Source organism: Timaviella obliquedivisa GSE-PSE-MK23-08B (genome assembly GCA_019358855.1).
Classification (GTDB): domain Bacteria; phylum Cyanobacteriota; class Cyanobacteriia; order Elainellales; family Elainellaceae; genus Timaviella; species Timaviella obliquedivisa.
This window is the reverse complement of record JAHHII010000005.1, coordinates 1-57671: the sequence shown is the minus strand read 5'-3', so window position 1 is coordinate 57671 and position 57671 is coordinate 1. Positions and strand designations below refer to the sequence as shown.

Sequence of the window (57671 nt, the reverse complement as noted above, 5' to 3'; positions counted from 1 at the left end):
ACCATCCATGTCGGGCATTCCAATGTCGGTCAATAGTACATCCGGATTATACTGCTCAAGTTCTTGCAGCGCTTCCCAGGCAGAAGATAAGGTCATCACTTCAGCTTGCTCTTGCTCTAAAACAAAAGCCGTAAAGTTGCGCGAGTCTATCTCATCATCCACAACTAAGATTCGCAATCCTGCTAAAGACGAACCCTCAGAGGTCTGGCTTAAAGATTGATTTTCTTCCTGGCTCTTTTCTGGCTTTGCATTAAGCAGTGGCAGCCTCACAACAAATGTTGCCCCTTGATCTTCACCCGGACTCTCTACCCAAACTGTGCCACCATGCAATTCAACAATTTGCCGCACGATCGCCAACCCCAGCCCCAAGCCACCAAACTTGCGAGTGGTAGCGCTGTCGGCTTGACGAAAGTAATCAAAGACATAAGGCAAAAACTCAGCAGTAACACCTTTACCAGTATCGCTAACGGTCACTTGCGCCTGGTTCTCTACTTGTTCTAACTTAATGCTGACCTGGCCTCCCTGCGGTGTGAACTTAACTGCATTAGATAAAAGATTCCAAACGACTTGCTGTAATCGACCCGCATCTCCCAGAACTTGCCCAACATTAGGCTCGATCGTAGGTTGGATTTGAATCGCTTTGGCTTCTGCCGCTAACCGCACCGTTTCCAGTGCCGCTGGAATAATGAAGTTCCAGCTGATGGGACTAACCTTCAAGCTCAGTTTGCCTTGTAGAATTCGGGAAACGTCTAGCAGATCTTCAATTAACTGGGTTTGAAGTTGCGCATTGCGCTGGATTGTTTCTAATGCACGATTCACTGTAGCCTCATCATACTTTCGAGTTCGCAGGAGTTTTGACCAGCCCAAGATAGGGTTTAATGGAGTGCGCAACTCGTGGGATAAGACTGCCAAAAACTCATCCTTGATCCGGTTCGCATGGGAAAGTTGCTCTGCTTGTTGGCGTAACGAGGCGGTTAAATTAGCGCGATCGATCGCAACAGCAACCTGATCGGAAATGGCTTGCAGCAGAGATGCTTCCTCTGAAGTGAATTCTGTTCGAGTAAAGCTGCCGAATGCAAGAGTTCCTAAAAGTCGCCCTTGAACAATGAGAGGCTGGCTGGCATAAGCAGTCACCCCTATAGAGCGAAGAGTTTGAGCATTAGGCAGCGTCGATTGCTGCACATCGTTCAACAACATTTGGTGCTGTTGTTGAGCCACACATCCACAAATTCCTTCTCCTAAAGCAAGCTGCCTTAGCGGGTGTACTGTCACCTCAGAAAGCCCGTTAAATGAAACCAGTTGCAGCATTGAAGCAGGATGATCTTGCTCCATAAAGTATTGAACATAAAATTGCAGCCCCATTTGCACCGAGAGCTTGCTCAGCAGGCTGTTCATCAGTACTAAGGGCTGTTCGGCGGTTAGTAAATCGCTGGCAGTTTCGTACAGCAGTTGTAGCCTTTCACTGGCCTGCTTTTCCTTGGTCATGTCACGCAAGATTTTCATAAATCCCTGAACTTGCCCAGCTTCGTCTAGTAATGGCATTGATAATCCGTTTGCCCAGAAGCGACTCCCATCTCTGCGCTGGTGCCAACGTGCATCATCGGCTCCGCCCTCCTGTAAGGCATTCTGCATTTCTTGCTTTTCTAAACCCTGGGCAACGTCTTCAGGTGTGAAAAGAATTTGATAGTTTTGTCCGACGATTTCGGCTTCGCAATAGCCCAAAAGACGCTTCGCTCCAGCGTTCCAGTTAATTACATGACCTTCCATATCCATTGTAAAAATGGCGTACTCTTTAGCACTCTCCATCATTAGCCGGAACCGCGATTCACTGTCTCGCAAAGCTTCTTCTGCTTGTTGGCGATCGGTAACATCGGTGTTTGTGCCAAACCAGCTTTGAATGCGCCCTGTTTCATCTCGGATGGGTAACGCCCGAGACAAAAACCAGCGATAAATTCCATCTTTGCCTCGCAGTGGAAATGTATCTTCCCAGGGTTCACCGATTTCAAAGAAATGACGGAGCCGCTTAGTAACGCGATCGACATATTCTGGATGATGTACTTTTTGCCAACCCCAGCCTTGCACTTCCTCAAGAGTGGTTCCAGTATAGTCAAACCAGCGTTGGTTATACCAATAAACCCAGCCGCTGGCATCGGTCATCCACACTAGCTGAGAAATATTATCTGCCAGGGTTCGGAATCGCTCTTCACTTTCTCGCCGAGCTTCTTCCATTTGTTTGCGATCTTCAATGTCAATGCAAGAGCCGATATAGCCTAAAAATTCTTCCTCTGAAGTATATCGCGGCACAGATGCACTAAGAATCCAACGGTACACGCCATCAAAGCGCCTAAAGCGATACTCCATCTGAAACGGTTGCCGAGCATCAAAGGCAGTGACGTAGGTGTCTAAGCAATATCGAACATCGTCGGGATGCACGCCTTCTGCCCACCCATTGCCCATTTCTTGATCTAGGGTTCGTCCGGTAAAGTCTAGCCACGGCTGGTTGAAGTAGTGACAGAGTTTATCGGTTCCAGACATCCAGATCAGTACTGGAGCAGCATCTGCCATTTGCCGAAACCGGGCTTCACTTTCACGTAGGATAGCTTCAGCTTGTTTCCGCTCCTCTTCAATGCGCTTGCGATCGGTGATATCAATAGCCAGCATAGCAACGCCGTTACCAGAAGGATAAATGTGGCTTTCAAACCAGCGCTGCCAAGACGGATAGAAAAATTCAAGCTGAACCTGCGTCTGCTCTGCGACAGATCGATGGGCTTCTACATAGAGCGAAGTATCGATTATATCGGGGAATAATTCCCAAACACATTGGCCTAGTAAGTCTGCCCTGGGCATTCCGACAACTTCTACAACGCGATCGTTAACGTAGGTATAGCGCCATTCTTGATCTAGTACAAAAAACTGATCATTAATACCTGCTAAAACATCTTCTAAGCGTTCTCTCGCAGCTTGCGCTTCAATGTACAGAGCTTGCTCTCGTCGAGATGCTTCCTCCTGTGCAGCTTTAGCTTTTTTGCGTTCACTTAAATCCAATACAAAACCAGTCGCTGTATTTTCTTCTCCTATCACAGAACCAATGAGAACAGGCACGCGCGAACCATCTTTATAAATGTACTCCTGCTCAAAAGGCGCACAAACTCCAGTCGATCTGAGATCTTGCACGCACTGTTCGCTCACCTGCTGGTATTCTGGTGGTGTTATATCGCGCCAGCGCACTTGCCCCGATCGCAGATCTTCCTGCGTATAGCCTACTAGCTCAAGAAAGGCATTATTGGCTTCTAGAACCAAGCCATCTAAGTCAAAAACAGCCATCCCAATAATATTAGAGCCAGCTAAACTCCCAAATCTTGCTTCACTTTGGCGAAGCGCCTGAAGGCTATCTTTAGCTTTCCGTAATGCGTTTTTCCGCGACTGATTGAGCCAACTAATAATTGCCGCTACTACAACAAACGTACTGAGCCTAATCACAGATGCTGAATTGATAATATCTAGCGAATAATAGGGCTGAGTAAAGAAGTAGTTGACTACCAAAGTAGATAGAACGGTTGCTAGTAAGCCTTGTCGTAAGCCGCCCGCCCAAGCGCTGACCATCACTGCTAGAAAAAACAGTTGATGGGGACTAGGGGCAAGGAAAGGTCTTAGAATCAGGGTAAGTAGTATTGCCGAGCCAACAGCTAGCAGCGTTATGACATAGGGCAGTAGTTGAGTAATAACCTTGCTTTTACGGCTACTCATAAAGTCTAGTGCCCATGCTTTCACTCGATCGCTCACCCTTTTAACTCCTTTTCTAGACTCTCTTTGATGCGCCGCTCTTCGTAATTGCTTACTCTGTTTCAGAAAAACACTGACTTAGCAATAATTGACCGCGATCGCCAATTTGGTGCAAAAGTGCTTCAATCTTCTCCATTGCCAAAGGAGAAGGAGTTGCTCGCCCATTTTCCCAGCGATTGAGGGTTGGGAAGGTCACTCCCAGCCTGGCTGCCAGTTTTTCCTGAGTCAACTCCATTTCTTGGCGAAGGTGACGAATGAGTTTGCCAATTTCAGGTTGCTTTGCCCTCAGCGAGGGGTGCGATGTTTGCATGGTAATCACAAGTTATAAGGCACTTTATAAGTCTTAAGCGTGGTTTTTGCTGTGTCTATCTACCTTAAGACTGATATTGCGTGAGTCGTTGATAGGATTAGGGGCGTTGATGAATTGTAGTATGAAAATCCGGTTCCCCTGCCCTCTTAGGAAAGGGGCTAGGAGTTAGGTTGAGTTGGCAACGCAGCGAATAGACCTCTCCCCCAACCCCTCTCCTGAAGGAAACGGGCTTTGAGCAGATTCATACTTTCATTCAGCAATGCCGGATTGGGAAGGTTCGGAGAGCTTTAAGATAGGCTCTAACTCTCTCTACGCAAGGAAAAATGCTAAGAGAGATCAGCAGTATAAACTTGTAAGGCTGCCCTCTCAGTTTAGAGGAAAGAAATAGGACATGGTAAGTTAAGTTCTACACTGTCAACCCTCGAAAGACAGTATAAAATTTTCGTGACGTTTTCATATTTTGCCAGATGGCTCATTCACCTTCGGCTTCTCAATCACGCAGCGATCGCCAAGCTGCCGGAAAAGCCTTGCGCCAAGCTGTACCGCGATCGGCTCACCGAGAATGGCAAGTTTCCAGCGATCGGGCTGACCCAATTAGTCTCATAGAAAAATCTAACCAAGGACGGATCCCCAATTTGGTTCCCATTCGGCATTGGCGGATGATGCAATCTACTTTTACTTTCTTTCGAGGCAGTGCTGCTATCTTGGCAGCAGATTTGGCAACGACTCCTACGACACAAATTCAGGTGCAAGCCTGTGGAGATTGCCACCTTCTTAACTTTGGTGGCTTTGCTACGCCTGAACGCAATCTCATTTTTGATCTCAATGATTTTGACGAAACGCTAATTGCTCCCTGGGAATGGGATGTGAAACGACTTGTCACCAGCATTGTTCTGGCGGGTCGTGAACTGCGTCTTTCTGATCACGACTGCTGTGAAGCCGCATTAGCAGCCGCGCGCGCCTACCGACTGGCGATCGATCGCTATAGTCACCTACAAACCATAGAAGTTTGGTATGCCCGACTAGAAGCAGATTTGTTGATTGAAAATGCTCCTGAGGAAGACACACGCAGCCATTGGGTAAAAATGGCAAACAAAGCATTTACCCGCACTTTAGGACAAGCATTTCATCAACTGACTGAGGAAGTAAACGGGCAACGTCGCTTTGTGGATAACCCCCCTCTGCTTTATCATCTGCCTAACCAAGATGAGTACTTTGATGAAATTCAAGTCCTATTTGAGCAATATCGGGATACGCTTCAGGTCGATCGCCAGTTTCTGCTCGATCGGTACCGCTTAGTCGATGTCGCGTTAAAAGTAGTGGGTGTTGGTAGCGTCGGCACCCACTGTGGCGTTGCTCTACTGTTAGACAATAACAACGACCCCTTACTCCTTCAATACAAAGAAGCCAGACCATCCGTCTTAGAACCCTACGCAGGGAAAAGTCCCTATGCCCATGAGGGACAGCGCATTGTCAGCGGTCAACGCTTAATGCAAGCGGCTAGTGACATTTTTTTAGGATGGACAAGTAGTCCTGAGCGGCAAGACTTCTATTTCCGTCAACTCAAAGACATGAAGACTTCCATTAAGCTCAAAGGCATGTCTGCCCACAGATTAGAAGATTATGGAAAAATTTGCGGCTCCACATTAGCCCGTGCACACTCTCGCACTGGTGATCCGGCTTTAATCGGCGGCTACCTCGGTAAAACTGACGCATTCGATCAAGCTGTGACTGATTTTGCCGCGGCTTATGCCCATCAAGTTGAGCAAGATTATCGAGTGCTAAAGGAAGCCATACGATCTGGGCGATTAGAGACAAAAGAAGGCTAGCTCAGCTAGCACCTAACATCTATCTAATTCACTGCTCTATTCAATTACAAATGGCTTAACATCATGTTCCAACCACTGCTGCTGATGCCACTCTGCGACCAGTGGATGAACCACAAATTTAGGCGGGTCGCCTGCTTTAACATCAATGCGTAAAGCAGAATAGGGTCGCCGTTTTTGAGTACCATTGCCACTGCGACCAATAAACAAGTGAGAATTCGCAACAGGGCGATCGTCTCCATCTTGGATATCTTCCTCAAGCAACTGATGATCTCTGCCTACCTCATTGACTGATTCTCTTAGCTCTGTTCCTTCAGGTCTTTGCCGACGTAAGCTATAGCCACTACCGCCACAAATAATCCAATTAATATTTGAATCAGCGTGTCCTGTGTCCAAAGTTTTCAAATGCTCCAAACAATGGGCATGACCTGTTAAAACAAGATTTACTAAAGGACGACCCTGAGTCAAATCACCGATTTCCTTGGCAACTTCATCAAGCACATACCGTAAGCGATAACGTACTGCTAACGTTTGCGCTTGCTGCCACTTAGTTGCTTCGGTAACATAAGGAGGATGGTGAAAATAGAGAATTCTTCCACGTACATTATCGGTTTGCCACGAATCAATCAACCGTTGCTTAAGCCAGTCTAACTGCTCCCAATCAACCGTTACATTTTCGTTAGAAGCCAATTGTTTAATAATATCTACTTGAACTTCATCAATCTGCGAAAGCTTGACCCGGAGATCATCCAACTGGTCTGATTCTTCGGGGTTACTGGAGTTAAGAGTTGCCGTTTTTTCTAGTATCTGAAGCTTCTCTTGGTTTAGTAACTCACAGCGTTCCTCTAGGTGTTGCCGATAAGCTTTTCCTTCAGGAGTCGTTGGCAAAGGAGAAGGTGCATTGAATGTGTTAGAGTCAAGTGCAAAAAAATCGATACTGCCATAGCGAAAGGTATAGTACCGATTAGGTAACCGAGTGAACTGACCCGGTTGATAGTGTAAACAACGCCCATGATCAGCAGAGGCAGTATAATGCTGATCTAGGTGATGAGCTAGCTTTTCGGGCGATAGTGCTTTGAGATAGTCTAGGAAAGCACGGGCATAGGCATCGCCCTGCTTCGAACCTTGCCGCCCTACATCCAACTCTAAACGAGAACGAAGTAGAAACCGAGCAGGCGTTGCCAAGAGGGAAATCAAGCCAGAGAAAAAAGGCAAGTCATAATAATCATGATTGCCCAAGACTGGCAAAATTGGCAGAGAAAAAGTCATCTGATCATATGCAATGGTTTTACAGCGATCGCCTCCTACCAAAAACTCTCGGTAAGGCTCTATAAAATTATCCCTGTAATATTCACTAGAACCCACTAGGTAGATCACATCACCCGTGTGAAGCATGAACCGACATTCTGCATGGTGCGGCAGCATTAGCTCTGCAACTTTACGTTGAGGATGGTGACCTCTATGTGACCCTGAACCACTATCACCCACTACCAGAAAGGAAAACTGAGAGTCTTCTGCTTGACCATCACCCAGGACTAGAGAAGTTTGGTCTATCCCCCGTTCAACAATGGTTGGATCACGCCACTGCACTCGTTGTTCCATTTTATAAACTTTATCTGCGATCGCTGGATCAGAAATAAGTTTAAAGTCAAAGGAACGATTAATCCTCAGTTTCATGATGACGTATGGGATAAGTTAGAGAATTTCATATTGTCATAGAGCATTATATTGCAGCAAATAGAAAATCTCCACTACCGCACAGACAAAAGTCGGTTCAGTTAGGATAAAACCTAGAAATTGTAACCTGCTCCTAGGATCAAGCCAATTTCAGTATCGTCAAAGAAGGCAAAGTTAACCCCCGCTGTTGCGGTCACGCGAGATGCAACAGGTACGTCTACTCCAGCAGAAATCAAGGGTCGAACCAAACTATTACTGCCTGTAGAAATGGCGATACCACCCCCTACATAAGGAGCAGCCGCAAGGGTTACTTCACCTGCTTCAGCAACAGATGAGATTGGAAAATCTATTGTGACTGGAACTAATACGGTTGGATCATTACCGCCAATGACCACAGAAGGACGAGTAGACAAATTACGGGTCAGCCCAACCTTACTAATCACTGCAAAACCACTATCGCCTAACGTTGTATCTCCTCCTAGTCCAATGTTTCCGCCAATACCAATGTAGCTAGGTCCTGAACGAGTGCTGCGACCAGGAATGATAGGAGCTTGCGCAACTTGAATATCTTCTGTTTGAGCCTCTCCTGTAACAGATACAGCATCTTCACTGACTGTCTCTGGCAGAGACGCTGGCGAGGAGGAGGATTCAATCTCAAGAACAGGTAAAGCTTGAGACTGACTATTTCCTATGGAGTCCATCTCAGCAGAGAGCGAGTTTGTTTCAGCAGAGGCAGAGTTTGCAACCGCACCAAAGGCGATCGCAGACAACCCTATTAAAAGCATTTTGTACTGAGAAAATTTTCTATTCATTACATCATCCTCTACAGAAATAAACAATAAAGTCAATGAGAGCCAATAATGATTCAGTAAGTACGGAATTTAGCACCAAATTTGATTGCCATTTTCATCTAATCTAGCTTGCCGAATCATATCTGAAATAGCATCTGCATCCTTTACATGATGAAGTGCTTTTTGAGTTCCATCAGGGCAATTGAATACAAAGTAAGTCGGAACTACAATATATTCTCCAGTGATATCTGGCGCATGAACAGCGACTTGCTCTGACTTTTCTTGCAATGTCTTAGACTCGTCAATGCGATCGCCTGGGTTAATAGTAGGTTGCTGTCCCTCAGAGAATGCTTCGTGATGCTCTCTCTTCTGTTGAGGATCAACCTCTTGTGCAGACATAGGTTGGCTGACAACGCGATCGTTGGCTCCCATGCGTTTATCTTCTTCTTCACGTCTAACTGGAGAAAATGGTTCTTTACCCACAGTAACCTCCGGAAAATTAAGTGTTGCCTTAAGCTTTTGCCAAGCCGTCTGACGATGTTGCTGATTTGGCAACATGTTTTAAGTCATATTAATAATCTATGTAAAAATTTTTTCTTCTACCTCCTTCAAAGGAAGTACTTTAGACAATGCTTAAAGTTCTCCGTATATCACTCTTCTAGAACTTTAATAGGTGGCTGTTTTTCTCTTTTCCTATAAAAAATTAACCCCCTTCTTCCGAGAAACACTCTGTTAGACTAAAGACTCAAGCCTTCACTAGTCTTTAAGAGGAAGACTATAGGGATACTCTGTCAGAAAAGTTTTATATCTGCTGTAATGAAACGTTAGTAACATATAAGATTAAGATTTCGTAGAAAATTTTGTAACCTTCAAAGTCGTAGTCTAATGATTGTAAATAGAAAAGAAATTCTTCGAGTCATTCTTTCTGTCTCTTTAACCATAGTTGGCATCACTCACTTTATAAAGCCTGAACAATTCGCTAGGATCGTTCCACCACAGCTGCCTTCACCATTGGGGCTAGTTTATATTAGTGGTTTTTTTGAGATTTTAGGAGGACTGAGCTTACTAGTTCCTTCGGTCAGCGTAGCGGCTGCTTGGGGAATAATTGCCTTATTCATTGCTGTCTTTCCTGCCAACATTAATCAAGCCATAAATAGTATTTCTATTGAAGGAATTCCCGATTATCCCTGGCTTTATTGGTTAAGACTACCTTTTCAGGCAGTGCTAATTGCTTGGGCCTGGTGGTATACAAAGCCGTCCTTTAAGTCTTCCACTTCAAGAGAAGTCACTAAATAACTTAGAGGTTGTCTGAGAAGTCTAGATTGCGATTCAACCTGCCCTCTAAATCCCCCATTTTGGGGGACTTTCAAGAAGGAGTGGCTCGGAAGTCTCCCAAAATGGGGGGCTGGGGGGCGAGTGTAAGAATCTTTGATACTTCTCAGACATCCTCCTAGAACCTTTAGATTAACTGTTTGAAAACTAAAGATTGTAGCATCTCTAGGTCATTAGTAAGATATTACTATTCTAATCTTAGTAAGATATTACTATTCTAATCAAAGTTCCTCTTCTTTGAAGAAGGACTTTGAGCCACATTGTTTCTTTCTACTATAAGAAAGATAAATACATCTAAGCTTAGCAGCACTTCAATCTGCTACCTACAAAGCTGTAATTACTTTAATTAGCTCAGATGATAAGTCCGTCTTTCCAACAGTTTTTCGTTGAAATAAAACACCTGCTAAGAAATAAATATTAGACGAGTAAAATGCCTTCTTTTCTTCTCGCAGTTTGGTAATCCAATCTCTCACTTTAGGCTCTGAGCTATAGTAACCAAACTGCAATGGAGTGACCATGAAATCAATAACACTATATCCTTCATCGATCGCATGTTGAATAGTCTCAACAGGGTTAGAGTAAGCCGACACCATCAATAGAACAGTTTGACAGCCTACTGATAACAACTTGTTAGTAATAGTGGCACCATCTATTCCTCCATGGAGGGCAGGCATATAAATGGAATCATCAGGTGAAGGGATATAAGGAGGATTGGCAATTAAGTAATTTGCATTAATTGACTCATACCCTTCAAAAAAACACTGATTATGAATCTTGTATTTGTCGCTAAGCTGATACTGCTTAATCCTATTTTGAGCAACTGCATAGGCAGAACTACTAAGTTCATAACCGTAAATAGTTCCAGCAAATCTTGTCTTTAACAAACCGCTGATCACAGGAGTACCATCACCTGTTCCAAACTCAATGACCTGCTCAAAGGGTTCGCACCGATTAAATATCATTTTTTCAAGGCATTGAGAATAAAATTGTGATTCTTCAGGACAGAAGAACACATCATCAGGAGAATATGACTTAAGTTCGGGCGATCCTGTTCTAGATAGACTAGGTTTAGGCGAGTTGAGTTTCACTGTGTTCATGACTGCCTTCTTCATAAAACTTGATTTCTTGATAATTCAGCTGTTTGAATTGTGTTGATGATAGCTGCTCCCGCCCGATCGCCAATTAGCTTCTCTTGGTCATAGCCTAATACAAGCTCCCAAGCATTAGCGGGATACATCTTTGCCAATGGAAAAGCAACCTCTTGCAACATCCATTGTCCATGACGTTCATCCTCACGAATATGCAACTCCCAGTAGCCCATAGCAGCATCTGACAGCCCTAGCCTACCAGCAGCAGCCATATAATCTCGATAGATTGAGGGTCCTACAATCTCAAAATAAGTTAACCCACCGTTGTAGCGTAGGAAGTAGCGTTTACGTTCGGTCAACAGAAAGTTGTGATTAATGCCCGCTAGTAACTCCCATGGAGCCTGATCAAAATATGCTTCTGGCTCTGTGTTTAGACCTACTTCCTGCATCATCTGAGCAAAAAACGTGGAATGCTTACGGTTGAAGCGTCCGTTTCCATATTCCTCCATCAACACACGAATCAGCATTGCCTGGATTTCGTTGCTTGCGCCTCCTAAGATCCGAGACATTCGGCTCGCTTCAACTAGCCCATCTAAAGACACAATCGCCAAGAGCCAGCGATATCCTTCAAACGTTAAAGTTTCACACAAGTAGCGCTTGCTTTCTGTTACAGGCGGATTTAAATCTACTTCAGCGCGCGTTGTTAAAGCTTGCTCTACGTCCAACTCCTGATATTGCTGAATATCAAAGTGTGAAGTTTCCCAGTTTTGCCAAACTGTCTCAATGCGATCGCGTACCTGTTGCAAATAGTAAGACCGCTCGTTCTTATAGTGTTGTAGGTCATCATACCAAAACAGGTTCAAGCGATTAATTCGGTACAGAATACGCTGTAAAAACAAACAAGCAGCATCGTCTGCAACGTCGTTGTTACAAGCAGACTCAATTGCCTGTGTCAAACTTGACTCAAACTTTCTGACTAAGCTAGGCTGCTGGCTGATCTGCTGATCTAGATTATCTAGATTAAGCAATTGGATAAACTGTTGCTCTGCCTCAGCATAATCAGAAACGCTGCAATAGGTTGAGAACACGTCAGTAGTTCTTGAGAATTTAGACCTATTATCTACACTCGTAATCATAATGCAATAGTTAAACTCCAATTCAGACTTATACTCAGTTGTTCATAACGGTTCCCCAGTCTGCTTTGACAAGCAATAGGAGAACCGTTCCTGATCGGTATTACCCCTACTTAACAGAAACCTCAACCGCTTTTAAACGATTCCAGTACCGATGCTGAGCGATCGCTTGAACAAACGGTTTGACAACCTGGCTAACATCAGCCTTACCAGCTGTTACGACCCCTTGATCATCATGCACAGAGGAGTCGCCTAACGAAACACCCGTTAAACCAGAAGCTTGCAATAAATCTACTCCCTCCGCGGTTGCCGCAATAGGTTTGCAGTGTTTAAAGGCTTCCCTCACAAAGTGCAAGGCATCTTCAGATGATTTCAATGCCTCAATGCTTGCCTTACCACCTGGCACATAGATTGCATCAAACATCGCCGAAGCAGATGTCAAAAAGGTTTTATCAACCATTACCTCTTGACCCTCTACTGTTTTAATCTTACCGCCAAACTTTGACACAACTTCAGCCTCAACTCCTACTTCTTTCAATGCCTGCTTAAGTGCCATCAGTTGTGCTCCATCTGCCCCTGCTGCCGCTAGAATTGCGACTTTACGACCTTCGGCACCCTTTGCTGTATTTGCTTGACTCAGAGCCTCTGACTTTTGTCCGTGGTTAGAACTGACAGGTTTCTCAGGAGCAGGCATTCCTAGTCCTTCTGCAACTCGTTTTGCCAACTCATGGTCAACTGTATTAAAGCGATCGAGCATCCGTTGTTTAATTTCTGTTTGGCTAACCTTACCTAGCTCAAAGTGCGATGCCTCAACTAGATGATCTTTTTCGATCGCTGAAAGACTGTTCCAAAAAAGCGTTGCCTGACTAAAGTGTTCACTAAAACTAGGGCTACGCTCCCGAACTTTGGTGCCTTCCAGATGTTCAGGATAATGCACAAAAGCTTGCTCTACATCAGGAGAAGGGGCAGGACGGTTATCCCCTAAAGAGTTCGGCGAGTAGTTCACACGTGTTGTTTTGACTGCCATTTGCATTCGTCCATCCTGGTTGTTGTTGTGGAAAGGACAGACCGGACGATTAATGGGCAGATGATTGAAGTTAGGACTGCCTAAGCGATGCAGCTGCGTGTCGTGATACGAGAAGAGGCGACCCTGCAATAGTGGATCATCACTGAAGTCAACTCCAGGCACTACATTAGAAGGCTGAAAGGCAACTTGCTCCGTTTCTGCAAAGAAGTTATCGGGATTGCGATTGAGCACCATTTTCCCAATTATACGAACTGGAACTTGCTCCTCTGGAATGATCTTAGTGGAATCCAAAATATCAAAGTCAAATTTCGATTCCTCTCCGTCTGCAACAATTTGCACGCCTAGCTCGTATTCTAAGTAATGACCTTTCTCAATGGAATCCCACAAATCGCGACGGTGAAAATCTGGATCTGTGCCGGCTATTTTTTGGGCTTCATCAAATGTATGCGAATGGACTCCTGCAACAGGCTTCCAATGATATTTAACGAAGCTAGACTTTCCTTCTGCATTAATCCAACGAAAGGTATGAACTCCAAAACCTTCCATTGTTCGATAAGTTCTAGGCAAAGTGCGATCGGACAACAACCACATAATCATGTGCGTAGATTCTGGCACAAGCGAAATAAAATCCCAAAAGCTTGGATGTGCAGTGGAAGCCTGAGGCATTTCATGATCGGGCTCAGGTTTAACAGCATGAATGATATCTGGAAACTTAATAGCATCTTGAATAAAGAAGACAGGAATATTGTTACCTACAATATCGTAGTTACCTTCTTCAGTGTAAAACTTAACTGCAAATCCCCGGACATCTCGCACTGTGTCTGCTGCGCCTTTTGAGCCGCCCACAATTGAAAACCGGACAAAAACTGGAGTTTGGACCGCAGGATCTTGCAGAAACTTTGCCTTAGTAAACTCTGCCATTGACTCATAGGGCTGAAAGTATCCGTGTGCACCTGACCCTCTTGCATGAACCACACGTTCAGGAATACGTTCACGATCGAACGCCGCCAATTTTTCTTGAAATTGAAAATCTTCGTGTAGAGTAGAACCTCGCTCACCTATCTTCAAGGTGTTATCAGTATCGTCAATTTTGACACCTTGGTCAGTTGTTAGCTGCTCACCTGCCCCTTTTCGATAAATTTCAAGATTTTCATCTTTAGTGCCTTCATTAACCTGATTTCTCTGAGACATGGTAATTCAGCCTTCGATTTAGAACTGCTTTTAAGTTAACGTCATGCGCAGGTAAGCAGATTTATGTAATCACACATTCTGTTTCTACGTATACAAACTACTAGGCATGAGTAATCTACAAATTCGCTGGAGCGATCGCATCCCTCTAAAGCAAGAGAGGAACCACCCTCTAGAACTTTCTTATTTTTATGCAAAGGCTTTACTTAGAGTCGTGCTAAGTAGAGATGTTTACTTTTATACAACCCTTCTGCTGCAATAAGAAATTAGGTTTAATACTATAGACAGATAACATTAATACTTTGAAACAATTAGCTTAAAGCTGTCTACCAAGGATGCGATTCGAGCAGTCTTTTTACTAATCTAGAAGGTACCAACATGAAAACTACAACCGAGCGTCCTGCTATTACCGATGCTTATAATGGTCAAGATCGTAACGCTTTTCTGTTTGGGTTCACACCCCAGGCAGAGTTGTGGAACGGGCGCTTTGCCATGATTGGATTTCTTGCTTATCTACTTTGGGATTTGAACGGCGTTAGTGTTGTACGAGACTTGCTGCACTTATCTACTTCCTCAGTACAGTAGATAAATAGGCAACAACAAGGTAACAAGACCTGGCTTCTAAAGAAGTTAGGTCTTGTTACTTCTAACTTAAGGTTTAGAACCCAGGTTAAAATAAAGTTGTCAAGTTTCTAAGCTCCCACCTCAAGGAAACACTGAAATTTGATAAGTGAATGTCGCTAGATTGGCAATGCATCACAATTCTAGAGTAGCTCGGCTCATGGAGACATTGAAAGATTGCTTTTTTAGAGTAAATATTTATGGAAAAGCGAGTCTTAGTTATTGGCGGACGAGGACGAATTGGTAGTTGTGTCCTGGCTGACTTAATGGCTCATACCTCAGCAAATATGGTCATTACTGGGCGTAAACCTAATTCAAATCTTTTCTTAACAGAACAATTTTCAACAGACCACGATCGATCGCGAGTGAGTTATATCACACTGGATCTACTTGAGTATGAAAAATTAAAAACAGTGATAGCCCAAAGTGACCTTGTTGTTCATTGCGCAGGACCCTTCCGCCAGCGAGATACTTGGATATTACAATCCTGTATTGAAAACAGGGTTTCTTATATTGATGTGAGTGACGATCGCACCTTCACTCAAAAAGCGTTATCTCTCCATGAAATGGCGATTGCTTCAGGCGTGACTGCCGTGATCAACTCCGGTGTTTTTCCAGGTATTTCTAATAGTATGGTACGGCAGGGAGTAGAACAATTAGACACTGTTCGTAAGATTCACCTCAGTTATGTTGTGGGTGGGTCAGGCGGTGCAGGAGTCACCGTTATGCGCACAACATTTTTGAGTCTTCAGCAACCCTTTGAGGCGTGGATAGAAGGTCGATGGCAATCTGTGAATCCTTATACTGACCGAGAAATAATTGAGTTTCAGGCTCCTTTTGGTCGGGCAGGCGTTTACTGGTTTGATATGCCTGAATCTTTCACCTTAGTCAATAGTTTTCCTGTAGAAACTGTGATTACAAAATTCGGCTCTGTACCAGACTTCTATAACCATCTAACTTGGATAGTAGCTCATTGGTTTCCCGCGCAACTTATGCAGAATCCTAGAGCAATTGAGTTTTTAGCTCAGATTAGTCACAGAATGACAGGTATTAGCGATCGCTTTAGCGGTACAGGGGTAGCAGTTCGGTCAGAGATCACTGGAGAAAAAGAGGGGCGATCAGTTCGACAGTGTAGTAACTTTATACATGAAAGTGCGGCTGTGGCTACAGGTCAGGGGACAGGTAGTATTGCTCAGTGTATTTTATCTGGTCAACTGGTTAAGCCCGGCGTTTGGGCAGTTGAGCAAGCTCTAAGCACAGAATTGTTTGAGGAAATGATGCGAAGCCGTGGCTTAGCAATTAACCAAGCTTGGCTTTGAAAAAACTGACTTTTGAGTATGCAGTTTTATTACTTATTGAAGGAAAGTAACATGCACAGCTACACTTTTTCAGACTCTAACCTGTTTTATAAAACAGACGAAGGTTTTACACTAGTGAATAGTGGTTATATCAGTACTGCCAGCCAGTCTATGATAGTGCAGTCATCGGCAGAAAGTGAATTACCTAGCCGTACTGATCAGTTGTACGAATCTGATCTTGCTCAAAATAGTTTGCTCATTATTCCTTTAATAGGCTGGTTTGCTTTACTTACCTCTTTACTAATCTCATTCTTTAGATCTGAAAAAGTTATACCTATCTCTGGGCTTCAAGCGGCAAAACAAAAGGAATCTATTCTTACTAAACAGGCAATCCCCTGTGGAAAATGTCGTTACTTTTCTAGTAACTCCTATGTTCCTTGTGCAGTTCACCCTTCTAAAGCTCTAACTGTAGAAGCTGTAGATTGTGCTGATTATTGTTCTAGATAAGGAAGTTGATAGGTAGGCTCACTAAATAGTCCGCTGAACGGCTCTGTTATGGGTTACCGGATTACCAAACCAAAATATAAATAAAGAAAGGGCGATCGCTCCTAACTGCTGAGCGATCGCCTCATGATTTTTACCTGCAACAAAGAGCTTCTAAAGCTAATATTTTCAACTCAGCAATTGTGTACGTTTACTAGATATACACGCCTAACGGGAGCAAAGCTACTTTTCATCATTGGAGTCCGTAACTTTATTCACTAACTCTTTAGCCTGCTCAACCAATCCCCCTTCCTCAGGGTGATCTTTAAAGTATTCTTGCTCTTTCTTCTCGTATTCCCTTTCTATTCCTACTTTAGGATCTTCGACGATCTTTGTCATCTCGTTGTAGGCTTTAGTTGGACTTTCCGCAGCTTGATCTTTCTGAATTTCTTTAAGTGCCTGCTCGGGCGTGGAAACCTCAGCGAATGCAGATTGCACACCGCCATTAAACATGCCAGAAAAACTAATGAAGCCTACTAAAAGGGTAACGATAAAAGCCTTGTAAACTGATCTAATACTCGACAAAAAGTATTGCACTCAAAACACTCCTACTCTTTCGATAAAACCTATCAATTAAAAAGGGCAACATGATACGTTCAGTTGCCCTACCTAACTTTTGTCCATGGGCACAAATTAGTATTCTTAAACTGTTCTGCTGCGAGTAATCAAATTCCAAAGGAAGACAGCAAGGATAGCTCCTAGAACTGCAACGAATACACCAGGAATACTAAGAGAGGTAGCAGTTAGCTGAACCGCTCCAGTCTGAAAGAAGGTCAATAAGCTTCCTCCAATAAATGCACCAATAACTCCTAAAATTATCGTTCCTAAAATTCCACCACCCTGAGAACCAGGATAGATTGCCTTAGCAATTGCTCCTGCCAAAATTCCAAGTATAATCCATGCAATAAGATTCATAGTTAAGACCCTCAAAAACTTTGCTTGTAAATAAACTATACCGAAACTATTTTGTTGCCTCTTCTGCCTTAAGAGATAGATTTACAGGAGATGAATTGAACACAGAATAGTCTGCTGTTGAGACGCTCCAAGTTATCTTCTCTCTAAACCTTCTCTCAGAAATAGGAGAAACGTACGGCAGTACTGTATGCCATAGCTTATCCCAATCATCTCACATAAATCTCAGCCTAGACTTAAGGTTGAAAACCCATGGCTGTCTTACGCTTCACCTTACTTCTAGACTTATCCTTACCAACTTCTAACAAGGCTTCTTGGAACAGATTGTGGAGATGCAACGGCACGCTTGCAATCTCAGGTAAGATCGGTTCTAACGGTTGATTGAATTCTTGCAGAAGTCGATCGAGATCGGTTTTAAGATTGAAGTCAGAACGCTCTAAAGCAAATTGCAATGCCTTTTCTAAAGAGACAGGATATTGCTCTGCCAATCTGTACCAGATATGGGCATTTACCTGGGGATCTCGAAGACATTGGAGAATAAGAGTTTGTGTCGTAGGCTCTAGCTGCTGTGATTCGAGAGTAGCTTTTAGCTCCGAGTAGGTGCTTAGAAAAGTTTGTCCCCAACGAGGATGGGTTAGTGCTGTAACATGCGCTGCTTTCTTAAGGGAGTTAGGCAACTCAACAGTTGGATTGACCATCTTGGCAGGTGGTTGCTCTGTCAATTGCTCTGTCCCCAAGATTTCCTTTGCAACTTCATCTGGCGGCAGTCCTGCTTCTTCAGCAAGTTGCGAAAGTGTTTTAGAGCTATCAATACCCGCCGCCTCTAACCGCCGTTGAGTCAGCACTTCTTGAAAAGATGTTAGTTGCTTTGCCCATTGGTATCCGGGTAAGGTTAATTCATCAGTGTTAAAGAAATCAACGAAATCTTGGTGGTATTGCTCTACCGATCGCCATGCTTCAGTCAATAGCTCTGGCGCGTCACTGTATAAATATTTGCCATAGCACTGCTTGAAATTACCGATCGCTACTGCTAGCTTAGGTTTACCTAACTTGCCCAAGCCAACGATTTTGGAGCAAATCCACTCCTGATCTGTGACAGGAGTAAGGTAAGTCAACAATATTTCTCCAGATGTCAACCTTGTCAATTGAGCTTCAGGGATCTGAACCTGATAATGCTTCGCAGTCAACCAGTTCATTAACTCTAATCCACCAGGCAAAACCTGAACCACTACAAATAAGCCTGGAAAACTACGATGCCACTGCTTAAGTAGCTGACGATCGCTTTCTGTAAGTTGAGGTTCGTGCTCTAAAAACAAATCAATTGGCGTTTGATTACCTACTTTTCCTGTAATTAAAAAAGACTCTGTCACCATCTCATAGGGCATTAAATTTTGAGCAGGCGACTGAGCAACTTGGGCAAGCTGGGTAGCACTGTAAGATTCTAGAGAAGTCGCTAATTCTCCTTCTGCATCTAATACAAAATCAATCAGGTCTTGCTTTAGGGCGATCGCTCGTGTAAAAATGTCGTCCACTCTTTAACCTCATGCTTGCAAGTTCATCGCTCAGTCTACCTCTTAAGACTGAAAACGAGAAGTGTCTTGAGATAGATGATTTTTAGAGTAACTGTTCTGTTGTAGCAGGTAGTTTTACAACAAATTTGCTGCCCTTTCCAGTCGTAGACGCAACATTAATCTTGCCAGAGTGCGCTTCAACAATTCGACGAGATAAATACAGCCCTAAACCGCTACCAGAGCGGCGATGCTTACCCGGACGAAATCTTTCAAATAGATGAATTTGATCATCCGATTCAATTCCTGTCCCAGTATCTTCAACTTCAATACTAATCCAAGGTTTTGATGCGTTGACTTGACCATTAGTCTGATTATCATCATTCTCATCTAACGAAACAACAACGCGCACCTCAATAGTTCCTTGTTCGGTAAATTTAATGGCATTGCCAATAAGATTGATCAAAACCCGACGTAGCTCAAGGCGATCGCCCATGACAACACTCATCTCATCATCTCCATCAAGGATTCTGAAGTCAGACTTTAGGTCTAAGTTTTTCTCTTCAGCTAAAGGCTTAAGTTCTTGAATAACGTCACAGGTTAATTGCCAAAGGTTACAGGGACAGGCTACTAAGGATTTTTGCCCAGCATCGTAACGATGAACCTCAAGTAAAGTGTTAGTCATTTGTAAGAGGCTTTTGTTACTACGCACCATGACAGCGATCGCGTCTTTCATGTCAGGAGAGAGTTCACAGAATGCCTCTTGTAAAAATAAGTTCAGCATTCGATCGGCAGCAACCAGGGGAGTTCGTAAGTCATGAGTCAGGCGAGAAACAAAGTCCTCCCTCTGGCGCATCATCAGTTCACGCTCATCAATGCTGTGCTTCAAACGGAGGAGCGATCGCACTCGTGCTAGCAATTCTTCTGGATCGACAGGCTTTCGGACAAACTCATCTGCACCTATATCTAACCCTTCTACAACGCTAGAATGATCAAAAGCAGTAATTAAGAGGATAGGAATAAAAGGCAAGGCAGAATTTTTACGGATGTGTTGCGTTACCTCATAACCATTCATGCCTGGCATCATCACATCCAACAGAATCAAATCAGGAGGAGACTGCTCAACATGCTTAAGCGCACTAGCACCATCTTCCGCAGTATGAATGTCATAGCCTTCCTCCGACAAGATGGCTTCCAGCAAAAGTAAATTGTCTGGGGTATCGTCAACTGCTAGAATTGAGTCAATTTTGGACAGTTCAGTAGAAGACATGCAATGACCTAAAGTTTACTCCTCAATCTATCTTAAGGAGGTCTATTATAAAACTCAATCACTCTTTAGATAGAATTCTATTTATATGCACACTTTAAGGTCATGCCCTTCTCTAAATCATTCTCTTAGTTAAGACAGAAAGACTTTGATGGATAGTTTCAAGAGCAAAGAAACTAACGCTAAGCCAGAGTAAACTGAACTTTTAAAGTCTTCTTTTAACTCTGTTCTCTTACCTATTTAGGGAGAGCTAATATCAGGACAAATTTCAGGCTCTGCTAGCTAATTGCTGATTCAAGATCTTCTTCCAGACAGCCCAGGATCACTCTGCACAAATCTAGGAATATCAATTCTGAACAACGAACCTTGCCCTAGCTGGCTCTGAACCGTAACCTCACCCCCCATCATTTCCACTAACGATCGCGTAATCGCTAGCCCTAACCCCGTGCCACTATACTTACGGTTGATAGTTTGATCTATCTGTTGAAACATCTCAAAAATATATTCTAAGTCAGCAGGGGCAATGCCAATTCCTGAGTCTTGAACAGCGATCGCCACTCTGCCAGGTTCCGGTTCACTTAGCTCAATAGAAATTTCTCCAGAATCTGTAAACTTGATAGCATTAGAAATTAGGTTTACTAACACTTGCCGAACGCGCATTGAGTCGTTAAAAGCCCGACTATGGGACAAAGTAGAACGGACTCGAATCGGTAGTTTTTTTTCATCTGCTAAAGATCGCAACTGCCCGATCGTTGTTTCTAAAAGCTGGAGCAGATCACAAGGCTCAGGTCTAAGTTCTAAACGACCTGCCTCAATCTTTGAGAGGTCTAAAATATCGTTGACTAACTCTAAAAGACTTCGACTGTTTGATAAGATTCGTTCTACCATCGTTTGCTGATGGATATTAAGCCCTCCCTTGCTCTGGCGCAGTAACACCTGAGAAAACCCAATAATAGCATTCATAGGAGTTCTCAACTCATGAGACATCGTTGCTAAAAACTGAGATTTAATCCGTGAAGCTTTAAGTAATTCTAAGTTCTGCAACTCGATCTTCTGCTTTTGCTTTTTCAGTTCTTCGTTTTGTTGAGACAACAGTTCATTGCTTGTTTGAAGCTGTTGATAGGCTAAGTTTGCTTTTAGCTCCGCTCGATAAACCCGCACGGCATTTTTTAGAATAGAAGCTAATCGATCAGACCCAATTTTGGATTTTGATAGATAGTCGCTTGCACCTGCTTTCATACACTCAACAGCAATTTGTTCATCGCCTTGCCCTGTTAAAACAATCAGCGGAACTTTAATGCCTGCGCCTCGCAAAACCTGAATTAACTCCAGTCCGTCTTGATCAGGAAGAGAGTAATCGAGGAACACAGAGTCAAAGGAGGAGGTTGTCAGCGCCTGAACCGCTTCCGCAGCAGTTGTGGCTTCAACTTGCTCCATCAAAACGCCAGATTTTTTGAGGGCACGGCTAACAGTTAGGCGATCGACCTCGTCGTCATCTACAATTAAAACCCTAAGCTGGTCTTCCATGAGCCTCACACCTGCCCTACGGCATTTTCGATAGCGTCCAATATTTGTTTAGAACAGCCATCAATTCTACAAACTCAGAGAATTGAACTGGCTTCAACAAATATCCTGCTATATTAAGTTGACTAGCTTCGACCCGATCTTGCTCTGCGGCAGAGGTAGTCAAAACCACAACTGGGATAGACTTCAAGTTAGAATCAGCCCGCAATGCCTGCAAAAACTCTATGCCGTTCATTCGAGGCATATTCAGGTCGAGCAAGATTAAGCGACGATAGTCGGGGACGATAGAAGGCTGACCGTCAGTGCCACGCAGCATCTCTAGTGCTTCTAACCCATTGGCAGCGAAGTACAGTGGATTAGTAATCTTGTTCTTTTTAAAGGCTCGCTTGACGTTAAGGATATCTACCTCATCGTCTTCTACTAACAAAATATTGATAGTGCTATCAGGAGAGGTAGGTGACATTTCAAAAAAGTTTAAGTTACAAGCTAAATTTTTTATCTTCTAATTTTATACAAACGATGTGCCTTGGCACGTCAGTCATTGGTTAGACTTACATCATTAATCGCTCTGTCTCGTCGGTATAGCGATCGCTCCGCTATTAAGGTACGGATGCGGTATGCCAAGTAAAGATGAACTTTGCCCCTTCTCCGGGCTGCGATTCTACCCAGACTTTACCTCCTTCTAACTCTACAAGCTTTTTGACAATGGATAGACCAATTCCAGTATTTTCTGTTTTATCGCGGGCATCCAGGGTTTGAAAAATCGTGAATATTTTCTTTTGATGTTGTGGAGCAATTCCAGGACCATTATCAGCTACTGTAAATTCGCAAAGCTGATCTCGAACGTCTACTGTAATTTGAATTTTCGCATCAAGGCGATCGCAGTGCTTAATAGCATTGCTGAGCAGATTAGAGAAAACTTGACTCAAAGACAATCGTCTAGTTTGTATTATTGGCATTGGCGCAACTTCAATCACAAAGTTAGGCGGAGGAGCCAACAAATCAATCACTTCTGTCAATAATTCTGCTACATTAACTGATTCTACAGAAACCTTATCTCGCCCCACGCGCGAATACTCCAACAGCCCATTAATTAAGGCATCCATTCGCTGAACTCGTTTACGCAGAAGCTGCATGTGTCGCTGTCCTTCCTCAGGAAGCTGTCCATCTAAATCTTCTTCAATCCATTCTGAAAGATTAGCGATCGCCCGTAATGGGGCTTTCAAATCATGAGACGACACATAGACAAATTGATCTAACTCTTGATTGCGATCGGCTAGCATCATATTGGTTTGAGCCAAAATTTGGTTTAGCTGTGCCACATTCTGAGATTGCGCTTGCAGCTTTCTAATTCCTAACTGCCGAGATTTTTCAATACGGTCAAATAGATAAATGGCTGCTAGCGAAGCCAAAATGCTAATGGCAATCATGACAAGTTGCACCCAGCCCCGCAGTTCCTCTTGCTGATTCAACAACTGTTGACGAATTTCAAGTGAGCGCCGCTCTTCTAGTTGAAACTGGCTAATATCTAACCTTAGCTGATCCATAATCTCTTTTTCTCGGGTCAAAAGAGCGCTCTTTGGGCTAGAAGACTCTGCTGTTGGGGTTAATGCTCCGCTACGGTTAATTCCCTCTGATAACAACTCAAGTTCTTGTCGAATTTTCTGCTCTATAACTAATACTTGTTGCGTTTGCTTAGAATTATTTCGTACTAGCTTTTTCAGATTGCTAATTGAGGTGGGTAACGATTGCATGGCATTAGTATAAGGCTCTAAAAACTCTTCTTCACGAGTGCTCCTATAGCCACGAGCACCCGTTTCGGCATTAAGAAGCAAGATTAAAAGGTTACTACTTTCTAGTAAGACATCCTGTGTATGAATAATATATCTCGTTGCTACCATCATGGAATACCGCAAATAAACAGAGGTTCCTAAAAACAAAAGTAAACAAATAACGGGAACCGTAATCACAAGAACTCCTCGGCGACGCAGTGACATGCGTGTCCAAAAGTTCCTCCAAGAATGATGCAAAACCACTATTTTTTGCAGTAAGTTGATACAAACTTATCCCAGACAAAACTGCCATTTAAATCTTAATTTATCATCTATCTATAGGCAGATTTTAACTGTAAACAGATTTTAAGCAGTACTTGTTGCTCGTTAGATTGTATTAATGGCTCTCATGATTAAACAAAACTTAGATTTTCTTACCCTTAATTCTTTTCACAAAAGGAAAAAATGAGCTTAAAAACTTTTCCATTCCAATAAGTCCTTCTTTTTTATTTACAAGAAGAGCCTATTAAAGAGTAACTAAGCGATTGTTTGTCAATGATTATGCCGGACGGTAGATGGCTACAGGGGTAATTGTCTGTAAGGTAAAGCCAGACTAAGTGGTAGTAATGCTGGGTAAGAAATGAGTAAAATCAAGGTCGTTTTAATTGAAGATCACGACTTGACTCGTATTGGGCTTAAAACAGTCTTACAAGCTCAGGAAAACATTCAAGTGGTGGGAGATGCAGCCAATGCTACCCAAGGTTTGCAGCTCTTACAGAACTATCGCCCTGATGTGGCAATGGTAGATATTGGATTGCCCGATCTTGATGGAATCGAGCTTACCCGCAGGTTTCGGCAGTGGCAGGTTCAGTTAGAAGATTTTGGTACTAAGGTTTTAATCCTGACGATGCATGATGGGCAAGATTCTGTGTTGGCAGCTTTTGCGGCAGGTGCAGATTCTTACTGCATGAAAGATATTCAGGTAACTCAGTTAGTTGAAGCTATTCAATCTACAGCTTTGGGTCAATCTTGGATAGATCCAGCGATCGCCAGTGTCATTCTTGGGCAAGTTCGGCGCGATGTCGCAGCAGAGGCTTCAAACTCACGGGGCAAAACTGTCGAAATTAGTGCAGTAGGCAGTGGCTATGAGCCATATTTAGGAAATACGCCCTTAACAGCTAGGGAATTAGAAATTTTAGAGTTAATAGTAGCAGGCTGTAGCAATGCTGACATTTCACAGCGACTGTATATTACGATTGGCACAGTCAAAACTCATGTCCGTAATATTCTCAATAAACTCAGTGCCGATGATCGGACTCAAGCTGCTGTCAGAGCCTTGCGATCGGGCTTAGTCACATAATTGAGTCACATATCATTGAGTTACATAAAGTATTGTAGAACGTAGATTCCCTCTTTTGAAAGATGCCTAAATGCGTACATAAGGTTTCAATTATATGAGCCTTATTAGTTTTGCACAGGCGAGGGACATTATGGTTAACAGCCCTAATTTATTAAATGATATTTGGATAGGCGCAACTCAGTTAGTTCAGTTGCCACCTAATGCCGTGGATCCTTTGGGCAGTGCAGGGACTGTTGTTGCTCCAAATGCTGCAACCGTTGTGTTTTCAAGCCCACAATTTTTCATCGCTTTAATTTCTGGGATTGTCTTGGCATTCGGCTTCCAGCTTCTCCTGACAAACCTTTCGGTGGCTGCTGGCATTTCTTATCTAGGTAATTGGTCTAAGCCTAATGAGCGACTTCATAATCATTCAGACAGTCGCTCAGACCATCACTCTACCCATCACTCCCATCCTGATGAGAATGGCTCAAGCGGCAGTAAAAAAATCCGTTTAGCCGTGGGATTGTGGACAGTAATTAGTGTCAGCTTAGCGTTATTTTTTGCATGTTTCCTAGCTGTTAAGCTTACGCTAATTCAAAGTGCACTTCTAGGAGCCATTGTTGGATTAGTTATTTGGGGCGCTTATTTCTCATTGTTAGTCTGGATTAGCTCAACTACTGTGGGTTCTTTAGTTGGCTCTTTAGTCAACACTGCGACCTCGGGGTTTCAAGCAATTGTAGGGACGGCAACGGCTGCTCTGGGTGCCGCTGCAACAAAGAATCAAATTGTTTCTACGGCAGAGTCGGCAGTAGCAGCAGTGCGACGAGAATTAACTTCAGGCATGGATCCAGAAACGCTGCGGGAGAATATAGAGGAATATCTTAATAAATTGCGTCCTCCCGCGTTGGATGTTCAAAGCGTTCGTCAGGAATTCGAGAAGCTACTAGATGATCCTGAACTAAGAGCGATCGGTAACCCCGAAGATTTACGTCAAGTCGATCGCGCTACCCTGGTTAACCTCATTAGCAGTCGCACTGACTTATCTAAGCGTGAAGTTGACAGTCTTGCAGATCAGCTTGAAACGGCTTGGCAACAAGCGATCAACAAGATGCATAAGCCTGACCCCTTGAGAGAAGTGACAGACTATCTCAAAACTGTTAAGACAGGACAGTTTTTACCTCAAGAACTAGGGCAGCGTTTGAATGGACTACTGAATACTGTTGGACAAGGAGGTCAGTCTGCTCAGGGCGCGCAATCACCTGCGGCAGGTGCATTGCTGAGTGGTCTTATGGGCATTGTTCTCAATCGAGTCGATCTGTCAGATCTAGATGTAGGACGGATGGTTGAGCAGATTAAGAGCACTCCGCTGGGTGAGAAGACAGACAAAATGCTCAAAAAAGAAGCTCCCTACAGCGTCATTCGTGCTGATGTTGAGGACTATTTACTCAATACTTACTCTTGGCAACTCACGCCTGAAAGTATCCAGAAAGATTTTCGAGCCATTATTTATGATGAGTTTGCTGATGCTAGTAGTGTTCGCCGAGAAGTGGAGATGCTAAACCAGCAGGAGTTTGCGAACTTGTTGCAATCACGGGGGGTGTTTGTACAAGACCAGATTACTAGACTTGCTCAAACGCTAGAGACTGTACGTTTAGATGTCTTACGCGAAGTCAGCGAAATTGAAGAAACCGAAAAAGCCTATTCCCTGAAAACACAGTTGGAAGACTTCCTGCGATCTTCACCTAAAGAAGGGCTGGTTAATTCGCCGGCGTTGGGTGCATCACTTCGTCCCATTTTGCAAGACTCAGAGGCTGAAAAGCTGCGATCGCGACTCGTTCCGTTTAATCGTGATTTCTTAATCGATCTACTTAACTCTCGGAATGATTTAACAACTACAGAAGTTGCACAGATTACTACTGAAATTGAGCGTGCCTTTGAGGTGGCAGTAGCCGATGCACAAGGTGTACAACAGGCAATGCAAACACGAGTATCGACTCAGTGGCAACGAGTTGAAGACTATTTGCGTAATACGGGTAAAGAAGAGCTTAATCCAGAAGGTATCCAGCGTGATTTACAGAAGCTAGTAGACGATCCTCAGGTGGGTTTGTCTCGCTTACGCGATCGTGCTTCTCATTTAGATAGGGATACGCTGGTAAAGCTTTTAAGTCAACGCAATGACTTAAGTGAATCAGAGGTCAACAACATTATTGATCAGTATCAATCAACGCTTCAAAACATCCTTAAAGCGCCGAGACGGTTAGCGACTCGTACCCAGTCGAAAGTACGGGATTTCAAAACTGGCTTAGAAGATTACCTGCGCAATACGCAAAAGGAAGAACTAAGCCCTGAAGGAATTCAGCGTGATTTGAAAACGCTGATGAGTGACCCTCGATTAGGAATAGAAAAACTGGGCGATCGCCTTTCTCATGTCGATCGTTCTACCTTGATTGCCCTGCTCTCTCAGCGCCAAGATTTATCTGAGGCAGAGGCAAACGCTATTGTCGATCGGGTGCTAGCAACCCGTGATCAGTTAATGGCTCAGATGCAAGCAGTTCAGCATCAAGTCCAAGCTGCGGTAGAGAGAGTTCTCGATCGTGTTCGCAACTACCTTAATTCTCTCGATCGTCCAGAGTTAAATTATGACGGTATTAAACAAGAAGTTCGCACCCTATTTGATGATCCTCAGGCAGGCTTCGATTCTCTGCGCGATCGCCTGTCGTCGTTTGATAAGGATACTCTAATTGCTCTTCTCAGCTCACGGGATGACATTTCCAAAGCAGATGCAGAACGAGTGTTTGAACAAATTGACCGGGCGCGCAGTAGCGTTTTACAACGTGCCGAACGACTACAGCAACAGGTTCAAAATCGCTTAGATGATGTTAGGTATCAAGCGCAGGTACAGGTTGAAGAAACCCGTAAGGCAGCCGCAACAGCCGCTTGGTGGCTATTTGCAACCGCTTTAACTTCAGCCATTGTTTCAGCGATCGCTGGGAGTCTAGCGGTATCTCCCATCGTCTATTAATTTAGTCAGTAATTTAGTCACTAAGTTCACAGAAGATGTCCTCATTCCTGTTTTTCTTCTTAAGGAAACGCTAGGAATGAGGACATCTTTTGTACTAATATTCAAATATGCCATTATTTAGCTCTTGTGTTCATTCAAAATTCTATCAATGACAGATAACACGCCAACCCAAGGTCAAACTGAGAGAACACTTTCCCAGCGAATTCAAACGTTTTACCGAACTCATTTAGGTCTTCAGCCAAGTAAGGTAACCTGTCAGCTGATGGATGAAAAAGTGACGATCGTCCTAGAAAACTCAGTCACTCGTCCAGAGCAAATTTTAGCGGAAGCCGATGAACTGCTTGCCCAACAAGTTCGTAAAGACCTAGATGCAGCTATTAGACCTCAACTTCAAGATCTAATTCAAGAAGTTCTCAACGTTGAGGTGCTAGACATCTTAAGCGACACTACCTTGGAGACAGGTCGCATGGGCATCATTGTCATTTTGGCAAAGAAACCTACCGTTCGAGAGTCTACGACAAAAGCTAAAGCCAAGTCCTCATCTTCGTCTTTATCTCCTGCCTCGTAACAGAACCTTTCTCATTGACCTCGTCATCTGTCATTTGACGGATGTTTAAAGGTATTGACTTCTCGTATTATTGTCTCAATGAAGACAAGTCATTTATATCTTTAGCAAGAGGTCGCTTTCATGTCTGATACAAATGGGGTCATGATGCAATACTTCCACTGGTATAGCCCAGCGGATGGTTCGTTGTGGAACCAGTTAACGGCATCTGCCAAAGATCTAGCAAAAGCTGGAGTCACTTCTCTTTGGCTTCCTCCCGCCTACAAAGGTACGGGCGGTGGAATGGATGTAGGATACGGCGTTTATGATTTATTTGACTTGGGAGAATTTGACCAGAAGGGTTCAGTCAGAACCAAATATGGTACCAAGGATGAATATATCCGAGCCATCAAAGCGGCTCAGGATGCAGGAATTCGGATTTATGCCGATGCGGTCTTCAACCACAAATTAGGTGCAGATCATGAAGAAGAGGTACAAGCTACCCCTTTTCATCCTGAGGATCGCAATGCCCCGATTGGCGAGTATCAAACTATCAAAGCTTGGACACACTTCACCTTCCCAGGTCGTAATGGCAAGTACTCCACAATGGAATGGCATTGGTGGCACTTTGACGCGATCGATTACAATGCCTATAACTCAGATGAGAACGCAGTCTACCTGCTAAAAGGCAAATCATTTGACGACAACGTTGATCAAGAAAAGGGAAACTTCGACTACCTGATGGGTTGCGACCTGGATATGGATAATCCCGAAGTTTCTGGTGAATTAAAGTATTGGGGTGAGTGGTACGTTAACACGACAGGTGTAGATGGTTTCCGCTTCGATGCTGTTAAACATATCTCCGCAGACTTCTTTCGGGAATGGTTAGCACACGTTAGCCACGTCACTCAAAAAGAACTTTTTGGAGTAGGCGAATACTGGTCATATGATGTTGAGACACTTCATTCATTTGTTGAAACGACCAACGGTAAAGTGACTCTGTTTGATGCCCCCCTTCATTACAATTTTCATGTGGCAAGTCAAGCAGGCAATGATTATGACTTACGGCAAATTTTTGACAATACCCTGGTTCAACAGCAACCTGCATTGGCGGTTACATTAGTTGAAAACCATGACTCTCAACCTTTACAGTCATTGGAGTCGGTTGTCGAATCTTGGTTTAAGCCCTTGGCATACTCTTTAATTTTGTTACGCCGAGAAGGTTATCCTTGCGTGTTCTATGCCGATTATTATGGTTCACACTATAAGGACACAGGCAATGACGGTAATGAGCATGAAGTTTGGCTGGACAAGCATAAATGGCTCCTTGATAAGTTCCTCTTTGCCCGTCAAACTTATGCTTATGGCGATCAGTACGACTACTTTGATCACGCCAATGTGATTGGCTGGACACGGCTAGGCGATGATGAGCATCCAGGCGGTGTGGCAGTGGTTTTGAGTAATGGTGATGATGGCAGCAAATATATGGAGATAGGTCAACCTAATCAGGTTTACGTTGATTTAACTGAGCATATTGATGAACCTGTCACCACAAATGACGAAGGATGGGCAGAGTTCCGATGTAAAGGTGGCTCTGTTTCAGTCTGGGTGCCACAAACTTAAGTCAGTCGATCTTAGGTCAGCAGATCGACCATTTTAATCTCTCTAGGGGCGCAAAAGCTGCGCCCTTTTTAATTTTTATTCACCTTGGTTCGACTTTGACTTTAAATGACGAAGAATGACTTCTTCCACTTCTTCCAGCATGTAGGGCTTACTAATATAGTCCACAAAACCTGCCGATAAAAGTAGAGCGCGATCGCTTAAAGTTGCTAAAGCTGTGACTGCTACGACTGGGATGTCACAAGTTAAAGGATTTTGCTTAAGGTAATATAAAAAATCTATTCCGTTCAAGTCAGGCAGTAAAATGTCGAGCAGAATCAGTGCAGGAGGAAGAATCGCAACCAGCTTCAAGGCTGCCCAGCCGCTAGCTCGTCCAATAAACTCAATGTTACAAAATTCTACCGTATAGCTCAGTAGCAACAAATCATCTGGATTGTCATCTACACATAGCACAAAAGGCTGATTTGAGTCTCTCAGCAGCGCTTCTGGTAAATCACAATAGCTACCTTCTAAATCAAAAGGTTCAGAGGGATTAACAACCTCTTCGGAGAAAATCATCGGCAAAATTCCGTAAAAACACTAATTGACCTCTAGAACAATCTAGAAAAGGTATTTATCTAACAGCGCTCAGGATTAGATAAAATTAGCTTTTGCCCACTCTCCAAAGGTTAGAAGTTCTTTTGCTCTGTTTTAGTTTAGGAAAAGAATACTTTAAGCTAGGAGCATTAAATCATCTAAAAAAATTATAGAGCAAAAAATCATGATGCTGACTTTTGCCATAAACCGTTTAATTAGCTGATAAATTCCTGTTAATTTTTAAAGGCAAGCCCTGCTTTCGGAAAGAAGGCAGGGCAGCCAAATTGTACTGTAATAATGAAAGATGAAATTCTTAAATGACCCCTACACCTTTGCCTCGATCGTCATGATCTGTACTCAGCTTACCATCCTCGTTCGTCTGGTTGACCTCTTCCATCTCTTCAGCCCGCTCTGCTGCTAATGCAGCTTCTTTTTCCCGCAGATCGCCAGGTACTTCATAATACATTTCTGGTTCAACAGCAAAATTATTAGCCAAACCTTCTTTGTCTACTGTATAGCCTCCTACAGTATCAATGCTATCGTCATTACCGGGAGCATCTGGGCGGTTTTTGTACCCTTCTCCTTCTCGCTCCTTGCGTGCAGCCGTCTCAGCAGGGATAATCCCTCTGTCATAGGTATCTGGAGTACCACTTTGATTACTCTCAGTGGAGTCTTTTGGATTACTCATAATACGATAAACCGTTAACAACTCACATTAGTATTAACCTAAATGCTCAAGCAGTCTTCTATCTTAAGGAAGAAGGTAGCCAAGAGCACTTTTTTCATTAATGAACAAAAGTATAGACCTACTCTCTACTCTTCTTTTCAAGACAGGAGAGGTTAGATTTGTCTGGCTTCTTTTCTGAAAAGATGAAAGGGTAGAATTTACATTCTATATTTCAACATTGCTAAGTAGCTTTTTCAAGACAACAAAATTAATGATCAAATGTCCGCCACACAATAACAGGAAGCTAATTCCCTATACTTCCTGGCATTTTGCTTTAAAGTTACTAAGTTAGAGAGGCTCGACCTGGATGAGGTGCCTCAATGTCCTCCCTTGAGAGCTTAGGTGTTTCAGTGTAAACAGAACTCAATAGAACCTCTAAAACTCCTGCCTGACGAGAAACCTCGATCGCCTGGTGAGTAATTAATTCACCCACGTTCAGAATAACTTGATCTTGTTGGTCTAGAATAACGCGATTAACCGGACGACCTAAAGCGCCCACAATCCGCTTTTGCTCGATCGCTTGACTGCTCCGATCTTGAAAGTTAGCCATTCCTGTTTTAAGCTGTCGCCACACGTGGTTAGCTTCTACCTTGAGCTTTTGTGCTCCTTCTTGCAATTGATCTTCAGCTTTATTTGCTCTGACTCGAAAGCGATCGCCTGTCACCATAGCCATACCATTAGCTCTTGAGTGGGCAGCATTGTGGGTCGAAAGCCCAACTGCTTGTAGCAACGCTTCCTCTTGATGAAATCTTCGAGCGAATTTGACGACTGAGTCACTCACAATTTGTCCAGGTGCTGCAATAATGAAGCCATCTTCCGAGCGAACAAACTGCTGTACGCGATACCCTTTTGCTTCTTCAACAGCCTGTCCTGCTAGGGCACTGTTGAATTTTCCGCCTAAATTTTGGGAAAGACTACTACTAGACTGCTTCAGCTTCCCTCCTGCATCTTGCAGCTTTTCGCCAGTAGATTGCATGGTTTCTTGCACTTTTTCACCTGCAACTTGCATTGCTGCCTTGATTCCTCCAACCTGCTCTTCCATCAATAAAGCAGTTTCCACCGGGACAAACGCAACATCTTTGCCGATTTTGAGCGTTTTTGGAGTAGGTACAAATGATCGACCAGAGTAAGCATCAGCAAACATTCCTCCCGATACTTCGTATCCTTCTACTATCCCTGTCTCATTGTCAAAGTACAAATCAACCATTGTGCCCAGGTTGCGACCATCTGTAGTAAGAATGCGCGTTCCTTTAAGCACGTTATTGTACTCTAGAATTTTGGAGATTTCAGGAACCTGTTTAGCATCAAAAACATGATCTTTAGACGGAATAATAACCGCATCGGCTCCGATCGCCAATACGTCTTTTAGCAAAAGGACATGAGGGCTACTAAACCAGCCCCCTTCTGTGATCAAGAATCCTAACAGTTGATTGCTGTTCTGATCAAAAATCAAGTCCTTAACTGTATCAATTCGCCGTCCTGTACTGTATGAAACAACAGGCTTACCAATAACTTCATTACCCTTACGCATAATATTTAACGTCCTAGTCTTTATTTTTGAAGAGATTTAGATACAACAGATTGATCTGAAGAGACATCATAGCTGTTGAAGTTCAAAGCAGCTTTATCTTTCCCAAAACCAGGAACAACATTGATGACTCCTACATACTCTAAGCCTACTGCTATAGCGATCGCAGTCAGGGCTAGTAAGCTTACATGCAGACCTTCATTGGATTGCTTTCCTGCTAACCTTGGCATAACGTTTCCTCTACTGAATTATTGCAATTATTTTTTAGTATCTATATATAAGCACTTTACTTAGACAATTTCCTCGCTCCTCAGAGGTAAAGTACTCATATTGAATCACCCAATAGGCTGAATAATCTATGGTAATTTATAGCTTGCTACTCGAATAACGAGTTTACCGTTACTCGGGTCTTGACTAAAGATGAAAGCACCTGATTCAGTTTCATGACTCGACAAGAAATCGATCCGTTGCTCTCCTGTTTCTGCAACTGCACCGTTGAGGGTAAGTTCCGCAACAACTTGGACAGATTCTGCTGTATCATCTCCCTGATTAATTACTTCAAAGGGAACATGAAATTGTCCTGAAAGTTCTTGAGGTGGCTTAACAGTTACTACTGGGTTGGGCGGTGCCTGCTCACGCTTACCGAACCAAAGATAGCAAACTAAACTAACGAGAGTCGCCAAAAATAAAGCAGCAACACTAAAGCTAATTTGTTCAGCCACCGATCGCGGCTGTTGACTCTCTAAAGAACTACTCTCAGACGGCTTATTACCAGAAGAAGGAACATTACTCATATAGACAGTCTACCTGCTGCACCACCAATAGTTGCAGGCAATCCTAAGAGCAACGTATAGCTTAGCCACATTGATCCAGGGTCGTTGAAGGATAGCTGCTGGAAAAACCAAAGCATCATTGCAGCGGCTACTAAAGAGAGTAAATATGACATAATAGTTTCACTTAACGGACTTTGAAAAAGCCCGCGTTGCTGTTGGCGCTTGCTCTTATTCGCAAAATTAGCCTCAAACACAATTCCATAAGAAATTAGTAAAGAGACTGCAATAGTGGCTAAGAGCCAAACCTCTGAGGTTGCTGCTGCTAGCATGGGAATTTCATCAGTTGGAGCAATACTGAATGCAATGATAATAGCTCCTATCAAAGTTGCACCAATATCAGCAAAAGTCTCGCTTATCTCAGGCTTTGGAGCTTCAACTTGCGAAGTGCTAGCTTGCTTTGAAGGCTGAACTCGATTTTCGTCTGGATTGCTACTCAAAAATTGATTGGAGAGAGCTACACCCAAGGAAAAAGGAACGCTCTCAAAGATCACCTTACCCAGTGCTTCACTCAACTGAGTCTCCAGGGTGACTTCTTGCAATATTATTAGCATGATGCTCGTACAAATTAAACCGATCGCAACTGTTTCAACCGTATCTCTGGCTGCATTGACAAAACTTATATTTGCAGTTCGACGGAAGCCTTCTGTGCGATTCAGAAAAAAAACGATCGTCCACGTTATGGCGATCGCTAAAAGCATTAAAATTGGAGAAACGGTAGACCCAATCCACCAGACTTCCATCGTGTAAAGCAAAGGAATACCAAATAAGAATCCTCCACAGGCACCTCGTGTAATATCTTCCAATTCACGAGTCCAGTTAGCTCTTTGTCTTCTACGACTTCTTTTCATAATACCAAGGTGCCCGTAACTCGACTTTTACTCAGGATTGCCTAGACCAGGATGATCGCTAGGCTCAACGTCAGGAACAATTGCAGGACGTTCCTTATCTTCCCAACCAGGAGGGCGCTTCGAGTTGTACCAGGCAACAGAGCCAATTCCAGTAGCGGCAAGAAAACCAATGACTGCCACTGCGATTAAAGCATCAGAGGAAAGTGCCTGCTCTTTGGCAATCGTGTCAGGGGCGATCGCCTCAACTAATAACAAAAACGATGCGGTTAAAGTGTTGATCATAAGGGGAACCTTACTAAATTCCTTTAGGGTAAACGTGTAGGATCTAAAATTCAGCGCATCACTTGTAAAGATGATGCGCTGAATAACTTAGCGCTCTAATGCGTCAATTTAGTCAACAACCTTTTTAACTTCGTCTTTCGCATCTTCAACGCCGTGGCGGACTTTAGATTCAGCTTGCTTTGCTTTGCCCTCAGCTTTGTCTTGGGGATCTCCTGTCACTTCACCCATCGCTTCCTGAGCTTTGCCTTCTATGTTTTTAGCAACTGCTTTAGCCCGATCTTCAATACTCATAACTACTCCTGGAGAATTCAAATTGACTTCTATAATCTATCTAAGGTTTCAGATTAACTCATCCCCTAAAAGATAGAGATGTCTGTAAAGCCTCTGTCCACCGACTTACCTCGTATGACTCTTGACGTTTGGCATAGTTATTCTATTGCCCCCTTCACATCATCCATTGCTCCCCTAATATTTGCTTTATCATCGGATGCCAGCGTAGGGTACTTTTCGACAAAGTAACGGCTTAGAAAAGTATTCACGAAAGATAGAACAACAGGACCTAAAATAATGGCTATTAGACCACTTGCACTAAAGCCAGGAACTAATAAAGAGGCTAGCCAAAAACATAGTCCATTGACGACTAGTGAGAACCCTCCTAACGTTAAGAAGTTAAGCGGTAGAGATAGTAAAGAGAGAATTGGCTTAACTCCAATGTTCACAAGACCTAGGGCGATCGCAGCAATTAGCGCAGCGGGAAAGGTTGCAATATTAACGCCGGGAACAACTAGATCAATGATTAATAGACTTAGGGCAGTAGCCAACACAGTTAATGCAGAACGGATCATAAATTTCTCCTTCCTTATGCCAGGTAAGCACTTGTTAGTAAATTCATATTCAGATCTAATCTTCAACTGATGGAGCCGAAGCTGCTTCTCTCCTGAGAAGGATATAAGCTACGAGAATTCATCGCTTCAGGATTAAATTTTGTTCCTCCTAAAGAAGGAAGCAAGTTTTGCTTATTGTTGGCAACATAGCATACATAAGTAAGTAGTAATACAAGTTGAGTCCTTAAGGGTTCTTAAAGGTAAATAGCATGAAAGTTCTTCATCTAATTTTAGGTGTTCTGATTCCTCCAGTAGGTGTCTTTTTGACTTACGGTTTGAGTACTACTCTAGTGATTAATGTTTTACTAACATTTCTTGGGTGGATTCCTGGTAGCATTCATGGCATTTGGGCGATCGTCAAGCATTATGAGAACTCTGAAAGAGTCTATTAGGCTGCGCTGAATAGATGTTTGTTGGAGTAGCTATTTTTGTTGGAGTAGCTATCGGAGAATCATCATTGATAAGCATTAACAAGCTAGACTGATGGCAAATTAGAAGAGTAATTAAGTTTAAAGCAATGCAGGTGTAGCGTGAAAAAGATCATGCTGCACCTACATTGCTTTTTAACCCAGCATTAATTTATATCTCGTCTAAGAGGTTGTCTGAGAAGTCTAGGTTGCTATCCAATCTGCCCCCTAAATCCCCCATTTTGGGGGACTTTGAAGAAGGAGTGGCTCGGAAGTCCCCCAGAATGGGGGGTTGGGGGGCGAGTGTAAAAATCTTTGATACTTCTCAGACATCCTCTAAGCTTTAGCCTTGCTATAGAGGTAGAAGTATCGCAAAGATTAGTTCTTTGGAAAGAGGAACCTAATAGACTGCTATGGCACCTTAAAGGAGTCAGTTAATAACTCAGCCTTTAGGAGAACATAAAGATGGTAACTACTCTTGATGATTCCAAACGGATGGCGATCGGTGAAAAACTAGCCAGCATGAAGGTTGTCCAAGATCTGCTAATTGAGAACGAGCAAAAGTTAGCAGTGGCTTGCAACGATCCTGAGATCCGTCAGCAATTGGACAAGATGCTAGAAAGCGATCGTAAAAATATGGGGATTTTGGACACCGTGATCGTGCAATACGGTGTTCAAGGCAAACCTAAGGAAACTGTCGAAAAGATGGTGAAAGAGGTTGATGGACTAATGAAGGGTTCTGAATTGTCTCTTTTTGAAAAAGTCTCTCAGCATGAACTTCTTAAGCATCAGCAAGTTATGAGTGGCTTGCTGGTTCACAAGGCAGCCCAAGTTGTTGGTGCAGATGTTGAAGCTGCTATTACACCGTTGAATGCAGTTAACTTCGAAAACCGTGCTCACCAAGAGCAACTTAAGGGTGTCTTGGAAGTCTTGGGCGTACGTGAAATGACAGGTCAAGAAGCAAAGCAAGGAATTTGGGCAAGGGTTCAAGATGCAGTGGCAGCCGTTACAGGCGTTGCAGGTAGCGCTATCAGCCACACAGACGATGAGATGAATATCCAGGATGTAATCCGTATGGATCACGCCAAAGTCAACACTCTGTTTATGCAAATTGAGGGTACTGATGATCCTCAGAAAATTCAAGAGTTCTTTGGTCAAATCTACAAAGATTTGACAGCTCACTCTGAAGCAGAAGAACAGGTGGTTTATCCAGCAGTTCGTTCTTTTTATGGTGAACATGACACTCAAGAGCTATATGACGAGCAAGCATCAATGAAAGTTATGCTAGATTCCTTGCTGGCTCTAAGTCCTACTGCTCCTGAGTTTAAAAGCCAACTCAATCAGTTAAAAGAAACTGTAATGGATCACGTTCGCCAAGAAGAGAGCACGATGTTTGCTGCAATTCGCAATAACTGTAGCAGTGACCAGCAAGAAAATCTTGCGACTCAGTTCAAAACTGCTAAGAGTCAGCTTCAGCAAGAAATAGCTGCTCAGTAGCCAAGATAGAAGAGGTCGCCTTCGTAGCTTAAGTATTGCTTCTAGTAATAGGCAATAGATTGAGATGCTGAGGGGAAATACTGTTCTATGAGGACTATGAGGATTTAACCTGTATTCTTCCTGTTTGGAGCTTTTACCTAAAGCTCCAAACAGGATTTTTTGTAATGTTTTACATGCCCAATTAATATAGGTAAATTCTTTTAGTTCTCTAGAGATTCTCTCAATTTTCATGTCTTCCAACACAAGGAAGAGGATTTTCTAGGTTTTATCTATCTAAGGGTAGGTGTGACTTACAAAGGCTCGTTATATTGTAATGCAACAGCAATTTCACACTTCCATCAGGAACTTATTAATCATGACATATTCTGAACACCCTATGACCCCTGATAGACCTGTCAATGTAATGCAGCCTATGGCAGTTCCTGTCGCTGACTATCATGACCGCGTCCGCTGGGGTCCGATTCTATCGGGTTTGGTGATAGCGCTGGCTACTCAACTGATCTTGAGTGCTCTGGGAGCTGCGATCGGAGCTACTACGATCGCTGGTTCTGGTGCTCCCCGCACCAATGCAGATAATGCTGCTGCTGCGGTTGGTATTTGGTCAATTATCAGCTTGTTTATCTCTTTGTTTGTAGGAGGCTGGGTTACGGCTCGTGCTTGTGGTCCTATGAACAAGAATACAGCACTGTTAAATGGTGCAATTCTTTGGGCTACAACTTTAGCGCTTAGCTCTTGGTTGTTAGCTAGCGGTGTTTCAGGTGCATTTGGCGTAGTTGCTGCTAATGCTGGCGATATTGTTAATCAAGTTCAGCAAGGGACTGTTGATGTTCCTGCAACTGCTCCTAATGTAACGGCTCAACAAACGCGCGATATTGCTGGTAACACAGCTAAGATTGGTGGTTCGTTTGTGTTGGGTTCCTTGTTAGGTCTAGCCGCTTCGTTAGTCGGAGCATCAGTGGGAACTCGGAGTCCTCGTTCAGAAGTGCGCGAAGTTCGGTAGTATTTAGCGCTCTTAATAGCCATTCGGTAAGATTCCACAGGTAGACCTCACAAAGCAGATCCCACAAAAGCGTTGTTCTTTTGTGGGATCTTAACTTTAGGAAGTTTGCGAGATGTAGGAGTTTTAACTTTCAGTTATTCTTTTTAAGAAGTTTCGACTTTGTGTAAGGCAAGCCAAACAAGTACTGTAGGTGAGATAAATAACTAGCTTGGGGAACGGAGGTAGTCAATCTATTCAAAACTCTTTTTTTTAAGGCAGGGTCGGGAGGAGACAGCCTGGCTACTTTTCAATTCAACCTAGCCCTCTAATAAAAGATAAAAGGATAGTAATTAGACTTTCATACTTTTACTTAGCAATGCAGACAGTTTATCTTAAGAGTAGAGTTAGATCAGAAAAAATCAGCGTCTCTCTAAATTTCATCTAGTATTGAGGTTCCGATATGCTACGCTCAGCCTGTTTGATCTTTAATCCTGTGGCAGGGCAGGGCGACTCAGAACAAGAGTTAGCACTTATTTGCTCAATTTTGCAGCCTACGATCGCCCTTGACATTCGCTTCACAACTCCTGAGACTGATGCCGCTACTCTGGCTCATCAAGCTGTTCAAGAGGGCGTTGAAGCAATCATTGCTTCTGGTGGAGATGGCACTATTTCAGCAGCGACAGCAGCTCTAGCAGGAACTGAAATTCCGTTGGGTATTATCTCACGCGGGACTGCTAATGCTTTCGCTAATGCCTTAGAATTACCTACGGCAATTGATGAAGCTTGTCACACAATTTTAGGGGGTGCTACTCGAACAGTTGATACGGCAACCTGTAATGGAATGCCAATGGTTCTCTTAGCAGGAATTGGATTTGAAGCCGAAACAGTAGACTTAGCCGATCGAGATTCTAAAGATCGGTTAGGGATGTTAGCCTACGTGTTGGCGGGCATTGAGCAGCTTCGCCGTCTCAATCATTTCGATGTAGAAATTGAAACCGAAGACAAAATTATAAATGTGACCGCTTCTGCAATTACGATCGCTAATGCAGCACCTCCTACTTCTATTTTGGCGCAGGGGTCAGCAGGAGTTATTTTTGATGATGGGCTTTTAGATTTAACGATTGTTTCACCAGCCACTAAAGTAAAGGCGATCGCTGCTTCCTATGACCTGTTAACCTCAGCCCTAAGAGGGGATGCAGTGCAACGTGAAGACGTAGGTTACCTCCGGGCTCGGCGTTTTCGAGTGACTACTAATCCACCTCAAAAAGTAGTGCTAGATGGGGAGATCATTGGGGATACGCCTATTGATGTTGAATGCTTACCTCAAAGCTTAAGAGTGTTTGCGCCTCAAGTAGAAGAAGTGCAACCAATAGAGAAATTAACAGGTCTCCCTAATTTAACTGTAACCATTAAGGAAACGCATGAGGAGGAATGAAACTTCTAAACTAAGCCCCCTAAATCCCCCATTTTGGGGGACTTCCGAGCCACTCCTTCTTCAAAGTCCCCCAAAACGGGGGATTTAGGGGGCGAGTGTAAGAATCTTTGATACTTCTCAGACACCCTCTTAAGGAAAGGGAACTGAATTTTCATAATTTTATTCAGCAACGACCTTTTTTGATAATACAGAGAAACCTCTGCTAGAGCATTGCTCGTGAAGGAAAAGAACTTTGAAAAGGTTCAAGTTTTGTCTAGGGATACAAAAAAGTGGCGTTGCTGAACAAAACTATGAAGCTGTTCAAAGTCCCTTTCCTTTAGGAGAGGGATTTAGGGAGAGGTCTACCTAGCTGCGTTGCCGACTCGACTTAACCCCTAGCCCCTTCCCTAAGAGGGCAGGGGAACAGGATTCATACTTGCATTCAGCAATGCCAAAAAAGGGAGCAGATTAGTTTGCTCCCTTCATTCAATACTTATGGCAGCCTCATCCATTAACAATCTCACCACCATTAATGTGGAGCACTTGCCCACTTATGTAGGAAGAATCAGATGAAGCCAGAAATACATAGCTAGGGGCAACTTCTTCAGGCTGACCGGCTCGATGCATTGGAACCTGATTTCCAAAGTCTTCTGTCTTCTCGTCGGGAAAGGTTGATGGAATTAGAGGTGTCCAAATAGGACCTGGAGCAACTCCGTTGACTCGGATTCCCTTCTGAGTAAGCGCTAACGATAGAGACCGAGTAAATGCAACGATCGCCCCTTTAGTAGCAGAGTAATCTAACAGCCAAGGGCTACCTTTATAGGCAGTGACAGAGGTCGTATTAATGATAGAACTCCCCTCTTTAAGGTGAGGCATCGCAGCCTTAGTTAAAAAGAACATTGCAAAAATATTGGTGCGAAAGGTTCTCTCTAATTGTTCAGCAGTAATATCTTCAATGCTGTTTTGAGGATGCTGCTCGGCTGCATTATTAACCAGAATATCGAGTTGACCAAACTCATCAATGACCTTTTCAACAACTTGTTGGCAAAAAGGTTCACTCCCTAAATCACCTGCGATCGCTATGCATCGACAGCCCTCTTGCTCTACTTTTGCTTTAGTTTCATTGGCATCATCATGTTCATTAAGATAAGAGAGCGCTACATCGGCTCCTTCCTTAGCGTAAGCGATAGCAACAGCTCGACCAATCCCGCTATCGCCTCCAGTAATAAGCGCAACTTTGCCTTGTAACTTCCTGCTACCCTGATAATGACTTCCCTCAAACTTGGGTCTAGGTACCATCTCTGCTTCACTACCTGGCTGATGTTCTTGATGCTGAGGCGGCTGTAACGTTTCGGTTTGTTGAGACATTGAATATTCCTCCCATTAAATTCCAGCTTTGACTAGCGTTCTAATAACATTGTCTTTGATCATTAACTGCCGTGTAATTTCTAGTAAAGCTGCACGTAGATCTTCTTGAGAAATTTCGGTAATTTGTTGATTATAACGAACTAACATGAACTCTTGTTCCATTGTCAATTCAAAGTCACTAGAGTTTACAGGTAATGACATAGAATCTCTCCTTTTCAGCTAAGCTATGCAGTAATATTCAATCTCACTAATGCCTTACTCCCGTGCGCACAAGTTTGTATGACGAATTAACTTAAGCTTAAACAATCTACTTTAGAGGTGGTTCTTCCATGAGATAGACCTACAGCAATCTAAAATAGTGATTTTAGATTGCTCTTAAGCTCTGGGATACCCCAACAGCTAGACTGGCATCTCTTGGTAGCAAGTACTACAACGCCAATAAATTTCTCCAGAACGTGCATGACGCAATAAAGTACTGCAACAGCATGGACAAATACGCCGACTAATCATGGCTGGAGATGTCACTTTAGAAGTGCATTTTTGAGCAGAGTAACCGGATAAATTAGGTAATGTTAGTTGCGAGTCAATATGCGAGTTCATAGTCAAACCTTCGGCTTAAAAAATTTAGAAAATGTCTGAGTTTAAGTGAAAAATCAATTTGTGTTTTATTTTATGCTTTATTAACCGACCATCATGTCTATACCATGCCTACAAAACATCACAGCGTTTAGCCTAACCTAATACTAGGCTTAAATAAAGTTAGGATTTTTAAATATCTTATACAATCTATCTTTAGGTGGACATCTATACTTTAGTTAGTTAACTACTATGATAGTGAGATCTGAAATGGTAGTTTTCAACAATCAATTACTTTGAATATTCTAATTACTTTGAATATTCTGAAAACTCTGAAAAAGAAATATTAAGGGATGGCGTAGCTCACTTTGTGAAGGAGAGAATCTGAAATGGTTGGCATCAAGACCAAGACTATGAACTCAGTAGCGAGTGTTAATCGTCCTTTTCAAGCTCCGAGCAGGCTGTCTCATTTGCGAGATATTGTTAAGGCTTGTGTCTTTCACAGAGTTAGAGATATGCGTAAAGGTGCTGATGATTTACAAGTCGCGGTTACAATTGCTAGTCCTTTGTATGACTTGAAAGAGACCTATAGCGATATTTACTGCCTGATTGATGAGGCTATTGCTGATGCTATTGCTTTTCTGCCAGAAATTCCTTCGAGTGATGCTAGTGAGAGAGCAGTCATGGAAGGGGCGATCGCAGGTGTTGAACTAACCAAGCGGCAAGCAATCCTTAAGGCGCAGGCAGAGATTCAAAAGATTCAGTCTTACATTGACGAACAAGAGGCAGAGATAGAGCAACTAAGTACTTGTATTTTAGAGCATTTCCAGAATAGTTATTTTGACACTTCACCTTGTCAGGGTTCTCAGCTTCTCAGTCAATGATTTTTGAAAAGCTCTTGAGTTAGAGATAAGGGGCGGTTTTAGCGTTGGATACCGAGCTTGTTGTTGCAGAATATTCAAACAGGCATTGCTGAATAAACAATAGATCCCTACCACCACAATTGCATTAGCACGTTACAACTTAGTGGTGCCAGCAGACACTACGATTCGTGTATTCCTGAAGCCTTTGAAAGTGCCTGCGCTCTTATAGGGTTAACCCCATGTTTGGGTTTTTTAGAATCTTCTATTTTGGGCATTGCTAAACGAGAGTTATGAACCTGCTCAAAGCCCCTTTCCTTCAGGAGAGGGGTTGGGGGAGAGGTCTATCTTGCTGCGTTGCCGACTCAACTTAACCCCTATCCCCTTCCCTGAGAGGGCAGGGGAACCGAATTTCCAGACTACAATTCAGCAACCCATGTTTGGGTTTTTAGCATCTTCTACTTAGAGCCTTGCTAACGGAAAGTTATGAACCTGCTCAAAGCCCCTTTCCTTCCGGAGAGGGGTTGAGGGAGAGGTCTATCTTGCTGCGTTGCCGACTCAACCTAACCCCTATCCCCTTCCCTGAGAGGGCAGGGGAACCGAATTTCTAGACTACAATTCAGCAACGCTCTATTTTAAGAATTCAGCAACGCCCTATTTTAAGTCAGATAAGTACTCAACCAGAAAAGTTTGGTATATCTTTAGAGGTATAAAATTTCCTCTTATCTACCCAGGGTATGATATTCTCAGGTTAAGAAAAGTTTCTTAGTTTGGCATCTTGATCGGCTCAACCCCCCTTTCCTTGTCAAGTATTCTTGCCAACTTACCTAGGAAAGCAGGTTTTCCATGCCTACCCCTCAATCTCAACTTTCTAACCCATCTTCTAACTGGCTGTTAGCCGCTTTATCTGGTGAAGTCTATCAACGGATAAAGCCTGACTTAGAACCTGTGACCCTTCCTATTCATCAGGTTCTCTACGATGTTAATGAGCCTATTCCCTACCTTTACTTTCCTCATTCTGCGACTGTTTCTTTGGTTTACCCTATGCAAGAAGGGGCAATTATTGAAGTGGGTGTAGTGGGTATAGAGGGCATGGTTGGACTTCCGGCTCTTTTAGGGGGAATGACGCAAACTCATCGAGCGAACGTGCAGGTAGAGGGGTGGGCAACCCGAGTTTCTACAGAAATTATCAGAACTGAGTTTAGGCGAGGGGGCGAACTACAAGATCTGTTGCTTCGCTACTTCCAATCTTTTTTGGCACAAGTTTCCCTAACAGCGGTCAGCAATCGGCTCTATACCATTGAAGAACGATTAGCACGCTGGCTTCTATTGGTTTCAGACTCTTTACAGTCCGAAACTTTTGCTTTAACTCAAGAGTTCATTAGCCAAATGCTGGGCGTTCGGAGATCCGGTGTGACGGTTGCCGCTAGTGCCCTTAGTCAGGCTCAGCTAATTCAGTATCGCCGGGGTCACATTACAATTCTTAACCGAAATGCTTTAGAGGAGTTTGCTGGAGAGGTTTACAGGTCAGGTCAGGCTGAAGTGCTTCACCTGCTGAGCGATCGCTTTTCATAGTCACCAAATTTAACTAAAAATAACTTTTTTACATTCTCTTTTACATTGTTTAAACTCCTACAGATGTTTAAAACCGTACAGACTATGACTTGAGAAACATTTAGTGTATACATAAACTGACATTCCTATTCTGAAAGCATCCTGCCAAGACCTTGGCTGTTAAGTCCATCAAAAGCGATCGAGTAACAGTAAACGTCTTTACTTTTGGTCTACAACCTCAGAGTAGATTTCTTAGAGAACAATCGTAGCTAGGAGTAACCGTGTTACTAAATTTACAGCCTGATTGTCCACTCAATGCGTTTGCGTCTATTGTTAGCAAGACAAATTTTGTAGTGCCAGAAATAAACAGCTTTGCTTTACAGCGCCAGTCCTTCAATCGTTTACGAATTCTCATAGTAGATAATTATCCTGATATTTGTGAATTATTTGCTTTGGTGTTAGAAGAAATAGGAGCCGAAGTGATTACGGCAACCTCTTGCGCCAAAGCACTCACCCATATCCAAGAAAAACCTCCTGATGTCCTAATCAGCGAAATTTTCTTGCCTGATGAAAATGGTCTTACTCTTATTCGTAAAGCCAGAAATTTAACGGCTGAAGCCACTCAAGCAATGTTAGCGATCGCAGTTACGAGCTATACCGGGAAGCAGGAGCAGGCAGAGATTTGCTCAGCAGGCTTTCAAAAGTGCCTCTCTAAGCCTGTTGATGTTTATAAACTGGTTGAAGTGGTGGTCGATATGATTGAAGAGCGGGATAATAGCCAACAAGTTTAGCAAGTTCGCTAGAGCAGTTCTATTAGCTTTATTTCTATTAGCTCTATAAGATATTTCTGTGGGACTAGAATGTTGCAAAATGCATCCCTGCCACAAATGACGCTAGGAATTTAGTGTACTCTGTTACATTCCATCGCTCCTACAATTTAGGCTATAAAAATAATCCTTCTATTGATAGACAGACGATCGCTTTTTAAGTCAATACCATGAAATCCAAGACGTTTAAGTCAGTACGTCATGTCTTACAGAAATGATGATGGAAAGTAATGGAGAAAAGGAATGTTCCAGCAATCTAACGTTCAACAGTCAGAATTAAGTGTGCCTCGTACCGTTGCCTTAATCTTAGGAGTATCGTTACTTTTTCTAGGAATTGTGGGCTTTGTACCAGGTTTTACATTCATCCCAGATACAATCTCACATCCTACAACAAGCGTATATCCTGACCCAGGCTATGGTTACGTATTCGGTCTATTCCCTACTAATTATTTCCACAATGCAATTCGTATTTTGGTTGGACTATGGGGAATTGCTGCCTTTACAAGCGTGGGCGGCGCGATCGCTTTTCTGCAAATTTTCGCAGTCATGTATGGTGCAGAAGCTCTTCTAGGATTATTGCCTTTCGCTAATACCCTGTTTGGCACTATGCCGCTTTATGGTGGCAATGTTGGATTGAGTTTTTTGTCAGCAGCGATCGCTGCCTACTATGGCTTCGTTAAGCCTGGCTTGGTTACCAAAGGAACAGGGCTAACGGCAAACTTTCAGTAAGGCTCTAAGAGGATGTCTGAAAAGTATCAAAGATTCTTACACTCGCCCCCCAACCCCCAATTTTGGGGGACTTCCGAGCCACTCCTTCTTCGAAGTCCCCTAAAACGGGGGATCTAGGGGGCGGATTGGATAGCAACCTAGACTTCTCAGACAACCTCTAACCACAGGCACAGCCAGGTTGTAAGAAAGGATATTTCCAGAGTAAGACGTTATTGCATTGAACTGCTCAGTAGCATGTACGAGTAAATTATTGGGAGGCTAGTGGCTATGCAGACCGAAACAGACAACATGGTAAACGAAGTGATTGCTGAAGATGCTGGAGCAACAGTCGCTACTGCAAAAATTGATTCCGCGCCTTTGAATTTGGAGTACAATGGGGTCGATCGTAATGCTTGGATTTTTGGTTTTAATCCTCAGCAAGAATTGTGGAATGGACGTTTAGCAATGCTTGGCTTCGTAGCTTATCTTCTTTGGGATATTGGCGGATTTAGTGTGCTACGAGATGTCCTGCGTTTGGTGGGTTAGGGTCTAACCTTAACTGGATTGAAATAGATTGGGCACCATAGAGTGCTGAGTCCTCACTTAGTTTATTGTTTTTCAAAAAGCAGTAAATTAAGTGAGGATTTTTTTAACTCAAGCTTTAGTGAACGGAACATTAACAATAGGATAAGAAGTGTAGCTTTGAGGATGAGAAGTGTAGCTTTGCTGTCAAAACCCGCCTAAGGGGTTGCGTGAAAATAAAACCCCAATGGGATGCATTGACTTATCAGCCCCCTAAATCCCCCATTCTGGGGGACTTTGACAAGTTCGGAAGTCCCGCAGAATAAGAGATTTAGGGGGCGGTTCGGGGCGTTATTTAATTGCAACTCCCCTAGTAGTGTTGCAGAGAATGCACGAAGAGTTGCTAGGGCAACATATCATAAGGTAGAAATTGAAAGTTGTGTTAGATTACCAGACAATTGCTGCTGGTCTGCTTCCTTCTACCCCCTCCTGAAACCCTGTGTTTAACTACCTGCCACCGCTCAACGAGCACAATCTGCCCTATCCAGATACTATCCATCCTATTGTTATTCACTTTGTCATTGCCATGGTGCTGTTTGCGGTCTTTTGCGACATTACTGCATCCTTTACAAAGAACTCGCGGCTATATGAAGTAAGTTGGTGGAATTTAGCATTTGCAACTGTTTCAGTGTTTGTAGCCGTAATCTTTGGGCAAATTGAGGCAGGTCTTGCAGAACCTTACGATGCAGCCGTTGCAACCCTAAACTTACACACTATTTTAGGCTGGTCACTGTCGGGTGTTTTAGCGGGGGTGACTGGGTGGCGCTATGTCATCCGATCGCAGAATAAACTTCAATTACCCATGGCTTACATGGTCGTCAGCCTTTTATTGGTGGCACTGGTGCTGGTTCAAACCTATCTAGGCGATTTGCTGGTGTGGGTCTATGGATTACATGGCAGTCCGGTTATAGAAGCAACTCGCAGGGGAGACTTACTATGAATCCAGACTTAATGAATCAAATGCGGGATCAACTTGGAGCAAACGGGCTACCCTACATTGTTCCTATTCATCCTAACCTAGTGCATTTAACGCTAGGACTATTTATTGCGGCGATCGCCTTCGACATCGTAGGAGTTCTTTTTCCAGTAGAAAAAGCCGTCTTCAAATACCTCGCCATTCCCGTCACCCGTTCTGATTTGTTTAACGTCGGCTGGTTCAACATGCTAGGCGCAGCGCTTATCACGTTTTTCACGATCGCCAGTGGATTATATGAAATCTTGCTAGCAGAACCCTTAACAGACGTTACCAGTTCCTGGGGCTTGCAAGCTATGGAAACCATGATATGGCACGGCGTTGGCGGCGTTGTTTTACTGACTCTGATTGTGGGGATGACAGTATGGCGAGGCTTTCAGCGTTACCTCTGGCGCAAAGATATGTCACGACAGGTGCAATGGAGCTACCTTGCAGTGGGTTTACTCATCTTCGTACTAATGTTTCTTCAGGGCACCTTAGGCGCACACTTAGGCGGCGAGTTTGGCATTCATACTACTGCCGACCAGTTGCTAAGAATGGGTAAAAATCCGAATCAAAGCCTGTAAAATATCTCGATCCTCTCTTTTTTCTAGCTGTGCTGACTATGAAACTCCGCGCAATTTTAATCCTGTCTGTTCTAGCCATTCTTCTAGGCTTTTTTAGCTTATGGATGGCACAACAATCTTACTCTTGGTTTCCGCCAGAAGCAGCGGCTGAGTCTAAGCTGGTTGACGATTTATTCAGCATTTTTGTAGGACTCGGTACATTTATATTGTTAGGCGTGACGATTCCTATTTTATATTCGCTGGTATTTCACCGAGCCGGAAAATATGATTTTAGTGATGGACCTCACATTGAAGGGAATACCCTACTAGAAATTATTTGGACAGCTGTCCCGATCGTTCTGGTCTTAGGGCTTTCAACTGCCAGTTACCGCACCTATGACAAAATGTCGATTCGAGGCCCGATGGAATTGGTGCATTTGCACCTACCTCAACTGGTAGAGGTTGCTAATGCGGCACCCTTTGACGACACGCCTCAACAAGAAATTGAAACGGCACAGAAGACTGCACCCACTGAAGACATCGAAGTCACAGCAAAACAGTGGTCATGGGTATTTCGTTATCCCGATCAAAACGTTACCAGTACTGAGTTGCATTTACCTGTCGATCGCCGGATTCATTTAGCCATGCATTCCGATGATGTCTTACACGGATTTTATGTACCTGCATTTCGCCTAAAGCAAGATATCGTTCCGAATCGTACCATTGACTTTGAGTTTACACCTGTTCGCATCGGCACCTATCCCTTACGTGACTCGCTGTACAGTGGCACCTATTTTGCCGCCAATCAAGCAAACATTGTTGTTCAGTCGCCTGCCGACTATCAACAGTGGCTGACTGATGCTGCGGCTCAAACTCCTAGCCCAGCCTACAATCAGGCTGACTTTGAATATACCAGAGGCACCAAAAGTGGAAACATTGGCGGCTGGAAAAGTGTTACTCCTGCCTCACCTCCTATTGTCAATTACTCACCCAAGGCGTACGTTAACAGTTCGCCTGATTAATTACATGTATCTCTGCTAATTTGGCTCTTTAAGGTCTAAGGATCGCTTTGTATGACTAACATCTCCCTTGAGGCAATGGATGGCGTTACCGCACAGCCTTACCCCGGCGCACCTGACAACTGGAAGCGGTTTTTTACCTTCAGCACCGATCACAAAGTGATTGGAATTCAATACATCATCACATCATTTTTCTTTTTCCTGGTGGGTGGTTTGCTCTCAATGATCATGCGAGGAGAACTGATTAGCCCAGATACTGATTTAGTCGATCGCACAGTTTACAACGCCCTGTTCACCATGCACGGCTCCATCATGCTGTTTCTCTGGACGTTTCCGGTGCTGGTCGGACTCTCCAACTATTTGGTGCCTTTAATGATTGGCGCGCGCGATATGGCATTTCCCCGCCTTAATGCCGTCTCTTTCTGGCTTATCCCCGTGGTCGGCATCCTGATGATTGCTAGCTTCTTGGTACCCGGGGGCCCTTCTCAGTCGGGCTGGTGGGCATACCCGCCCGTCAGCTTACAAAACCCTACAGGTAATCTGATCAACGGTCAGGTGTTGTGGATTTTGGCGGTGGCAATTTCGGGCGTATCGTCGATTATGGGTGGCGTTAACTTTGTGACGACTATCTTCAAGATGCGGGCACCCGGAATGACCTGGTTTAGAACGCCTGCATTCGTATGGTCGGTGTTGGCGGCTCAAATGATTCAACTCTACGGGCTTCCAGCGCTGACGGCTGGAGCCGTGATGCTGCTGCTCGATTTAACAGTAGGCACCAGTTTTTTTGCTCCTGAGCGGGGCGGCAATCCCATTTTGTACCAGCACTTTTTTTGGTTTTATTCTCATCCGGCAGTCTATGTGATGGTTCTGCCTGTCTTTGGAATATTTTCAGAACTGCTGCCCGTTCATGCTCGGAAGCCGCTATTTGGATACCGAGTTATTGCTGTTTCCTCTGTTTTAATTACTGGAATTAGCGCTTTAGTCTGGGTGCACCACATGTTTGCCAGCGCCACGCCAAGCTGGATGCGCATTTTGTTTATGGTGTCGTCAATGTTAGTTGGCGTTCCTACGGGCATTAAAGTATTTGGTTGGGTTGCAACCATTTGGGGCGGTAAGATTCGGCTAACAACGCCAATGCTGTTTGCCTTAGGCGGAATCGTTAATTTTGTGTTTGCCGGAGTGACAGGAATTATGCTGGCATCCGTTCCGATTGACATTCATGTGAACAATACTTATTTTGTCGTCGGTCATTTCCACTACGTGATTTACGGCACCATTGTGTTTGGCATTTATGCAGCGCTCTATCACTGGTTTCCAAAAATTACAGGACGATTGTATTACGAGGGCTTGGGCAAAGTTCACTTTGTCTTGACGTTTATTGGTACGCTGTTGACCTTCTTACCCATGCACGCAGCAGGATTAATGGGAATGCCCAGACGAGTAGCTTCCTACGATCCAGAGTTTGCATACTGGAATGTATTGGCGAGTTTAGGCGGCTTTCTACTGGGAATTTCGACACTGCCATTTATTCTCAATATGGTTAGTTCTTGGATTTTGGGTGAGAAGGCAGGCGATAATCCTTGGCGGGCGATCGGGCTAGAATGGCTGACTTCTTCACCCCCTTCAGTTGAAAACTTTGAAGATACTCCAGTGGTTATTGCTGCACCCTATGGCTATGGCAGTAATCAGCCCTTGGTTGCGGCAAACCCAAATCCTGGCTTGATTCAACCCAATTTTTTGATCCAGTCCCCTAATTCGGAGGCACTATGACGGCAGAAAGAGCGATCGCCCAAGATGTCGAAGCCAGCGTTAGGCAAGAACAGGAGCATGATGAAGCAAGCAATAGCAAGTTTGGCTTTGTTGTCTTTCTACTCTCAGAAAGCGTTATTTTCCTGAGCTTCTTTGTAGGCTATGTGGTCTACAAAACCATGGCGATCGATTGGTATCCAGAGGGGGTAACAGGGCTTGAAGTTAGCGCTCCTAGAATTAATACGATCGTTCTCGTCTCTAGTAGCTTTATCATCTATGTTGCCGAGCGCTATTTGCACGATAAAAAGCTATGGGGATTCCGCCTATTTCTAGTAGCCACGATCGCCATGGGGAGCTATTTTCTGTATGGGCAAGCAGTAGAATGGCGTAGTTTGACCTTCGGATTTACCTCCGGATTGTTCGGCGGCACCTTCTATTTACTGACCGGATTTCATGGACTGCACGTTCTCACTGGCATTCTACTTCAGGTATTGATGCTAATTCGTTCTTTTATTCCAGGAAACTACGACAACGGTTTTTTTGGTGTTGAAGCAACATCCCTATTCTGGCACTTCGTTGATGTCATTTGGATTGTCTTATTCATTCTCATTTATGTTTGGCAATAGGTTAGCAGCGTAGAGGAATAACTATGATTATTGATGATCAGCACTATGATGTCATCATTGTGGGTACCGGAGCCGGAGGAGGGACATTAGCGCATAAGCTAGCGCCAACAGGCAAGAAAATTCTGGTTCTAGAGCAAGGAGGATTCCTTGAGAAGGAAAGCTCAGAATTGGTTGATACAGAAGTGTTTAGGAAAGAGCAGTATCACGCACCAGAACAGTGGTACGACAACGAGGGAGAACCATTCTATCCACAGACTAGCTATTGCGTCGGAGGTAATACTAAAATTTATAGTGGCGTTTTAATGCGGATGCGAGAACGAGACTTTGAGCAAGTACAGCACAAAGACGGCATTTCTCCAGCTTGGGCACTGAAGTATCAAGACTTTGAACCTTACTACACCGAGGCTGAAAAGCTTTATCAGGTTCATGGCAAACTTGATGATGATCCGACTGAACCGCCGCACAGTAATGCCTATCCCTTCGCAGAAGTCGCGCATGAACCTCAGATTGAAATAATTAAGGAAGTCCTCTCAAAGCAGGGGTTGCATCCTAGCCATCTACCGTTGGGGTTAGGAGATCAGGGCAGAACTGACTCAGAAGATACAGGCATTAGTCCCGCTCTCAAATACGACAACGTCACTCTTAAAACCTCTGCTCAAGCTGTTTGCCTTTACACTAATCCCTCTGGATCTGAAATTAAAGCAGTTCAAGCCAAAGTCGGTCAGCAAGACTACTTGTTTTTAGGCAGTATAATTGTGCTGTCTTGTGGTGCGATCAATTCGGCATTGCTGCTGCTTCGTTCTGCCAATGAAAAGCACCCCAATGGCATCGCTAATAGCTCTGATGAAGTTGGGCGGCATTTGATGAAACAGCAGTTATCGGTAGTGGTACAACTGACTTCCTCTGCCCATTCTGGCTTGTCTCAACGAACGCTTGGAGTCAACGATTTTTACTGGGGAGATGACCAATATCCTTACCCTATGGGAAACGTTCAAGAGGCAGGCGGCATTTTGCAAGATGTGATTTTTTCTGAAGCGCCACCGCTCCTTTCTATCTTTACGCGCATCATGCCGGAATTTGGGTTGCGGCAGTTAGCCACTCGCTCAATAGGATGGTGGCTGCAAACCGAAGATTTACCCAACCCTGATAACCGAGTGCGGATATCGGACGATCGCCTTCACATCGACTACAATCCCAGCAATGTGGAAGCCCACGATCGCTTAGTTTACCGATGGCTTGATGTCTTAAAAGCAGTGCAAGCAGCCCAACCTTCTCGATTTAATCGCAGTAGCGTGTTTCCACGTAGCGACATGCCAATTCAGGTGGTTGCCCATCAGTGTGGCACCTGCCGTTTTGGAGAAGATCCTCAAACTTCGGTGTTGGATCTTAACTGTCGCACTCACGAAGTTAATAATCTTTATGTAGTAGACAGCAGTTTCTTTCCTTCCAGTTCAAGCGTGAGTCCGGCACTCACTGTGATCGCCAATGCTCTTCGCGTGGGTGATCATTTAATTCAGCGTTTGATGAATGAGTAAAATTAGTTGATAACGTAGCGAGAGAGACCTCTCCCTAAATCCCTCTCCTAAAGGAAAGGGACTTTGAAGGGGGTTGTGTTTTCGTTAGGAATACCTAAAGTTGGTCTAGGCGTTAAGAGTCGATCGCTAGCGAGTAATCCGAAGAATTTTAGCGTTAAGAGTCGATCGCTAGCGAGTAATCCGAAGAATTTTGTCTCCTTCTGAGGGACAGTTGCCTCGACCATCACAATTACTAGTCGTAACATATAGCTCGTTATCGTTTCCCATAATGACTTCCCTGAGGCGACCGTATCCCTGAGGTTCGTCACCCTGCAAGTAGACTTCGTGAAGCTGGAGTTGCCCTGATGGAGCGATCGCCACCCGTTGAAGATGCGTAGACCCTAATGTCCCAATCATCAAGCTGCCCTGCCACTCTGAAATGGCAGTTCCGGTATAAACAGCGGCTCCTCCTGGCGGTACCGCATTTCGCCAGGTTAACAGCGGACGAACCAACCCCGCTTTGCTATCACAGCCCGAAATTTCAGACCAGCCTAAATTATCTCCAGCTTTAGCAATGCTAACTTCATCCAATCCCCGCAACCCTAGTTCGCCGCTGGGGCCATGATCGGTAACCCACATCGTCGATGCATCCAGCCAATCAAAGCCTTGCGTATTGCGAATGCCTAAAATGTAAGCAGGATTTCCAGAGAACGGATTATCAGTGGGAACTTCTCCCTCTGGCGTAAGACGAAGGATTTTCCCAGCTAGGTTTTGGGGATCTTGGGAGATGCTGGGCTGGCGAGCATCGCCTGTGCCAACGTATAGCATTCCATCGGGGCCAAAGCGAATCCGTCCACCGTTGTGATATTGCGCCACTGGAATATCGTCAATAATAATGCGATCGCTTGAGGCACTCTGTCCATTTTCTGCCATCTGCCAGCGCTCAACCCGATTGGCTGGAGAACCGCTTTTCAGCGTGGTGTAGTAAACATAAAGCCAGCGATTTTCAGCAAAATTAGGGTGAAGCGCAATCCCTAAAAGCCCACCTTCTCCCGCCTCAGTTGCAGGAATTTCGGCTAGAGGCGTAGGCTGAAGCTGTCCATTTTTCACCAGCCGTATTTGCCCAGCCCGCTCAGTTACCAGGAGGTCATTGTTGGGTAAGAAAGCAATTCCCCAGGGTGCTTCTAAGCCATTAACAACTTCTTCGACCTGGATCTTAACGGTTCCAGGAGAACCAAATCCTGACTCCACTAAGCTGCACTCATTCGAGCGTGGCGGTGCAGCAGCTAAGGCATTAGGCTGGGGAGAGGCAGTCGCCACTGGAGTTGAAGCGCGATCGCTCTGCTCAATATTAGGGGACGAAATATTAGGGGACGAAGAACTACAAGCGGCAAAGCCAACAGCGCAAAATCCTGTGAGTAATGCAATTGCTTGACGGTTGATCAAACTCATAAAACTACCGTTTAAAGGTTTGTAAAAGTGACCACCCTTATGAGTGTAAAGCGGAAAATATTCTTCTGCAATTAACCGTTTTTTTTTACAAGTTGATTGCGTTCTAAAATCTTGTGAAACATAAAAATTATGTTTCACAAGATTACTGACTAGGCGATCGCGAGGGAGCGATCGGGGCTACCCGGTTTTCTACCGCAACTACTCGCTCTTTCAGTTCAATCACCAATGTTGCTAACCGCTTAAAGGTTGGGTCATCGGCTAAAGGCGAAGCAGCAGAAGATAAGCGATCGGGAACAGTGGGCGAAAAATCAACTCCTGCACCAGAGCTAAGCCGAGAAACTTGAGACTCTAATTGACTGATCCGAGAACGAAGATTTGTATTTTCTAGCTCTATCCGTGAGATCCGAGACTCTACCTGAGTCGTTGATTGAGCAGGAGTAACATGCCAAGAGAACCAAAGAAATAGAATAAAGATGAGAATTCCCAACGGCTTGATTTTTTTCATCATTAACCCTATCTGCATTCAAATTTGAATTAGATCTCAAGATGCGTTGCCTTTCCACGTCAAATGATCAATGCACTAAAACCATCATATAAACCATCATATATAGTAGGGTAAAGGTGATTTTGAATCTGCTTTACCACTGCTCCAGGAGAACTCATTGCTATGAAAATTCTGGTTGTTGAGGATGATGAGCTTATTGCTCAAGCCCTACGTATTATTCTCTCTGACCAAAATTACGCAGTCGAGCTAGCTCAAGATGGTCAAGTAGGTTTAGAGTTGATTGAAATATTCGATTATGATTTGTTGCTCTTAGACGTAATGTTACCCAGGTTAGATGGTATTAGTCTATGCCGTCAGGTGCGATCGCAAGGTCATCAAATGCCAATCTTATTGCTCACCGGACGAGATAGTAAGCACGAAAAAGCGACAGGGTTAGATGCGGGTGCCGATGATTATGTGGTTAAACCGTTTGATACAGAAGAGCTAGTCGCTCGAGTTCGAGCGTTACTGCGGCGAGCTAACTCTAGCACCCAACCTTTGCTGGAATGGGGAGGACTACAACTTGACCCTAGCAGTTGCGAAGTTATCTATCAAGACAAGCTGCTCTCGGTCACCCCTAAAGAGTATGCCTTGCTTGAGCTATTCCTGCGCAATAATCGCCGTGTTTTTAGCTGTGATGCCATTCTAGAGCATCTGTGGACATACGAGGATATGCCTGGAGAAGAAGCAGTTAGAACCCATATTAAAGGATTGCGGCAAAAACTTAAGACAGTAGGTGCTCCTGCTACCTTAATTGAGACGGTCTATGGCATTGGTTATCGGCTAAAACCTTTGAACGTAAAGCACGTTCCAGCAAAACTCAAAGAGAAACCCAATCCCTCCGACAATCAGCCTATACCGCCACAAGCCATCCAGTCCCAATCGCTAGCCATTGTTGCCGGAATTTGGCATCGCTTTCAGGCAAAAGTGAGTGCCCAGGTCGAAGTCCTAGAGAAGGCAGCCGCAGCCGCGCTAGTTCAATCTCTTGACCCTCAACTACACCAGCAAGCTAAACAAGATGCTCATACTTTGGCAGGATCTTTAAGCATGTTTGGCTTTCCCCATGGCGGTGATTTGGCTCGAAATATCGAACAACTTCTAGGATCGCCAGATGCGTTAAGCCCAGACCAGGTGCAAAAATTTCAGGCATGGGTAATGGGGTTGCGGCAAGATATTGAACAACCCATAGAAGAAAAAACCCCTGAATTTGCCGTCGCTAACACTCATCCATTGCTGCTCATTGCCGATCGCGATCGTCTCCTAGCCGAAGCCTTAGCCCACGAAGCAGAGAAACAAGGTTTCAGAGGCATGATCGCTCCTGATTTAGCGATTGCTCAATCTATTCTCGATCAACATCAACCTGACATTGTTTTATTGGATTTAGAAATTTCTTCAAACAGTCAAGAGAGCCTAGCACTGCTCAGCAAATTTCAGCGTCGAATGCCCCCTATTCCTGTGTTGGTATTTGCTAATCAAGCTAGCTTAACTCAGCGCGTGGAAGTTGCTCGCCATGGCGGACGGTTCTTTTTGCAAAAGCCTTTCTCCTTAACTCAAGTCTTTGAAGCTGTTAATCAAGTTTTGAAGCGCGCTGAACCTGCTCAAACCAAGATCATGGTTGTTGATGATGATCCTGAAATTGTCCCTGTATTAAAAACGTTGCTGGAACCTTGGGGTTTGAAGGTTACGATGCTTCAAGACCCAGAACAATTTTGGGAAACCCTCGAAACATGTTCTCCCGATCTGCTGATTCTAGATGTAGAAATGCCCTATTTAGGGGGCATTGAATTATGTCAGGTAGTTCGCAATGATATTCGCTGGGGTGGGCTGCCGATCCTTTTTCTGACGGCTCATACCGAGTTTTCTATCATTGATCAAGTATTCGCAGCGGGTGCCGACGATTTTGTTAGTAAACCGATTGTAGGCTCCGAATTGGTGGCTCGGATCATCACTCGTCTAGAGCGCCTGAGGCTAATGCGACGCATTGCTGAAACTGATCCACTGACTGGAGTGGCTAACCGTCAAAAATCAACTCAAGATCTAGAAGAATTGCTTAGTTTAGCCGATCGCCATCAACAAACTTTGTCCTTTGCGATTTTAGATTTAGACCACTTCAAACAAATCAATGACCGATATGGTCACGCTGCTGGCGATACAGTGCTTCGTCAAGTGGGTTATTTGTTGCAGCAATCTTTTCAGAGCGAGGATGTGATCGCGCGGTGGGGAGGAGAAGAGTTTGTGGTGGGGATGTACGGCATGGTAGCGGAGGAGGCAGTTCAAAGGCTTGTAATACTATGCCAAATGCTTGAGCACCAACCTTTTTATAGTGCTGAGGATCAGTTTCAAGTCTCCTTAAGCGCTGGGGTTGCTCAGTATCCTCAAGATGGCAGCGATTTACGATCGCTCTATCGGTCGGCAGATGTGGCACTGCAACAAGCTAAGAAAAAGCAACATCTGACCGATTTTGCGATCGCCACCTATCGATAAATATTTCTCTATTTTTCATGCGTAAGTCAGCAACGCTCAAAAATCGGCATTGCTGAATTGTAGTAAGCTACTCAACATTTAACTTGCAAGTAGCCCATTTCCTTTGTTCTTCACTTTTCGTTGCCACTTAATCTTTAGTTCTCCTTGATTCAGGAGTCGATCCAGTAGCTCTCTCAATTCTTCCACCGAT

53 protein-coding genes (1 of these 53 running past the window's edge) are annotated in these 57671 nt (G+C 43.9%); 25 read left to right on the top strand and 28 right to left on the bottom strand.

All coding sequences use genetic code 11. The features are described 5' to 3' along the window. Both KME11_10920 and KME11_10915 read right to left on the bottom strand, forming a co-directional pair. On the bottom strand, positions 1 to 3783 hold the 5' portion of the coding sequence (locus KME11_10920; protein ID MBW4515726.1) for a PAS domain S-box protein. 204 nt of this gene lie to the left of the window's left edge; only the first 3783 of its 3987 coding nucleotides appear in the window; the start codon lies at positions 3781 to 3783; its stop codon lies off the left edge, out of view. A gap of 52 nt (positions 3784 to 3835) precedes the next feature. After that, complete coding sequence (locus KME11_10915; GenBank protein ID MBW4515725.1) at positions 3836 to 4093, bottom strand: helix-turn-helix domain-containing protein; 258 nt, start codon at positions 4091 to 4093, stop codon at positions 3836 to 3838. 467 nt (positions 4094 to 4560) lie between these two features. Between KME11_10915 and KME11_10910 the strand changes: the two genes are divergently transcribed. Next, positions 4561 to 5922, top strand: a complete 1362-nt coding sequence (locus KME11_10910; protein MBW4515724.1) for a DUF2252 domain-containing protein — start codon at positions 4561 to 4563, stop codon at positions 5920 to 5922. A gap of 36 nt (positions 5923 to 5958) precedes the next feature. Here the strand turns inward: KME11_10910 and KME11_10905 are convergent, their stop codons facing one another. The 3 genes from KME11_10905 to KME11_10895 form a co-directional block, all read right to left on the bottom strand. Beyond that, a complete protein-coding gene (locus KME11_10905) occupies positions 5959 to 7596 on the bottom strand; it encodes a metallophosphoesterase (GenBank protein ID MBW4515723.1) in 1638 nt (545 codons plus the stop codon). Positions 7597 to 7709: 113 nt separating this feature from the next. After that, positions 7710 to 8408 (bottom strand): hypothetical protein, encoded by a 699-nt coding sequence (locus KME11_10900; GenBank protein ID MBW4515722.1) that lies wholly within the window; start codon positions 8406 to 8408, stop codon positions 7710 to 7712. 69 nt (positions 8409 to 8477) lie between these two features. Continuing rightward, the gene (locus tag KME11_10895; protein ID MBW4515721.1) at positions 8478 to 8819 is read right to left on the bottom strand and encodes a hypothetical protein; all 342 of its coding nucleotides are present in this window, start codon (positions 8817 to 8819) and stop codon (positions 8478 to 8480) included. 453 nt (positions 8820 to 9272) lie between these two features. On the opposite strand from KME11_10895, the gene KME11_10890 reads away from it, so the two are divergent. After that, entirely contained in the window at positions 9273 to 9683 is a 411-nt protein-coding gene (locus tag KME11_10890; protein MBW4515720.1) for a DoxX family protein, read from the top strand. Between the two features lie 359 nt (positions 9684 to 10042). Here KME11_10890 and KME11_10885 read toward each other — a convergent pair whose 3' ends face one another. From KME11_10885 to KME11_10875, 3 genes are all read right to left on the bottom strand, one after another. Further along, positions 10043 to 10732: an SAM-dependent methyltransferase gene (locus tag KME11_10885; protein ID MBW4515719.1), complete on the bottom strand. Its 690-nt coding sequence runs from the start codon at positions 10730 to 10732 to the stop codon at positions 10043 to 10045. A gap of 95 nt (positions 10733 to 10827) precedes the next feature. Continuing rightward, positions 10828 to 11943: an iron-containing redox enzyme family protein gene (locus KME11_10880; protein MBW4515718.1), complete on the bottom strand. Its 1116-nt coding sequence runs from the start codon at positions 11941 to 11943 to the stop codon at positions 10828 to 10830. A gap of 106 nt (positions 11944 to 12049) precedes the next feature. Next, a complete protein-coding gene (locus tag KME11_10875) occupies positions 12050 to 14158 on the bottom strand; it encodes a catalase (GenBank protein ID MBW4515717.1) in 2109 nt (702 codons plus the stop codon). Positions 14159 to 14533: 375 nt separating this feature from the next. On the opposite strand from KME11_10875, the gene KME11_10870 reads away from it, so the two are divergent. The 3 genes from KME11_10870 (at position 14534) to KME11_10860 (ending at position 16581) form a co-directional block, all read left to right on the top strand. Next, entirely contained in the window at positions 14534 to 14740 is a 207-nt protein-coding gene (locus KME11_10870; protein MBW4515716.1) for a high light inducible protein, read from the top strand. A 236-nt stretch (positions 14741 to 14976) separates the two neighbouring features. Next, a complete protein-coding gene (locus KME11_10865) occupies positions 14977 to 16095 on the top strand; it encodes a saccharopine dehydrogenase NADP-binding domain-containing protein (protein MBW4515715.1) in 1119 nt (372 codons plus the stop codon). Positions 16096 to 16146: 51 nt separating this feature from the next. Then, positions 16147 to 16581, top strand: a complete 435-nt coding sequence (locus tag KME11_10860) for a hypothetical protein (protein MBW4515714.1) — start codon at positions 16147 to 16149, stop codon at positions 16579 to 16581. Positions 16582 to 16800: 219 nt separating this feature from the next. Here the strand turns inward: KME11_10860 and KME11_10855 are convergent, their stop codons facing one another. From KME11_10855 to KME11_10825, 7 genes are all read right to left on the bottom strand, one after another. Then, the gene (locus KME11_10855; protein MBW4515713.1) at positions 16801 to 17070 is read right to left on the bottom strand and encodes a hypothetical protein; all 270 of its coding nucleotides are present in this window, start codon (positions 17068 to 17070) and stop codon (positions 16801 to 16803) included. Between the two features lie 189 nt (positions 17071 to 17259). Beyond that, positions 17260 to 17532, bottom strand: coding sequence for a GlsB/YeaQ/YmgE family stress response membrane protein (locus tag KME11_10850; protein ID MBW4515712.1), 273 nt, complete (start codon positions 17530 to 17532; stop codon positions 17260 to 17262). Positions 17533 to 17765: 233 nt separating this feature from the next. After that, entirely contained in the window at positions 17766 to 19061 is a 1296-nt protein-coding gene (locus tag KME11_10845) for a hypothetical protein (protein MBW4515711.1), read from the bottom strand. An 82-nt stretch (positions 19062 to 19143) separates the two neighbouring features. Continuing rightward, the gene (locus KME11_10840) at positions 19144 to 20307 is read right to left on the bottom strand and encodes a hybrid sensor histidine kinase/response regulator (GenBank protein MBW4515710.1); all 1164 of its coding nucleotides are present in this window, start codon (positions 20305 to 20307) and stop codon (positions 19144 to 19146) included. Between the two features lie 291 nt (positions 20308 to 20598). Continuing rightward, positions 20599 to 21831: a response regulator gene (locus KME11_10835; protein MBW4515709.1), complete on the bottom strand. Its 1233-nt coding sequence runs from the start codon at positions 21829 to 21831 to the stop codon at positions 20599 to 20601. Positions 21832 to 21847: 16 nt separating this feature from the next. Continuing rightward, positions 21848 to 22291, bottom strand: coding sequence for a response regulator (locus tag KME11_10830; protein MBW4515708.1), 444 nt, complete (start codon positions 22289 to 22291; stop codon positions 21848 to 21850). 136 nt (positions 22292 to 22427) lie between these two features. Further along, positions 22428 to 23825 carry a CHASE3 domain-containing protein gene (locus tag KME11_10825; protein ID MBW4515707.1) on the bottom strand — a complete coding sequence of 466 codons (1398 nt, stop codon included), beginning with the start codon at positions 23823 to 23825 and terminating at the stop codon, positions 22428 to 22430. A 415-nt stretch (positions 23826 to 24240) separates the two neighbouring features. On the opposite strand from KME11_10825, the gene KME11_10820 reads away from it, so the two are divergent. From KME11_10820 to KME11_10805, 4 genes are all read left to right on the top strand, one after another. Next, positions 24241 to 24960 carry a response regulator transcription factor gene (locus KME11_10820; GenBank protein MBW4515706.1) on the top strand — a complete coding sequence of 240 codons (720 nt, stop codon included), beginning with the start codon at positions 24241 to 24243 and terminating at the stop codon, positions 24958 to 24960. A gap of 130 nt (positions 24961 to 25090) precedes the next feature. Beyond that, a complete protein-coding gene (locus tag KME11_10815) occupies positions 25091 to 27961 on the top strand; it encodes an MFS transporter (GenBank protein MBW4515705.1) in 2871 nt (956 codons plus the stop codon). A gap of 148 nt (positions 27962 to 28109) precedes the next feature. Continuing rightward, on the top strand, positions 28110 to 28529 hold the full coding sequence (locus tag KME11_10810; GenBank protein MBW4515704.1) for a DUF2294 domain-containing protein: 420 nt from the start codon (positions 28110 to 28112) through the stop codon (positions 28527 to 28529). A gap of 120 nt (positions 28530 to 28649) precedes the next feature. Then, positions 28650 to 30128: an alpha-amylase gene (locus KME11_10805; GenBank protein ID MBW4515703.1), complete on the top strand. Its 1479-nt coding sequence runs from the start codon at positions 28650 to 28652 to the stop codon at positions 30126 to 30128. 75 nt (positions 30129 to 30203) lie between these two features. Here the strand turns inward: KME11_10805 and KME11_10800 are convergent, their stop codons facing one another. From KME11_10800 to KME11_10760, 9 genes are all read right to left on the bottom strand, one after another. Further along, the gene (locus KME11_10800) at positions 30204 to 30683 is read right to left on the bottom strand and encodes a response regulator (protein ID MBW4515702.1); all 480 of its coding nucleotides are present in this window, start codon (positions 30681 to 30683) and stop codon (positions 30204 to 30206) included. Between the two features lie 331 nt (positions 30684 to 31014). Continuing rightward, entirely contained in the window at positions 31015 to 31389 is a 375-nt protein-coding gene (locus KME11_10795) for a hypothetical protein (protein MBW4515701.1), read from the bottom strand. 322 nt (positions 31390 to 31711) lie between these two features. Further along, a complete protein-coding gene (locus KME11_10790) occupies positions 31712 to 32959 on the bottom strand; it encodes a PRC-barrel domain-containing protein (protein MBW4515700.1) in 1248 nt (415 codons plus the stop codon). A gap of 20 nt (positions 32960 to 32979) precedes the next feature. Further along, positions 32980 to 33186, bottom strand: coding sequence for a hypothetical protein (locus tag KME11_10785; protein MBW4515699.1), 207 nt, complete (start codon positions 33184 to 33186; stop codon positions 32980 to 32982). Positions 33187 to 33312: 126 nt separating this feature from the next. Continuing rightward, a complete protein-coding gene (locus tag KME11_10780) occupies positions 33313 to 33750 on the bottom strand; it encodes a TIGR02588 family protein (protein ID MBW4515698.1) in 438 nt (145 codons plus the stop codon). Then, positions 33747 to 34637, bottom strand: coding sequence for a TIGR02587 family membrane protein (locus KME11_10775; protein ID MBW4515697.1), 891 nt, complete (start codon positions 34635 to 34637; stop codon positions 33747 to 33749). The genes KME11_10780 and KME11_10775 overlap by 4 nt, the downstream gene beginning before the upstream one ends. A gap of 27 nt (positions 34638 to 34664) precedes the next feature. Next, positions 34665 to 34859 (bottom strand): hypothetical protein, encoded by a 195-nt coding sequence (locus tag KME11_10770; GenBank protein MBW4515696.1) that lies wholly within the window; start codon positions 34857 to 34859, stop codon positions 34665 to 34667. A gap of 168 nt (positions 34860 to 35027) precedes the next feature. Next, entirely contained in the window at positions 35028 to 35210 is a 183-nt protein-coding gene (locus KME11_10765) for a CsbD family protein (GenBank protein ID MBW4515695.1), read from the bottom strand. Between the two features lie 137 nt (positions 35211 to 35347). Continuing rightward, positions 35348 to 35764, bottom strand: a complete 417-nt coding sequence (locus KME11_10760; protein MBW4515694.1) for a phage holin family protein — start codon at positions 35762 to 35764, stop codon at positions 35348 to 35350. A gap of 248 nt (positions 35765 to 36012) precedes the next feature. Between KME11_10760 and KME11_10755 the strand changes: the two genes are divergently transcribed. From KME11_10755 to KME11_10740, 4 genes are all read left to right on the top strand, one after another. Continuing rightward, positions 36013 to 36195 carry a YqaE/Pmp3 family membrane protein gene (locus KME11_10755; protein ID MBW4515693.1) on the top strand — a complete coding sequence of 61 codons (183 nt, stop codon included), beginning with the start codon at positions 36013 to 36015 and terminating at the stop codon, positions 36193 to 36195. Between the two features lie 480 nt (positions 36196 to 36675). Beyond that, positions 36676 to 37707, top strand: a complete 1032-nt coding sequence (locus tag KME11_10750) for a hemerythrin domain-containing protein (protein ID MBW4515692.1) — start codon at positions 36676 to 36678, stop codon at positions 37705 to 37707. Positions 37708 to 38083: 376 nt separating this feature from the next. Beyond that, entirely contained in the window at positions 38084 to 38707 is a 624-nt protein-coding gene (locus tag KME11_10745) for a hypothetical protein (GenBank protein MBW4515691.1), read from the top strand. Between the two features lie 439 nt (positions 38708 to 39146). After that, complete coding sequence (locus KME11_10740) at positions 39147 to 40121, top strand: YegS/Rv2252/BmrU family lipid kinase (protein MBW4515690.1); 975 nt, start codon at positions 39147 to 39149, stop codon at positions 40119 to 40121. Positions 40122 to 40604: 483 nt separating this feature from the next. Here the strand turns inward: KME11_10740 and KME11_10735 are convergent, their stop codons facing one another. Further along, positions 40605 to 41468 carry an SDR family oxidoreductase gene (locus tag KME11_10735; protein MBW4515689.1) on the bottom strand — a complete coding sequence of 288 codons (864 nt, stop codon included), beginning with the start codon at positions 41466 to 41468 and terminating at the stop codon, positions 40605 to 40607. Between the two features lie 15 nt (positions 41469 to 41483). After that, the gene (locus KME11_10730) at positions 41484 to 41615 is read right to left on the bottom strand and encodes a hypothetical protein (GenBank protein MBW4515688.1); all 132 of its coding nucleotides are present in this window, start codon (positions 41613 to 41615) and stop codon (positions 41484 to 41486) included. Positions 41616 to 42457: 842 nt separating this feature from the next. Here KME11_10730 and KME11_10725 point away from each other — a divergent pair. The 11 genes from KME11_10725 (at position 42458) to KME11_10675 (ending at position 53022) form a co-directional block, all read left to right on the top strand. Continuing rightward, positions 42458 to 42928, top strand: coding sequence for a hypothetical protein (locus KME11_10725; GenBank protein ID MBW4515687.1), 471 nt, complete (start codon positions 42458 to 42460; stop codon positions 42926 to 42928). Between the two features lie 822 nt (positions 42929 to 43750). Then, entirely contained in the window at positions 43751 to 44479 is a 729-nt protein-coding gene (locus tag KME11_10720; protein MBW4515686.1) for a Crp/Fnr family transcriptional regulator, read from the top strand. Between the two features lie 260 nt (positions 44480 to 44739). Further along, entirely contained in the window at positions 44740 to 45249 is a 510-nt protein-coding gene (locus tag KME11_10715; GenBank protein ID MBW4515685.1) for a response regulator, read from the top strand. A gap of 279 nt (positions 45250 to 45528) precedes the next feature. Further along, complete coding sequence (locus KME11_10710; GenBank protein ID MBW4515684.1) at positions 45529 to 46014, top strand: DUF4383 domain-containing protein; 486 nt, start codon at positions 45529 to 45531, stop codon at positions 46012 to 46014. A gap of 288 nt (positions 46015 to 46302) precedes the next feature. Beyond that, positions 46303 to 46539 carry a high light inducible protein gene (locus KME11_10705; protein ID MBW4515683.1) on the top strand — a complete coding sequence of 79 codons (237 nt, stop codon included), beginning with the start codon at positions 46303 to 46305 and terminating at the stop codon, positions 46537 to 46539. Positions 46540 to 47014: 475 nt separating this feature from the next. Next, on the top strand, positions 47015 to 47515 hold the full coding sequence (locus KME11_10700) for a DUF2231 domain-containing protein (protein MBW4515682.1): 501 nt from the start codon (positions 47015 to 47017) through the stop codon (positions 47513 to 47515). After that, positions 47512 to 48114, top strand: coding sequence for a DUF2231 domain-containing protein (locus KME11_10695; GenBank protein MBW4515681.1), 603 nt, complete (start codon positions 47512 to 47514; stop codon positions 48112 to 48114). The genes KME11_10700 and KME11_10695 overlap by 4 nt, the downstream gene beginning before the upstream one ends. A gap of 38 nt (positions 48115 to 48152) precedes the next feature. Continuing rightward, on the top strand, positions 48153 to 49115 hold the full coding sequence (locus tag KME11_10690) for a cytochrome c oxidase subunit II (GenBank protein MBW4515680.1): 963 nt from the start codon (positions 48153 to 48155) through the stop codon (positions 49113 to 49115). 51 nt (positions 49116 to 49166) lie between these two features. After that, complete coding sequence (gene ctaD / locus KME11_10685; GenBank protein MBW4515679.1) at positions 49167 to 50882, top strand: cytochrome c oxidase subunit I; 1716 nt, start codon at positions 49167 to 49169, stop codon at positions 50880 to 50882. Then, entirely contained in the window at positions 50879 to 51487 is a 609-nt protein-coding gene (locus KME11_10680; protein ID MBW4515678.1) for a heme-copper oxidase subunit III, read from the top strand. Before ctaD ends, KME11_10680 begins: the two co-directional genes overlap by 4 nt. Before the next feature lie 23 nt (positions 51488 to 51510). After that, the gene (locus KME11_10675) at positions 51511 to 53022 is read left to right on the top strand and encodes a GMC family oxidoreductase (protein ID MBW4515677.1); all 1512 of its coding nucleotides are present in this window, start codon (positions 51511 to 51513) and stop codon (positions 53020 to 53022) included. A 168-nt stretch (positions 53023 to 53190) separates the two neighbouring features. On the opposite strand, the gene KME11_10670 is transcribed toward KME11_10675, so the two are convergent. Both KME11_10670 and KME11_10665 read right to left on the bottom strand, forming a co-directional pair. Beyond that, on the bottom strand, positions 53191 to 54453 hold the full coding sequence (locus tag KME11_10670; protein MBW4515676.1) for a PQQ-dependent sugar dehydrogenase: 1263 nt from the start codon (positions 54451 to 54453) through the stop codon (positions 53191 to 53193). 142 nt (positions 54454 to 54595) lie between these two features. Continuing rightward, positions 54596 to 54961 (bottom strand): hypothetical protein, encoded by a 366-nt coding sequence (locus KME11_10665; GenBank protein MBW4515675.1) that lies wholly within the window; start codon positions 54959 to 54961, stop codon positions 54596 to 54598. Positions 54962 to 55120: 159 nt separating this feature from the next. Here KME11_10665 and KME11_10660 point away from each other — a divergent pair, with 159 nt between their 5' ends. Then, a complete protein-coding gene (locus KME11_10660) occupies positions 55121 to 57481 on the top strand; it encodes a response regulator (protein MBW4515674.1) in 2361 nt (786 codons plus the stop codon). Positions 57482 to 57671: the final 190 nt, after the last annotated feature.

Coding starts and splice junctions, on each gene's coding strand:
- KME11_10915 (MBW4515725.1), bottom strand. CDS start 4,093: ATGCAAACATCGCACCCCTCGCTGAGGGCAAAGCAACCTGAAATTGGC.
- KME11_10910 (MBW4515724.1), top strand. CDS start 4,561: ATGGCTCATTCACCTTCGGCTTCTCAATCACGCAGCGATCGCCAAGCT.
- KME11_10905 (MBW4515723.1), bottom strand. CDS start 7,596: ATGAAACTGAGGATTAATCGTTCCTTTGACTTTAAACTTATTTCTGAT.
- KME11_10900 (MBW4515722.1), bottom strand. CDS start 8,408: ATGAATAGAAAATTTTCTCAGTACAAAATGCTTTTAATAGGGTTGTCT.
- KME11_10895 (MBW4515721.1), bottom strand. CDS start 8,819: ATGGGAGCCAACGATCGCGTTGTCAGCCAACCTATGTCTGCACAAGAG.
- KME11_10890 (MBW4515720.1), top strand. CDS start 9,273: ATGATTGTAAATAGAAAAGAAATTCTTCGAGTCATTCTTTCTGTCTCT.
- KME11_10880 (MBW4515718.1), bottom strand. CDS start 11,943: ATGATTACGAGTGTAGATAATAGGTCTAAATTCTCAAGAACTACTGAC.
- KME11_10875 (MBW4515717.1), bottom strand. CDS start 14,158: ATGTCTCAGAGAAATCAGGTTAATGAAGGCACTAAAGATGAAAATCTT.
- KME11_10870 (MBW4515716.1), top strand. CDS start 14,534: ATGAAAACTACAACCGAGCGTCCTGCTATTACCGATGCTTATAATGGT.
- KME11_10865 (MBW4515715.1), top strand. CDS start 14,977: ATGGAAAAGCGAGTCTTAGTTATTGGCGGACGAGGACGAATTGGTAGT.
- KME11_10860 (MBW4515714.1), top strand. CDS start 16,147: ATGCACAGCTACACTTTTTCAGACTCTAACCTGTTTTATAAAACAGAC.
- KME11_10855 (MBW4515713.1), bottom strand. CDS start 17,070: ATGTTTAATGGCGGTGTGCAATCTGCATTCGCTGAGGTTTCCACGCCC.
- KME11_10850 (MBW4515712.1), bottom strand. CDS start 17,532: ATGAATCTTATTGCATGGATTATACTTGGAATTTTGGCAGGAGCAATT.
- KME11_10840 (MBW4515710.1), bottom strand. CDS start 20,307: ATGTCTTCTACTGAACTGTCCAAAATTGACTCAATTCTAGCAGTTGAC.
- KME11_10835 (MBW4515709.1), bottom strand. CDS start 21,831: ATGGAAGACCAGCTTAGGGTTTTAATTGTAGATGACGACGAGGTCGAT.
- KME11_10830 (MBW4515708.1), bottom strand. CDS start 22,291: ATGTCACCTACCTCTCCTGATAGCACTATCAATATTTTGTTAGTAGAA.
- KME11_10825 (MBW4515707.1), bottom strand. CDS start 23,825: ATGTCACTGCGTCGCCGAGGAGTTCTTGTGATTACGGTTCCCGTTATT.
- KME11_10820 (MBW4515706.1), top strand. CDS start 24,241: ATGAGTAAAATCAAGGTCGTTTTAATTGAAGATCACGACTTGACTCGT.
- KME11_10815 (MBW4515705.1), top strand. CDS start 25,091: ATGGTTAACAGCCCTAATTTATTAAATGATATTTGGATAGGCGCAACT.
- KME11_10810 (MBW4515704.1), top strand. CDS start 28,110: ATGACAGATAACACGCCAACCCAAGGTCAAACTGAGAGAACACTTTCC.
- KME11_10805 (MBW4515703.1), top strand. CDS start 28,650: ATGTCTGATACAAATGGGGTCATGATGCAATACTTCCACTGGTATAGC.
- KME11_10800 (MBW4515702.1), bottom strand. CDS start 30,683: ATGATTTTCTCCGAAGAGGTTGTTAATCCCTCTGAACCTTTTGATTTA.
- KME11_10795 (MBW4515701.1), bottom strand. CDS start 31,389: ATGAGTAATCCAAAAGACTCCACTGAGAGTAATCAAAGTGGTACTCCA.
- KME11_10790 (MBW4515700.1), bottom strand. CDS start 32,959: ATGCGTAAGGGTAATGAAGTTATTGGTAAGCCTGTTGTTTCATACAGT.
- KME11_10785 (MBW4515699.1), bottom strand. CDS start 33,186: ATGCCAAGGTTAGCAGGAAAGCAATCCAATGAAGGTCTGCATGTAAGC.
- KME11_10780 (MBW4515698.1), bottom strand. CDS start 33,750: ATGAGTAATGTTCCTTCTTCTGGTAATAAGCCGTCTGAGAGTAGTTCT.
- KME11_10775 (MBW4515697.1), bottom strand. CDS start 34,637: ATGAAAAGAAGTCGTAGAAGACAAAGAGCTAACTGGACTCGTGAATTG.
- KME11_10765 (MBW4515695.1), bottom strand. CDS start 35,210: ATGAGTATTGAAGATCGGGCTAAAGCAGTTGCTAAAAACATAGAAGGC.
- KME11_10760 (MBW4515694.1), bottom strand. CDS start 35,764: ATGATCCGTTCTGCATTAACTGTGTTGGCTACTGCCCTAAGTCTATTA.
- KME11_10755 (MBW4515693.1), top strand. CDS start 36,013: ATGAAAGTTCTTCATCTAATTTTAGGTGTTCTGATTCCTCCAGTAGGT.
- KME11_10750 (MBW4515692.1), top strand. CDS start 36,676: ATGGTAACTACTCTTGATGATTCCAAACGGATGGCGATCGGTGAAAAA.
- KME11_10745 (MBW4515691.1), top strand. CDS start 38,084: ATGACCCCTGATAGACCTGTCAATGTAATGCAGCCTATGGCAGTTCCT.
- KME11_10740 (MBW4515690.1), top strand. CDS start 39,147: ATGCTACGCTCAGCCTGTTTGATCTTTAATCCTGTGGCAGGGCAGGGC.
- KME11_10735 (MBW4515689.1), bottom strand. CDS start 41,468: ATGTCTCAACAAACCGAAACGTTACAGCCGCCTCAGCATCAAGAACAT.
- KME11_10730 (MBW4515688.1), bottom strand. CDS start 41,615: ATGTTAGTTCGTTATAATCAACAAATTACCGAAATTTCTCAAGAAGAT.
- KME11_10725 (MBW4515687.1), top strand. CDS start 42,458: ATGAACTCAGTAGCGAGTGTTAATCGTCCTTTTCAAGCTCCGAGCAGG.
- KME11_10720 (MBW4515686.1), top strand. CDS start 43,751: ATGCCTACCCCTCAATCTCAACTTTCTAACCCATCTTCTAACTGGCTG.
- KME11_10710 (MBW4515684.1), top strand. CDS start 45,529: ATGTTCCAGCAATCTAACGTTCAACAGTCAGAATTAAGTGTGCCTCGT.
- KME11_10705 (MBW4515683.1), top strand. CDS start 46,303: ATGGTAAACGAAGTGATTGCTGAAGATGCTGGAGCAACAGTCGCTACT.
- KME11_10695 (MBW4515681.1), top strand. CDS start 47,512: ATGAATCCAGACTTAATGAATCAAATGCGGGATCAACTTGGAGCAAAC.
- KME11_10690 (MBW4515680.1), top strand. CDS start 48,153: ATGAAACTCCGCGCAATTTTAATCCTGTCTGTTCTAGCCATTCTTCTA.
- ctaD (MBW4515679.1), top strand. CDS start 49,167: ATGACTAACATCTCCCTTGAGGCAATGGATGGCGTTACCGCACAGCCT.
- KME11_10680 (MBW4515678.1), top strand. CDS start 50,879: ATGACGGCAGAAAGAGCGATCGCCCAAGATGTCGAAGCCAGCGTTAGG.
- KME11_10675 (MBW4515677.1), top strand. CDS start 51,511: ATGATTATTGATGATCAGCACTATGATGTCATCATTGTGGGTACCGGA.
- KME11_10670 (MBW4515676.1), bottom strand. CDS start 54,453: ATGAGTTTGATCAACCGTCAAGCAATTGCATTACTCACAGGATTTTGC.
- KME11_10665 (MBW4515675.1), bottom strand. CDS start 54,961: ATGATGAAAAAAATCAAGCCGTTGGGAATTCTCATCTTTATTCTATTT.
- KME11_10660 (MBW4515674.1), top strand. CDS start 55,121: ATGAAAATTCTGGTTGTTGAGGATGATGAGCTTATTGCTCAAGCCCTA.